A 57,671-nucleotide genomic window follows, 5' to 3' on the forward strand; every position below is an offset into this window, starting at 1 on the left:
ACTCATTGAAAGTGTCCGGTTCAAGCATTTTCACTTGGGCTAAGAACGAGTCCTTTAATAGGATTATTTTTAAATCTCTTAATAATTTTAATGGTACAGGGTGCATTCTTTTGAAGGAATTTACATGGTCAATCACCTTAAGTTCCTCATTACCAACGACAAAAATATGGCGTAGAGGGGCATCTATCATGGTGAATTTTGCTTGTTTTAATTCCTTTAAGATATAGAGAAGTTTCTTTACTATATAATCAGGGATATACGTACAATTTCTAAGGTATTCTTTTAAGGTTGGGGCATTAAAATATTCCATGACTATATAGTTTGATCCTGTATCATATACCACAGGCATAAAGGGTAAATGTTGTCCTGCTTTAAGGGCTTCTTCCTCCATTTTCGCTTGTACCGGATCTGAATAGATTTTCACACATTTATCTTCAGAGAGTTTAAACACTGCACCTTGAGCACCCATTCCTATCAGCGAATAGGTAGTGGGATTGTGAATTTCTAAAGATTTTTCACCTTTGGTTACCGTAATAGTTTTAAAATCCTCCATGATTATCCTCCTGACTGCCTATCTTTAGCCTGCTGTTGAAGCTGCTGAATATAATTAAGGGCTTTTTTGACTTTTTCGGCTTTTTGAGCCTTTTTTTCTTTTTTACGAGATGCTACTGTTTCATCATCATCTTTAGACTGCTGCTGAATTTTATTAAGGGCTTTTTTGCCTTTTTTATTAGATGCTACTAGTTTATCTTTTTCTTTTTCTTTTTCTTTTTCTTTAGTCTGCTGTTGAAGCTGCTGAATATAATTAAGGGCTTTTTTGTCTTTTTCGGCCTTTTGAGCCTTTTTTTCTTTTTTACGAGATGCTACTGTTTCATCATCTTTAGCCTGCTTTTGATTTTTAGCATTTTTGTCTTTTTTATTAGATGCTACTAGTTCATCTTTATCTTTATCTTTAGTCTGCTGTTGAAGTCGCTGAATATAACTAAGGGCTTTTTTATCTTTTTTGTCTTTTTTATTAGATGCTACTAGTTTATCTTTATCTTTATCTTTATCTTTATCTTTATCTTTATCTTTAGTCTGCTGTTGAAGCTGTTGAATATAACTAAGGGCTTTTTTTACTTTTTCGGCTTTTTTATCTTTTTTACTAGGCTCTATTGATTGCTCATCATACTTAACTTGCTTTTGAGCCTGTTTAGTATTCTTAAGGGTTTTTTTATCTTTTTTATCTTTTTTATTCTTTTTATCCTTTTTGTCAGGTGTTACTGAATTTTGTTCACCTTTTTTATAAGGAGCTACAAGTTCATCATAAAATTCAGCTTGTTGTTGAAGCTGTTGGACAAGGTTAAAGTTTTGCTCGATTTTTTGACGAGCCGCTACTGTATATGTTTCCCACAGCTCTCTGTTAGTTAGCATAAATTCAAGAGCCTCTGCAAGTTCATCTACATTGTTTTCTTGTACTAAAACTCCCTCTTTGTTATTTGTTATTAATTCAGGGATGCCGGCATGATTGGTCGAGATCACTGGTACCCCAATCGCCATAGCTTCTTTTAATGTATTAGGTATACCTTCTACATCTCCATCGGCAGCCACTAAGCTAGCTGCGCAAAATATATCTGCATTGGTCATTTGTTCTCGTACTTGATCTTTAGGGAGATGATTTAATAATCGAAAAGAATCTCCTAAATTAAGTTGATTTGCCAAAGACTTGATCTGTTCTTCAAGCTCCCCTCTGCCGATAATCGTCAAGGTGGCATTTGGAAATTTACCTCTGATTTTTTGAAAAGCTTGCATTAAGATGTGGTGCCCTTTTTTTTCCACCAACCTTCCGATGGATAAAATGTTTTGAGAGCCCTCTTTATGTGGAGTTCGGTAATTGTATTGGTTAAGGTCAACCCCGCCATATAACACTCTGATCTTTTCTGGAGGACAGCCCCAAGCAATTAATCTATCAGCTAAATATTGACAAACTGGAAAAAAACGCTCACCTTTCTCAAAAAGCATTTTCATGTTCTCAAGATAGCCAATAGGCTGATTAGCCAGGGTTGCATCCCTGCCTCGGATACTTGTTACCAACGGAAGGTTTGTTTCCTCTTTAAAAGGAAGTAATAACATCCCTAATTGACCATGGTGAGCGTGTAAGAGGGAAATATTATTTCTTTCCACATATTCTTTTGGAGAGAAAATTTCATTGAGATAATGAACCTTCTCATTCAGAAGGGAAAGGTCTATCATATACTTAGGTTGTCGTACCATATGAATATAATCATAATCAGGAACTTCTCGAATCTGTGAGATATATTGGGTCGGGTCAACTCTTAAATTCAAATGCATAGCAGTGTGCAAGTAAATGTTCTCCTTTCAAGCATAGTAAGCAAATTTTCTGGTCCTTTTCAAGTATATTATGTACGACTATATAGGTACGCATGGACTAAATGGAATCGAATTTCCTTGGAATCGTTTAAAAGTGAGATAGCAGTTGTTGAAGATTCATTAGCTATAGCTGGCGCTCATAACATTCGGTAACGCTAATGGCAGTGAGTATGTGTAGCATAATACAAAGAGGATTGAAGTAAGTGATTTGACATAATGTTAATTAAAAGACAAATGATGAAAATAATTCAACATGCTAATAGTTGATATTAATCTATGGCTTTAATGGCCGGAGAAGAATGATTAATAGACTATCAGGACCAGAAACATAACAAAACGAGTATGCCTGACAAAAGAAAAAAAATTTAATAAAAATATATGATAGACTCGTGGACTCTCTATGTATTTCCATTGTTTAGGTAATACTAATGAGAGTAAACTAAATAGAGGGTCTTTTTATTGGAGTTATTGTATTCCTCTATGTTTCTCAAATACCAAGCAAATCGACACAAAGAAATGACGGTCACTTAGCGATTATAATTCGCTTTATATCTTCAAAGATAATTACTTCTATTTTAAGAAATACAAAAAAGCACCTAAGAACTATCAAAGGTGCTGCTTCGCCGGTTTGCCCGCCTATAGAATAGTTTATACTACGGCTTTAAAAAATCATTTTAGAATTAATGAAGATGTTAGAAAATGTTGATCATTTAAGTCATTCCAATTATTATTGATGGTCTTCCTATTGGATAATATTCAATTTTCTTACAAGCTCTGATTCGTTCTTCCCCAAAACAATTTCTTCCATCAAAAACAATCGGTTGTTTCATTATATTCATCAATGCCTCAAGATTTAAATGTCTAAACTCATTCCATTCTGTGACAATAAATACTGCGTCCGCATCCAATGCCGCTTCGTGGGCTGAGCTTGCATACCTAATTGTATCCCTTAATATTTTCTTGGCATTATCTATTGCAACGGGATCATAAGCTACCACTTCTGCTCCCAGTTTGGCTAATGAACGCGCAATTTTGATTGATGGCGCTTCCCTCATATCGTCAGTCTCAGGCTTGAAAGCAAGACCAAGCATCGCAACCTTTTTTCCTTTTAATTCTCCAAAACGTTTTATAGCTTTCGTTACAAGGAGTTCTTGCTGGAAATCGTTAATCGCTACTGTTTCTTTCAACAGGGAGAACTGTATTCCATGCAAATTGGCCGTATGAAGCAAAGCTTTAACATCCTTAGGAAAACAAGATCCTCCATAACCAATACCGGGTTGTAAAAAGGATTCTCCAATCCTTTTATCTTTTCCCATTCCCTTTGCTACATCTTCAACATCTGCTCCTACTACCCCGCATAAATTGGCAACCTCATTGATAAAGCTAATCTTAGTCGCCAAAAAGGCATTAGAAGCATACTTAATCATTTCCGCACTTTTAATACTTGTTAATACAAATGGTGCATTCAACGGACGATACATTTCTTGTACTTTCATTGCCGCCTCTTCATTTTCAAAACCGATAATGATTCGATCTGGTTGCATCGTATCCATAATGGCAGACCCTTGTCTTAAGAATTCAGGGTTTGAAACCATTTCAAGGGTGACCCTTTCGTTACATTGATCTTCCATAATTTTTTTAATAAATTCATTCGTACCAACAGGCACTGTACTCTTTAAGACGACCACAGCACTCTGTACTAAATGGGCAGCAATATCCTTCGCCGCTTGCTCAAGATACGATAAATCTGCTCCCCCGTCATCCCTTTGCGGTGTTCCTACAGCAATAATAATAATCTCAGCACCAATTAATGCCTCTCGATGAGAAGTTGTAAATAGCAGTCTACCCGCTGCAGCATTTTGAACAAGCAAAGTCTCCAGACCCGGTTCATATATTGGAGAAATCCCTTGACGTAGACTTTTAATTTTCTGTTCATCTGTATCGATACAAATGACACTATGCCCTATTTCTGACAAACAAACACCAGTGGACAGCCCGACATAACCTGTACCTAAAACAGCTATTTTCATATTATTCAAGCTCTCTCTTTATAATCTGAAGGTTTTCTTTCTTATTTACATGACTTAAATAGGAAAGTACCTCATCTCTTATATCATCCCTTTGCAAGGCAAAGTCTATTGTTGCCTTAATAAATCCAACTTTATCACCAATATCATATCGGTTTCCCTCAAAGTTATATGCTAATACGGCCTGCTGCTTATTTAGCTCATTTATGGCATCTGTTAGCTGTAATTCATTACCATGTCCAATTGGAAGCTTTGCTAGTGTTTCAAAAATCTCAGGTCTTAAAACATAACGCCCCATAATCGCATATCTGGAAGGAGCCTCTTCCCTTTTGGGTTTTTCCACCAAAGAATCGATATGGAAAAGGTTAGGCTCAATCATTGTCCCTTTTGGCTTAATAATTCCATATTTACTGACATCCTTTTCCGGTACATTCTGAACAGCTACAACGGAGCTGTTACAATACTCGAAAACACTGATGATTTGTTTCAGACAAGGTGTTTCAGACATAACGATGTCATCTCCTAATAAAACAGCAAAAGGTTCATTTCCAATGAAGCTTTTCGCGCAGAGAATTGCATGTCCTAGCCCCTTCGGTTCCTTTTGGCGGACATAATAGATATTTGCCAAACTAGATATTTTCTGAACTTCCTCTAAAACATCTAGCTGATTTTTTCTTAAAAGTGCATCTTCCAACTCATAGGATTTATCAAAATGATCCTCTATTGATCTTTTTCCTCTACCGATTATGATAATAATTTCCTCTATACCCGAAGCTACTGCTTCTTCTACAATATATTGAATCGTTGGTTTATCAACAATCGGCAGCATTTCCTTAGCCTGGGCTTTTGTTGCAGGCAAAAATCGAGTCCCGAGGCCTGCGGCCGGAATAATGGCCTTTCGGATTTTCATAAGCTGCCTCCCTTTTGTCATTCATTAATCCTTTATATGCAAAAGGACAACTTCCGGCCTAGTTATTAGCCCTAGTAAGCTCATTTTTATTTAACGGGGTCTACCAGCTAAACATGAAATAATCCCAAAATAGCCGTGGCCGAGCCTTGCAATCTGTTGGTTACTTACGTGCCAAATTAAAAAATCCATTACACTTTTTATGCAATTGAGTTATCCATGGATTTAGTGTAATGGTCTATACGTATTTGGATAAACTTCTGTGTGAGCTTTTTGGCGGTTCAGCAGCCTAGTAAGGTCTTCCTTTTTTCCTTCTTTGAAAAACTCCAACTGTCAGGAATGTTGTTGATAATGAATACAAGATTGTTTGTCCAATTAGAAGAACCAACCCTAATCAGAAGACGTTGAAAGCCACTCAAGAACACACACCGTTCTGCCGACCTTATTAAACCGAGAGTTTAAACAAGCAATTCCAGGAAAAGTATTACTTACTGATATTACATATTTATATTATGACAATGGACAGAAGGCTTATTTATTTATCCACGATTAAAGATAGTTCAACGAATGAAATACTTTAAATACTTGCCTATAATGTGTCTAGTCGAATGACATTAGATTTAGCTACAGATACATTAGTAAATTTAATGAAGAATAAACGAGTAAAGTTTGCGGAAGGGGCCTATAATCACTCTGGTCAAGGAGTACACTATACTAGTCCCACATTTCAGAAACACGTAAAAAAACTAGGAATTATGCAATAAATGTAAAAAAGAGGAACTGTTGGATAACACTCTAATAGATTCCTTTTTTGGTCATTTCTAAGATGAAGCCTATATTAAACCTTGTAATACTATAAATGTACATAAAATGAAAATAAGAAGTTATATGACGTATTATAACTAGTTTAGATACCAATGGAATTAAAAAAAGATGCCCCCTGTAGAATACACAGAAATCATCTTCTTAATGTGGCCTAACCTTTTTTTAATGTCCTTTACAAAGGGTACATTTTAAATATCTGCTTGACCTTTTTATAGTACGAAGCACCCATTATTAAAAAAATTGAGGATTCTTAAAAATAGCAATCAGACTAATCCATATCTTTTATCATTTTAATCACAGGTTTAATTTTTTAAATTGAGAGTACCATGTTTTTAATTGGGCTAAATGCTACTACCAAACCAGCCAACAGGTTTGATACAGAATGTCATATTAATTATTTTTCCGTCTATCCGAGTCGCGTGATAACAAGGTGTGCTGAAACAGGCCTTGCTCCTCCAGCCAAAGGAGTGATGGTAAGCGCCGGGGTATTGCCAGCAGGATTTCGTACAGTGAGTATTGAGTTGATCACTGTCGTTTGCACAAGAGCCATTCCTACTATCTGAGTAGTACCGGTTGCTCGCCCGACCACCGTATAGGCTAGGTCAGCACCATTGAGAGTTAGAATCAGTTGGCCCGCTTCGGTCACACTCACCTGAAACAGGACCTGATAAAAGCCAATTTCTAATAAGTTAAATGTACTAGGACCAGTACGGGAAATAGCAGCCCCACTAGTAGGTCCATCTTGCGGAAAGCTTACGTCTGTACCGGCAGCAACTGTTGCTGCATTATCAGGAGGCATCAACGCAAAAAAATCTGCAAAGGCTAATACTCCACCTTGTGGACCTTGAACGCCTTGTGGTCCTTGAGTACCTTGTGGGCCTTGAACGCCTTGTGGACCTTGAGCACCTTGTGGACCTTGAGCACCTTGCGGGCCTTGAACGCCTTGTGGACCTTGAACGCCTTGTGGTCCTTGAGCACCTTGAGCACCTTGTGGGCCTTGAACGCCCTGCGGGCCTTGAGCACCTTGTGGACCTTGAACGCCTTGTGGTCCTTGAGCACCTTGTGGCCCTTGATCGCCCTGCGGGCCTCGAGCACCTTGCGGGCCTTGAACACCTTGTGGGCCTTGAACGCCTTGCGGGCCTTGATCCCCTTGCGGGCCTTGAACACCTTGCGGGCCTTGATCCCCTTGTGGGCCTTGAACGCCCTGCGGGCCTTGAGTGCCTTGCGGGCCTTGATCCCCTTGTGGGCCTTGAACGCCCTGCGGGCCTTGAGCACCTTGCGGGCCTTGATCCCCTTGTGGGCCTTGAACGCCCTGCGGGCCTTGAGTGCCTTGCGGACCTTGAACACCTTGCGGGCCTTGATCCCCTTGCGGGCCTTGAACCCCTTGTGGGCCTTGAACGCCCTGCGAGCCTTGATCCCCTTGTGGGCCTTGAACGCCCTGCGGTCCTTGAGCACCTTGTGGGCCTTGAGCACCTTGTGGCCCTTGAACGCCCTGCGGTCCTTGAGCACCTTGAGGGCCTTGAACGCCTTGGTCCCCTTGAGCACCACTAGCACCTTGTGGTCCTTGGTCCCCTTGAGTACCTTGTGGTCCTTGAACGCCTTGCGGGCCTTGAGCACCTTGAGGGCCTTGAACGCCTTGCGAGCCTTGATCCCCTTGTGGGCCTTGAACGCCTTGCGGGCCTTGAGCACCTTGCGGGCCTTGAGCACCTTGAGGGCCTTGAACGCCTTGCGAGCCTTGATCCCCTTGTGGGCCTTGAACGCCCTGCGGTCCTTGAGCACCTTGTGGGCCTTGAACGCCCTGCGGTCCTTGAGCACCTTGCGGGCCTTGATCCCCTTGTGGGCCTTGAACACCCTGCGGGCCTTGAGCACCTTGTGGCCCTTGAGCACCTTGCGGTCCTTGAACGCCCTGAGGGCCTTGAACGCCTTGTGGTCCTTGAGGTCCTTGTGTACCTTGCGCACCAATAGCACCTTGTGGGCCTTGGTCCCCTTGAGCACCACTAGCACCTTGTGGGCCTTGAGTACCCTGCGCACCAATAGCACCTTGCGGGCCTTGGCCCCCTTGAACACCAGTAGCACCTTGTGGGCCTTGGTCTCCTTGAGCACCAGTAGCACCTTGCGGGCCTTGGTCCCCTTGAACACCAGTACCACCTTGTGGGCCTTGGTCTCCTTGAGCACCAGTAGCACCTTGTGGGCCTTGGTCCCCTTGAACACCAGTACCACCTTGTGGGCCTTGAGTACCCTGCGCACCACTAGCACCTTGCGGGCCTTGGTCCCCTTGAACACCAGTAGCACCTTGTGGGCCTTGGTCTCCTTGAGCACCACTAGCACCTTGTGGGCCTTGGTCCCCTTGAACACCAGTACCACCTTGTGGTCCTTGAGGTCCTTGTGTACCTTGCGCACCAATAGCACCTTGTGGGCCTTGGTCCCCTTGAGCACCACTAGCACCTTGTGGGCCTTGAGTACCCTGCGCACCACTAGCACCTTGCGGGCCTTGGTCCCCTTGAACACCAGTAGCACCTTGTGGGCCTTGGTCTCCTTGAGCACCACTAGCACCTTGTGGGCCTTGGTCCCCTTGAGCACCACTAGCACCTTGTGGGCCTTGAGCACCTTGTGGCCCTTGAACGCCCTGCGGTCCTTGAGCACCTTGCGGGCCTTGAGCACCTTGTGGTCCTTGAACGCCTTGAGGGCCTTGAGCACCTTGTGGCCCTTGAGCACCTTGCGGTCCTTGAACGCCTTGCGGGCCTTGATCCCCTTGTGGTCCTTGAACGCCCTGTGGGCCTTGAGCACCTTGAGGGCCTTGAACGCCCTGTGGTCCTTGAGCACCTTGAGGGCCTTGAACGCCTTGTGAGCCTTGAACGCCTTGTGGTCCTTGAGCACCTTGAGGGCCTTGAACGCCTTGTGGTCCTTGGTCCCCTTGAGCACCACTAGCACCTTGTGGTCCTTGGTCTCCTTGAGCACCAGTAGCACCTTGTGGTCCTTGGTCCCCTTGAACACCAGTAGCACCTTGTGGGCCTTGGTCTCCTTGAGCACCAGTAGCACCTTGTGGGCCTTGGTCCCCTTGAACACCAGTAGCACCTTGTGGGCCTTGGTCTCCTTGAGCACCAGTAGCACCTTGTGGGCCTTGGTCCCCTTGAACACCAGTAGCACCTTGTGGGCCTTGGTCTCCTTGAGCACCAGTAGCACCTTGTGGTCCTTGGTCCCCTTGAACACCTTGTGGCCCCTGAGAGCCTTGAACTCCTTGAGGGCCTTGAACTCCTTGTGGCCCCTGAGAGCCTTGAACTCCTTGAGGGCCTTGAACTCCTTGTGGCCCCTGAGAACCTTGAACTCCTTGAGGGCCTTGAACTCCTTGAGATCCCTGAGGTCCTTGAGCCCCTTTAGAGCCTTGAGTACCCTGATTACCATTAGCAGGTACGCTTACATTCACTTCAACGTTTTGCTCTACCTTTTGTTCTTTTTTAGATTCGCATTTGCATTGACTATGTCCACAATCCAAACATTTACTATGTCCGCAATCTTTACATTTTTTATCTTTTTTATCCTTACCCAATTTTATCCTCCTTTCTATCAGACATTACTGTATCCTATGAATATAAAATTAAATTTGGAAGTGGTGAACACCTGATATATATGTAGGGAATTTGAACGAACTCGCTTAGGCCCATAAGTTTGTTCCACTATGTGATATTTCACTGCCTTTTGGATGTCTCTTCCATGTTTTTCCTTTAAAGTTATCGATTGTAAAATTTTAGCATCCCATAGTCTTTTTTATGCAAAAGGACAACTTCTGGACTAGTAAGTAGTGCATTTAATCTCACTTTTATTTAACATGGTTTAGTCGGCTATATATGAAAGAATCCCGAGCTTCGCAACCTGTTAGTTAGTGCCAAATTAAGATCCATTACACTATTAAGTATGGGGCTAGATGGAGTTTCCAAGGTTTGGTGTATGGGCGATGCCGGTTCAATATCGTAGTAACGATTATCTTTTTTTCCTCTATGGTTACACCCCCGTCGTCTTTAACCAACGAGAAAAGGGGATTATTAAGGAAATCGAAAATTCTAAACTACAAAAAGGATGGATTGAGGATGAAATTTGTGCATGAAAAGACATAGGGGAGTGTTCTAGAGATTTAATAAAAGAAAAAGAATCAAGAATCACTTGTGATGATTTAATTATGATGTACCACTCCAAGATGCTTCTTGAATATTAGGAATTTTATATAAAGTAAACAAAGAATTCAAATAGCCCATATATGGTATCGCCTAGCTCTTGTAAAAGAGTCAGAAAATAACCAAGGATCTAGGCAAAAAATTTATTCAACATGTGATTCATACCTTCAGTTATGGGGTATGTTATTGAGATGAGAAACGGAGCGAATAACTTGAGTGTGAAAAAAATTGATTATTTTTTAAAATTATATTAAAAATTGTGACGAATAATTAATGAGGGGGTTTTTTCATAAACACCTTTCCCTTCCCCTTTGTATCAAAATATATGATTGACTGTTTTATGGTTTTGAAGGGGAGGTTTTTACTGATAAATTCTTAATCTAATAATTGAGAAGACAAAAAAACGGGAAGGGTTAATAACCCTCCCCGTTTTTAATTTACTTGTCATCAGGCGTGATAATAAAAGTAAGATTCAAGTTGAAATAGTCATAGTTTGGGCATTTTTTGTTAACTAGCTCCTATAGCAGCAACTCTTATCATCCTTGCAGAGGTTAAGGCAACACTACTACTTTCTCAGAACATGAAGAGCAAAACTTGGCATATTGGATACACGTTTCTATTGAATCATTCTCCTCCATTGGCCACCAGCGGATGGCTCCCATGGGCGCCCTTGACGCAAAGCTTTCGATTCCAGCAGGAATACGACCAACAATAACAACCTCGATTTCATTAAAATTGGTATCTATGCCCTTTTGAAGAGTTTTAAATAATTGGGTGTGCTCATTTGTAGGACAGGAGTGAGGAATAGGAAATAGTATGGAAACTCTAGATAATTCTTCATTAATGATATGAGCAGTTTTTCGTGCTGGATTATCTGTAGTTGTCTCCCATATACGACTATATGGCACACTCTCGGGTAAATTCAGTTCTTCCAATCTTGTGTAGATTCTCTGGGAATAATAACTGTTTAGTTCTTTTACGAGGATTTGAATCTGCTTATTTCTCTGAAAAGTAGAGTTATCTCCATTTTCATTTCGATATTGGATATAGAGTAAATCGGGAATAGATACATACTTCGTACTAAGAAACGTCCGAACTAGCATATCGTAATCGTCTGCAACCAATAGTTCTTCGCGGTGGCCTCCAATTAGATGGTAAAAATCCCTCGCCCACGCACGAGGATGATTAGGTAAACCAACCAAATGGCGGATTGTATTCCCATTGATGGTAGTGTGTCTTTGCACATTTTGCCATCGATTCATTTCATGTACCCAGACTCGATAATGAATACTAAATCCAAAACCACAATCCCAACCATACCAATGAGCATGGTGGCTCCCTACGTGCACCTCTGCACAATCCCCATAAGCAAAGCCACATTCAGGGTGTTGTTGAAATGCATCGACGATTTTCTTCAGGCAATTTGGAGTTAGGTCATCATCATGATCTACTTCCACTAAAATTTCCCCTGTACATAGACCTGCTGCATACCGTTTGATTGCCCCTATGTAGCCATTGCGGGAATCTTGGCGATACCTCCTCACACGGGGATCGTCTAGAGGCAGTAAATCTTGGTTGTATGTCTCATCCTCATCACCGGAGTCGTCTACAATAACCCATTCCCAATTAGAGTAAGTCTGATTCAATAGAGAGCGATAAGGTCGCTGAATTTTGTCTTTGGACTTGTAGCTAGCTGTGAACACGGACACTAAAGGAGTATCTGAAGAAAAACGAGTCGAAGGTAGCGCTTTATTTTCAGGGAGAGGATCGGTCCGTTTGAGCCAGCAGAAAAATAAATTGAATGGTTGAATTTCTGTTGAAGAATTGTAATGTAACCAACGTTTTCTCTCGTGAACAGGTAACGCATTCAGTGTTCTAAATTCTTCCCACTCCGTTCCCAATGAAACATATACACGAGGATTTTTAGGATTTATATCCAATAATGCATCATCAGGTCCATACAACTTCACTGTGATTCCACTTTCAGCCAGTCTCATTAACATATCTTCCAATCCATCCCATGAATTTTTCTTTGAAATAAATAGGTGAGTTGTCAATAGTGGAGTATGATCCGATGACATATCCATCCCCCTTTCAGAATATCCAACACAAACTATAGATTCGTATTGATTCATGAGTAGTTTCTATAACCATTACTCATTCTCTTCATCATATGAATTTTTTTACATCGATTATATATATAGGAAATATTAGAAAATATTACTCCATGCAACTCAAAGACAAACCCAGACGTTCATTTTGAACGAATCAGTAACATTACAATATCAACGGAGGCTGATGTTCAAAAAGAATGCATATGCCCCTCTCCATCTTAGAGCCACCAAGCAAAAAACGACGTCTATGGTCACAATCACTGCATGGTCATGAGCTATTTTTGAAACGGTGGCAGAGAGAGCATTCATTTTCAGGGAAGATCAATTTAATTTTTCATCAGTTGAAGTCTATTACCAAAGCGATAGCAATATATTTTAGATGAAGCAAGGAGTCGTTGATCACGTATTTGTCCGAAATAAAATTATCTCGAATTTACAGTACTTTCGGCACCCTCAATAACCTGTGAACAACGAGTATTGGATAACCTATGAGCCGGCTTATTATTAGTTATTTCCCAAAGTAAGCGTTCAAGGGGGAAATAACTATGTCTCGATGCCGAATTTCACATTTTTTACAACCCTACTCCTGGCTACGATATGGTGTGGAATAGAGTCATTTTTTGTAGGTACTCGTTCGGATAACTGGTGTATGGATGAGAAGAGCCTTTAGTGAGTAGCTAATACTGGGCGATCAAGTGGACACGTTTATTCCATATGCTACCTTTGGTACATATATGACCCTCGACTTCTATCGACAGATCCACGAATCTGGTGTACCAGTGGTTGTAGGATACTTCAAATTTATACTTGGTACCTCAAACAATTATATCAAAAAGATTTCTAGGTAATGACTGGACAGTTCAAAAAGCTGAAAGGAAAATTGCCTTATCTACGGGATGCCTATTTGGTCCAGAAGGTCCACAAAACGATGACATCATTCATTCGCTTACGAGTTAAAACATCCAATCACGGACTTATTTTTCTCCTCCTTATTATCAGCATCCATTTTTATAGGTATCCTTATACGCCTTGGCTAGTTCCGGAGAATATATCCAGTCGAATCTTAAGTTTATCTATATGGAAATAAATCACAAACAAAGATGTTCGTTTGAAGGATGGTTCCTTCAGAAAGACGATGGTGATTTGGTGTTGTGGTAGTAATGGTCGTAAAGTTCTTTAACTTTGTGAGCAAATCTAAATCGGAATTCAAGGGACAGAATTTCTGGATGAACGACTTGAATTAAAAGGGCTTAATCGTAGATGATGCTCCTATTTTAGGTGATTTACTAATATCTCTTCGCTAATAAAAAACAGGTAAAAATTGTATATTCTAGCACAAAGGATCCATTCCTAAAGTAACGTCTAGTTGAAAAAACAAAGAAGTTTAGTTTTCAGTTTGCAGGTACGTTAGTTAGTACATCCTTCTATGTTCATTGTTAAACGAAATCATTTAGGAGAGCCGCGATAATCGAATTGTAGATTTTGTGACAGTTGCCCCAGTGTCCATATCGGAGGGAATGTTACTATATAGGAAGGAGGAGTATCCCGTGGTACTTCCATTAGTAAGTATAGTCATACCTGCGTATAACCGACCACATACTCTAAAAATAGCCATCGATAGTGTATTAGAACAAACCTACCCGAATATAGAAATCATCATCTGTGATGATAGTTCAGATGATCGAGTACAAGATATGCTTGTTCCTTATTTACATTCATTTCCTCAGATCAAGTATCATAAAAACGAACGGAATTTATTTCTTGAAAATTGGCACAAATGCTTTGATCTAGCATCAGGGGAATATATCAATTACTTGATGGATGATGACGTTTTTCAAAAAGAAAAAATCGCAAAAATGATCTATTTTTTTAATGAATTCGAAAATATTTCACTTGTTACTTCTTATCGACAAACCATCGATGAATCAGGTCAGTTTCTCCCTCCTATCGGTGCAACGGCTAGGCTATATGAAGAAACAAGAATTTTAGATGGAAAGATGTTGGGGAACGTTGCATTAACCCGTTGTCTCAATGTCATCGGTGAACCGACAACAGTGTTATTTAGAAAAAAAGATCTTACCGAACTTTATGGAGTATACAAAGGGAAACAGTATTCTCTTATCAATGATCTAGCTGCCTGGTTGTCATTATTATCAAAAGGAAAAGCTGTGTATATTCCGGAAGCTCTTAGTTATTTTCGAAGACATCCGAATCAAAATAACAACATACTAGGTCTAAAAACATTTAGTCAATGGTTAGATATTATAGTTGCCTCACGAGAAGATGGATTTCTTGATACGAACGATTTATTCAAAACTGCTCTTCACTCTTATCGTGAGCGCGTAAAGGATTATCATGAATTTGTAGAAGATATCAAGCAGATTGAAATGATATTAACAACCTTGGACTAAAAATCTAGCTATGTGCGCCAGTTGTTCATAAAATTACAAAGACTTAATTTCTTTTTAAAAAAGGGATTAAGGATATTAGTTATTAAGTGAATCTTAATTGTTCACCTTGGATTGTCTTTTGGAATTTTTTAAAAATTATTCCTATTATAACAATGTATGGATAACATTTTTAATAGATGCCGGTTATCTTTACCTTGATTCTGAACTTGAGAGAGCCTTTTAATTATCTCGTAAAATAAAACGAATTCTAATAAAGAAGAAATTAGCTTGCTTTCGAGCAAATTTGTTAATCTTATGTATACACAAAAGGACAAGACATCGAACGTTTGGTAATCGTCAGAGATAAAGATGTTTGTTCGACAATATGTAAAAAAGCGAATAAATGCTTGTTTCTATCACTAATTACGGGCTAATTAGTTCATCATAAGGGGAGTAAATCACTGTAAATTGCTTAATCTCTATCTTTCTCACCTTTTGGTACAGTATATAATGCATCGGTTTACCTTCATTGGATATTCCGTTTTTTCTGTGTTCGTCTTCAATTACTAAGTCGAAATTTTATTACCGATTTTCATGTCAGTATTTAGAAACATGAAAAGACCACAAAGCTTCCTATTAAAAATGCTTTGCAGTCTTCTTTCTCTTGTATTGAAATTGAATGATGCCAAAGGCGTAACAATATAAGTATTACGCCTTTGATTTCGTTCATGTTTAAAAGCTGGATATATATTGAAAATCCCACACTTGTTACAGGGTTCTCTGGTATAAATTACAACAAAGTTTCAACTACTAATGTGGCGACCGGAAGTAGCTCTTGTACCAATGCCTACAACCTGTATTTCCACTGTACCTGCAGCAGGTATTAGGGCTGTTACAGTACCAACTATTGGAGCACCAGCAAGTGAAGTAAAGACTGGACCCACAGGCACTCCGTTTACAAATACCTGTGCCCCACCTGTGCTCGATGGGTCTGTCGGTAACAATAAAGGACCAGCAAGGTTCCCGGTAACACCAATACCAAATAAAGGAACCTGCACTGAACATGCAACATCACTACCAACTGGAACAGAATTTTTCATAAATATCTTCCCATTCCCCTTTTTATCAAACTATACGATGAACTGTATTAATGATTTTTGGAGAGGGAGATTCTTACTGATAAATTCTTAATTTTAAACTGAATAGACAAAAAAAACGGGAAGATTATTATCCTTCCCGTTTTCAAATAAATTGTTATGGGGCAATTTCTAATCGGTTTTTGTTAAACTGCAACTGATGTCTTGAATTAGAAAATACTAACAAAATGTTAATTAATCGTTATACCCGCGCTTGCAAAACCTTCAACCGCAGTGAGAACCGAAACTGCAGTATCTATAGAGAAAACCAGTAATAATTTTTCCCCTGCAGTAACCCCTAGTGCAGTTGCAGCAGTACCACTAGCTGTATTTCCAATGGAAATTACAGGTCCTAAAGCTGGTGTTAATAGTACAAAGGCGCCTGATGGAGAAAAAGTATTGCTAGCTGCAGGTGCCGTATATATTTCTGCTCTAATAGTAACTGGTGTACCTATAGTTACTGCCACTGTCGTACTAAAGAATGCAGATATTGATGATACAGTTCCGGCACGAGGTGCTACAAATGCGAAGTCAAGCACGCCCCCAATACCAGGACTTAGTGTAATTGTTCCTCCACCAATAGTAACACCTTCAAAAGAACTTCCGAACCCAATAAGACCTCCAGTATCAAGTAATCCACCTAGAACACTAGTCAATGTTACTGGGGTACCGGAAGCGAAAGGAATAATTGCACCACTCCCAGTGGCGCCTTGTGGACCTTGAACGCCTTGAGTACCAGTGGCTCCTTGTGGGCCTTGAACGCCTTGAGCACCAGTAGCACCTTGTGGGCCTTGGTCTCCTTGAGTACCAGTGGCTCCTTGTGGGCCTTGAACGCCTTGAGCACCCGTAGCGCCTTGTGGGCCTTGGTCTCCTTGAGTACCAGTGGCTCCTTGTGGGCCTTGAACGCCTTGAGCACCCGTAGCACCTTGTGGGCCTTGAACGCCTTGAGCACCAGTAGCACCTTGTGGGCCTTGGTCTCCTTGAGTACCAGTGGCTCCTTGTGGGCCTTGAACGCCTTGAGCACCCGTAGCGCCTTGTGGGCCTTGGTCTCCTTGAGTACCAGTGGCTCCTTGTGGGCCTTGAACGCCTTGAGCACCAGTAGCACCTTGTGGGCCTTGGTCTCCTTGAGCACCCGTAGATCCTTGTGGGCCTTGGTCTCCTTGAGCACCCGTAGATCCTTGTGGGCCTTGGTCTCCTTGAGCACCCGTAGCACCTTGTGGGCCTTGGTCTCCTTGAGCACCAGTAGCACCTTGTGGGCCTTGATCGCCTTGAGCACCCGTAGATCCTTGTGGACCTTGGTCCCCTTGAGCGCCCGTAGATCCTTGTGGGCCTTGATCGCCTTGAGCACCCGTAGATCCTTGTGGGCCTTGATCGCCTTGAGTACCCGTAGATCCTTGTGGGCCTTGATCGCCTTGAGCACCCGTAGATCCTTGTGGGCCTTGATCGCCTTGAGCACCCGTAGATCCTTGTGGGCCTTGGTCCCCTTGAGCACCCGTAGACCCTTGTGGGCCTTGGGCTCCTTGAGCACCCGTAGATCCTTGTGGGCCTTGATCGCCTTGAGCGCCCGTAGATCCTTGTGGGCCTTGGTCTCCTTGAGCACCCGTAGATCCTTGTGGGCCTTGATCGCCTTGAGCGCCCGTAGATCCTTGTGGGCCTTGATTGCCTTGAGCGCCCGTAGATCCTTGTGGGCCTTGGTCCCCTTGAGCACCCGTAGATCCTTGTGGGCCTTGATTGCCTTGAACACCCGTAGATCCTTGTGGGCCTTGATTGCCTTGAACACCCGTAGATCCTTGTGGGCCTTGATCGCCTTGAGCACCCGTAGATCCTTGTGGGCCTTGGTCTCCTTGAGCACCCGTAGATCCTTGTGGGCCTTGGTCTCCTTGAGCACCAGTAGAACCTTGTGGGCCTTGGTCTCCTTGAGCACCAGTAGAACCTTGTGGGCCTTGATCCCCTTGAGCACCCGTAGATCCTTGTGGGCCTTGATCCCCTTGAGCACCTGAAGATCCTTGTGGGCCTTGATCGCCTTGAGCACCCGTAGATCCTTGTGGGCCTTGATCCCCTCCAGAAGGTCCTTGAGTACCTTGTGGGCCTTGGGCTCCTTGGACACCCGTAGATCCTTGTGGGCCTTGGACTCCTTGGGCACCCGTAGACCCTTGTGGGCCTTGGGCTCCTTGGGTACCCGTAGACCCTTGTGGGCCTTGGGCTCCTTGGGTACCCGTAGACCCTTGTGGGCCTTGGGCTCCTTGGGTACCCGTAGACCCTTGTGGGCCTTGAACTCCTTGGGTACCCGTAGACCCTTGTGGGCCTTGAACTCCTTGTGATCCTGGATTACCTTGAGGTCCATGATTACAATGAGAAGGTACGTTTACGTTCACTTTAACGTTTTGCTCTACCTTTTGTTCTTGTTTAGATTCGCATTTGCATGGACTATGTCCACAATCCGAACATTTATTATTGTCACATTTACATTTACTATGTCCGCAATCTTTACATTTTTTATGATCGCACTTGCATTTGCTATGGCCGCAATCTTTACATTTTTTTTGATTGCATTTGCATTTGCTATGGCCGCAATCTTTACATTTTTTATCTCTTTTATCCATACCCAATTTTGTATCCTCCTTTTCACAAAACATACATTATTCTATGAATATGGAGTTTATTGGCTTGGATAAAATTCGCCCAATTGTTAAAAATACAGAACCATTTTAAAATCCCTGAGCATATCCTTAAAATTCACTAGACTAAGTCACACTTTATCCAGCCTTTGTTACCCAGCCAATAAAGACAACATGATCTTCTACTAAAATAGAACAGTGGAGATAGTGAAGTATGACACGAGGCCTAGAAACATAGAAAGACCGCAATGTTTTCTTGAAGAAGAACATTGCTGCCTTTTGTCTTGTTGTTTCTAAGGGGAAAATCAATAGTGTTTTCTTAGGAATCTATAACGTGATACAATCTCATCCAATAGCTCTTAAATTGATTTACATTTCATCTGACTCTCAGGTATCATTTGATGGCTAAAAGATGACGTCATACTCCATCATCATATCATCCCCATTATAAATTATGCTGGAGCCATTTGATAAGCTAAATCCCTCCATTATCTATCAAAATGAGAATACTTGGTTATAGCGCAGATACCATTTCCAATGTAATGTCAGATTCATATTTCCCTTGAATAACTGTTGATTTAAAGCTGAATTTTGCAACAAATCCCTTTTTTTCATGTTCTGAAACAATTGGGACACAAGAGATTTAATAAATGAAAAGAATTTAGGTTTTGGTAAATGGTAATTAAGTTCTAGATATCGCTACTGGCGATCAAATTTCATTTTTAAATAACGATAAAATTGGTTACAATCAATGACTACGTTGCTCTATAGGGAATAAAAAATATTGAAGGCTAGTCCGGTGAGTAATTATGTGAGTTGTCCACCAACAAAATGATGTGGATTATACCGACATTAAAGAAATACCTTTCGAATAAGTCGAAAACCAATGTTGGAGATCGAAGAAAGTATTACGTCTTGTTGGATTTTGTTTTCTTGTAAAGAGAAAAGTTACAGATAAAATTTGTAGATTTGATGAACGTTTTGAATATGAGTCTCTTTTCAAGATGATGATCCACTTTAGACCCCCCATTTTTCGACAGTATCATCTATATCAAGAAAACGTTTCTCCTAACTTATATGCTCCTATTCTGTATAATTTATTTAATTATTGATTGTTGCCGAAAATGTGCGATAATTTTGATTTCACAATAACTTTAGAATCAAAATTATTTTTGATTTTAGTTGCACCTTTTATCCCAATCTCCATAGCTTGCTGGAAGTTTTCCTTGATCCAGATCAAAGTGTCTGTTATTGAGTTCACATCTGCTTCCACCTCAAGATAGTCTACGCCGCTTTCAAGTATAAATTGGTCATTACGAGGATTGGTGGAAACTAAAACACATCCAGTTGCCATCGCATCAACTGCTGCTGTTGTTGGAAACCCATCCAGAGCAAACTGATCTTGAGTACCACAGTAAATGAATACATGGGATTGCTCATAAAGAATCTTTATTCTTTCAGGATTTAGTAGACCAAAAAAAGTATAATTTTTATTCGTTAGTAAATGGAGGTCATTCTGCCAATCACCTATAATATTTAGATGAAAATGTTCATCAAGTTGATTAAATACTTGTGCCAATAATGGAAAACCTTTACGTTCAGCACGATGAGCAGAAAAAGTTAATTGTATTCGTTTAGATTTAGACTTTGGAACATAAGAGTAGAAATCCGTATTGATTACTACCGGAAAATAAATGCTAGTTGGGATAACATTTAATACTTCATCAATGTTCGTAAATACCGTTTTACAATTTTGGTCAGCCATACGAAGAAATTGATCAGAAGTGGAAGGATCCAGGCCACCACCAGGATACAATGTTGTGTGGATGTTAATATCATTCTCTTTTATAAATGGACTTATATTAAATCTTGGATTTGATCCAGGCATATAGGTACCATCAGAGAGATAACAGGCACCTTGCAAACTTAAAACAAGATTTAAAAAAACACAATATATATCAGTAATCCCTTCTTTTTTTGCAATTATTTCAAAAGACTCAAACTTATAAACTGGTGTAGGAAATTCATCCATATTTAAGTCCGTTGCAAAAAAAAGAGTATCCGGTCTCTGTTTGAAAATTTCGATATTTTCCCAATAGCGAAAACCACTTTGTTTCCATGGAAAAGTGGTATCGATTACCGCAAGGCGACGTGTCATGTCAGACAAAGCACCATTTTTCATATCCAATTCAATTTAACTCCTTCCATTTCTTACTCCGGGACTGCAAAAAGAATCGTTTCTTGGGCATATATCGTATAGTGACCTAAATAGAACTTGTATTCTAAATCTAATTCTGCAATGAAGTTTACAACATTGGCAAAATCATTAACTTGATGATAGATTGCAATGGCAAGTTTAGGACGAAAAGTTTGGATAGTCTGAGTAGCCCCTTTCAGCGCATTCATTTCAGCGCTCTCTATATCCATCTTAATGAAATCAATTTTAGGAATATTTCTTTCTTTGACCAAATCATCAATAGAAATCGTTAATGTTTCTTCATTGAAATCGTCCGTCTTGGTGAATGAAACAGAACTCGCAGCTCCCTGATCCATGTAATAAAGTTTTTCATTTGATACATTCCAAAGAGGTCGCTCAACAATAGTAATGCGCTGTTTAAGATTTTCATTCAGGCCTAGATTTTTAGTCATAATCTCTAAATTACTTGGTATGAATTCTATTGTATAAACATGCCCATTTTCACCAACTTCATGAGCGAAGTAAAGTGCGGTGTCCCCAAAACACCCACCTGCATCGATAACAATATCAGCTTTCCTTGCTTTAATTGCAGGTGCAATCTTATCGTACTCATATTGCCGATCCATAAAAGTAGCGCTCAGTCCAATAGAAATGCAGAATAGCTGGAGGTCATATCCTACTGTTCTCAAGTCAAAAAGGGAAAGGTTCCATCCGTGATATTTGGTCTTAATAGTCTCATTCGCGTGAATAAGATTTTGGAGGGATTGCCTTTGAGACCAATAATCATTAGTATTTAGAGGTAGCTTTACTTTCTTATTGCCCAGTAATCTAAATGCCAAAACTGTCATCAACAAATTCCGCGAGGCTTGATCTTCAAGATGGTAAAACAGTTCAATAATTCCTTGTATGTGTTTAAGAATTTCCTTTTTCTCGTTTTCTGTGTTAACAACTACCCGATCAATAGAAACTGGTACAGCCATAAGCTCAAAAAGTTCCATATCGATATTATTGTAATAGTCATTCATTGAATGCTCGAGTAGCTCTTTGATAAGTAAATCTAAGAAATCAGGAACAGGTTGAACCTTGTTTTGATTAGTTTGAATATCATGTTCGGATTTAAATAACAGTGTTCTCGACTTTTCTTTTACATATATATCATTGGAAATATCAAGAATCTTTGAAAAGCAGATTTTGGATAACTGTTGTCGACCACTGGTATAGTATATCTCACCAAGTTGCAACAAGGAGTCCACATCATGTATATCGTTAATCAGGCTTTCTTTTAATGTTCTTTCGATTGAGGCTAATTCATCTTGCATTGGCAGTTACCACCTTTTTCCAGACGAGAGCGATTTGTTCATTTACCGGGCTCTCCTGGCATAAAATTTTTAAGAGATGAAAAAAAATACATCCTTGTTCTTATTTGGTCTCTCCGATACCCTTTATTTCTCTCGCTTTTAACGGAAATCATCCCAATCTAATAAATATCTTTCGTGATAAGTACTTGCCGATTTCCCCCATGCGTTGCCAATTTGAACTGGATACAAGTCACAAATACAATATTTGTATCCTTCTAGTTTCTGGCACATTTTTCAGAGTAATAGCAAATTACCTTTTTTGTTGCAAAGCTAAATTTGTTTACCTTTTCTTTTTCTAGTTGTAAAACTACACTGATCCATTAAATTGCTTTAAAAGCTGGACTTCTTCCATATTCAATGATTCTTAGGCAGCCGAATTTTTTATTAACTATCGGATCACTCAATAAACCTAAAAGTCATCTCCGCTAGGAATATAACACTTCAGTCTGATTTTCTCTTAATCCGCAATGTAATCTTATGCTAAAAATCATCTTTCAATTCCTCAGAGATAATGTAAACCTAGCCTTGGTAAATGTACTTTTGTCCCGATTAAAACCACCCTATTTTTTTCATAACGTGACATTCTAGGTGACTTTAGCTGATATTTCTTATATAGCCAAACGGATGTTATTGTTTATCATTTTTCACTAAAGAACTATTAAAACTATAGGATTCCTATTGATCGCCAATTTATAGCCATAAAATTTATTCAAAAGGAATATGAATGGAAGTGACACCAGAGAACCATTTGAAATTCAAAAATCTCCATCAATCTCAATTCGTATCAAATGGAATATATGAATGGCTAGACTTACTATTGGTTCTAGGGAGATTTTTTTTAGAAAGCCCAGATCTAAATCTGTTTGGCACCCTCACCGTCATAAAATAATACAAATCCGTCTTTCCAAACAATCCTACCTTACAGGAAAAAAACAGGATATTCCAAACCTGAATTTAAATTTATTTATAGATTAATTGAAACGGAGATGAAAAATATCCGTAAAATTCCGTTTTTACGACCCAACTTGGTAACACAAGACACATTTGCCAATTATTTATCACAGATTGAAAAATCCAGATGGTACAGTAATTATGGGCCATTAAATACTCTTTTTGAGAATAGAGTTCTAACTGAATACTATGAAGGAAACGGAGCCGTGCTCACGGTCAACAATGCTACCAGTGGACTAATGTTAGCAATTAATCAGAGTAAACGACCTAAAGGGCGGTTTGCAATAATGCCTAGCTTTACTTTTTCAGCCACCCCTTTAGCAGCTATGTGGAGTGGTTTAGAACCTTATTTTGTAGATGTGAACAAAGACGATTGGTGTATGAATGAGGAACTTGTAAAAGATGCATTAACAAAATTAGGAGATAAAGTGGCGGTAGTTGTTCCCTACGCAACCTTTGGAACAGACTTAGACCTATCCTTTTATAAGCAAATTCATGAGTCGGGGATACCGGTGGTTTTTGACGCTGCCCCTAGTTTTGGAACCTCAGGGCGTAGTGGATCATTTGGTCAAAATTTCCCTGGCCCTATAGTGTTCAGCTTTCATGCTACTAAATCATTTGGTATTGGCGAAGGCGGCTTAGTATATAGTGCTGAAAAAGACTTGATAAGTCAAATTCGACAAGCAGGAAATTTTGGGTTCTCAACTGATAGGGAAACTATATCACAAGGTCTTAATAGTAAAATTTCAGAGTATAGCGCAGCCATTGCTCTTGCAACTCTGGATGCCTTTCCTGAAAAAAGTAAAAAGAGACAACAAATTTATCAATGGTACCGAGAGCAATTCCAACAAATCCCTGTCCTAAAAAAAGAATGGCAATTCCAAAAAACAGAAGGGGAAATTGCCCATCAATTTATGCCTGTTCTCTGTCCTAAGGATCAAAGTAATTTAGATTATGTGAAGTTGCTGGCTGACAATCAAATAGAAGCACGAACCTATTTTTCCCCTACTTGTCATCAACAAAATTTTTTCACATCATCCAATCGAACATTAATGCCTGTTACCGATAATATTTCAAAACGCATATTGAGTTTACCTCTATGGGAAGAAATGAAACAAAGTGATGTTGTGCAAATAACACAAGTACTTGCCCGAGGATTGGAACCATGAAAAAAATCGTCATCTGGGGATGCGGAGGACATGCACGTGAGGTTAATCATCTGTGTGAAAATTTAAGTTATGAGGTTATAGGATTTCTTGATGAAAGATCGGAAATGAAGGGGATAATAATAGATGATGTACCGGTTTTGGGCGATCTTCATGATATTTATTCTCTTCGGAACAAAATTAAAATTGTTTGTGCTGGTGTAGGAGATCCATCTCTAAAAAAGCGGTTTGTCACCAAAACCAAAAATGCAGGTTTTGAGATTGCTAACACAATAGTGCACCCTTCTGTTTTCATATCAAAGAGGATCACACTTGGAGTTGGATCGATTATTTGTGAAGGAACCACTATAACCACAAATGTTCAGGTGGGGAATTTCGTTATCATTAATCGGAGTTCAAACATTAGCCATGATAATATCATCTCCGACTATGTCACGATAGGTCCTGGAGTTAATATTGGAGGTAATGTTTCAATTGGTGAAGGAGCATACATTGGCATTGGTTCCTCTATCCGTGAAAAAATCAATATTGGTGCTTGGTCGGTTATAGGAGGCGGAGCATTTGTAAAGAATGATGTTCCTACGAAAACCCTTTATGCGGGGGTACCTGCACAGTTAAAAAAAGATTTAGATTAGAATGTAGGTTAATAAAACTTAACATATAGTTATAAACTAAATGGGTTCCAGTGAAAAAAATTAAGCCCAAGACAATCTCAAAATAGTTTTATGGAATGGACAATGAAAACTCATTCAATTGATAACATATCAGCCTGATATTATTCTAATAAACAGGGTTAAAGGATACTTACACTTACTGATATCAATAGAAACTCGATTGATTTTTATCTAAGTAAACCAAAAGACAAAAGGCTACAAGGCACGTTTTCAACGTAGCTTTGTAGCCTTTTCATGTATTACACCTCGATATCGTAAGAAATCTATATACATTTTTCAAAACCGTACTTCATTTACACAGAATCCAATCACATTCTTGGAGCATATGATGAAAAGGATTAATTTTTCAATGAAATTCAGAAACTGATAATATTTAAATGAATATTCATTTTGTCTTTTAAATCATACTATTCGAGGAGGTGAATAATAATGAAAGGAATCATATTAGCTGGTGGATATGGCACTAGATTATACCCGTTAACGAAAGTTGTCTCAAAACAGTTATTACCTGTTTATGATAAACCCTTGATTTATTATCCATTGTCCGTACTAATGCTTGCTGGAATTAAAGATATCTTAATCATTTCTACCCCTCTTGATACACCTCGTTTTAAAAATTTATTAGGGGATGGATCACAATTAGGAATCAAAATAAGTTATATATCACAGGAAAAACCGGATGGTATCGCACAGGCTTTTATTGTAGGAGAGGATTTTATAGGAAAGGACTCTGTATCTTTAATATTAGGAGACAATATTTTTTATGGACATAATTTCACTAAAACACTAGAAGAAGTCGTTACTCGAAATAATGGTGCGACTATATTCGGCTATCATGTTAAAGATCCTGAACGATTTGGTGTTGTAGAATTTGATGAAAATCGGAAAGTGATATCTTTGGAAGAAAAACCTGTAACTCCTAAATCTCATTATGCAATTACAGGCCTTTATTTTTATGATAATAACGTTATTGATATTGCAAAGAGTATTAAGAAATCTTCTCGTGGAGAATATGAAATTACTTCGGTGAATGAATGTTACCTCAAGAAAAACCAGTTGAATGTTGAGTTATTGGGTAGAGGATTTAGCTGGTTAGATACCGGTACTCATGAATCACTACTTGACGCTTCTTTATTTATCCAAACCATTCAAAGTCGGCAAAACGTTCAAATTGCTTGTATAGAAGAAATAGCCTTTCGAAAAGGATTTATTTCATCACAACAACTTCTGGACTTAGCTAAACCATTAGAGAAAAATGAATATGGGAAATACCTTGTAAGATTAATAGAAAATTAACAGCTATTTAATGAAAGGAGGCAATTATGAATCTTCTAGTTACAGGTGGGGCTGGTTTCATCGGTCTCAACTTTGTTCATTACTTGCTAAAGAATACTTTATACAATATAACCGTTATAGATTCTCTTACGTATGCAAGTCATCCTGAAGAAATACGTACCCTAACATCTGATTCTAGGTTACGCTTTATTAAAGGAAGCATTGTAGATGAGAAAGATATCGAAGCTGTGATGGATCAAAAATATGAAGCTATTGTTCATTTTGCCGCGGAGTCCCATGTTGATAACAGTATTAAAAATGCAGATAAGTTCATACAAACGAATATTGTCGGTACTTATCATTTATTACAACGATTACTCAAAGGCAATGCTAAAAAAATGATTCATATTTCAACAGACGAAGTATATGGTACTTTAAGCTCGACTCAACAACCATTCACAGAAGAATCCCCTCTTTCACCTAACAATCCCTATTCGGCTACGAAAGCAAGCTCAGATTTATTAGTACGATCATACTATGAAACATTTAAATTACCTTTGATTACGACAAGATGCAGTAATAATTTCGGTCCTTTCCAAAACATAGAAAAATTCATTCCAACCATTGTAAATAGGGCGCTTCACAACCTTAAAATCCCCGTTTATGGGGATGGTCTACAGATAAGAGATTGGCTGTTTGTAGAAGATCATTGTAAAGCAATTTCTCTTATTCTTGAAAATGGAAATTGGGGTGAAGTTTATAATATTGGTGGCGGAAATGAAAGGAAAAATATCGATGTCGTAAAACAAATTTTAGGAATAATGGGGAAGCCTGACCACTTGATTGAATTTGTTGAAGACAGAAAAGGTCATGACCGAAGATATGCCATTGATTCTTCTAAGTTACAAAACGAGTTAAGCTGGAAACAAACCTCTTACTTTGATCAATCGTTAGAAAAAACAGTTCGTTGGCACATGAACAAATTTAAAGGTACTTCCATATGAAGATTGTCATTACAGGTGCAGGCGGCCAATTAGGAAAAGAACTCATTCAGTTATTTAAAGAGGAAGGTTATGTGGTATTTCCATATACTAAACAACAATTAGATATTACTAATCGTACGAAAATAAAAGAAATGATTGAGAAAATCCAGCCGGATTATCTTATTAATACCGCAGCCTTTACACAAGTTGACCTTTGCGAAACGGATATAGATCAAGCTTATTTAATTAATGGAATTGGACCTTATTATCTAGCCTGTGAAGCAAAGGAAAATAAAGTGAAGTTTTTTCATATTAGTACTGACTATGTATTTGATGGTGAAAAAATTGAACCTTATATAGAAGAGGATTATCCTGACCCCCAAACAATTTATGGAAAAAGCAAACTACTAGGCGAAGAATTAGCACTAACTGCTAATGATAGTACCACAATCATTAGATCGTCATGGTTATACGGACATGAGGGGAAAAATTTCGTCAATACCATAAAAAAGTTGGCGGGTAATTCACAAGAAATCCGTGTTGTTCATGACCAATACGGTTGTCCTACTTACACTAAAGATCTTGGAATAGCAATTAATAAACTACTAACAAGACCGCATGGCATTTATCATGTCACAAACTCTGGAAGTTGCAGCTGGTTTGAATTTGCAACCGAAATTGTAACCTTCTTAAACTCACAAACAGTGGTCATCCCAGTTTCTACGGAAGAATACGGTCTTAAAACACCCAGACCCATGTATTCTGTTTTAAGTCAAAAAAAGTTGAATTCCAATGGGATCTTTTTGCGAAATTGGAAAGAAGGATTACATGAATACTTAAAAAAGGAAGATGATGAAAAAAATGGCCATTGAAGGCGTTATATCAAAAAAATTAATTAAGCATTGTGATGATAGAGGATTTTTTGCAGAAGTGGTAAGAGATGATGACCATCTTTTATCTCATTTTGGTCAACTTTCATGGACAACATCTTATCCAGGCGTCATCAAAGCATTTCACTACCATGAAGAGCAAGATGACCTTTGGTTTATATCATCAGGTAATGCTCAAGTAGTTTTACATGACTTGAGAGAACACTCTGCTACCAAGGGTGAAACAAATGTTTATTATATGGGCGAAAATAATCCTAGTATTTTACTCATACCCAAAGGTGTGGCTCACGGTTACCGCGTGCTTGGCGAAAAGCCAGCAACTGTTCTGTATTGTACGACAAAGTCGTATAACGCTTCCCAACCAGATGAAAAAAGAATTCCTTGGGATGATAAAGAAATTAATTTTGATTGGGAAACAAAACATAGATAAGAACCCTATGTGGGCTCATACATTAACTAGGAAAAAAGTTTTGATCATCTTTTCTTTTACATCACACTCGAAACACTTAAATGTATTATATACAAAAGCAAGTTTACAATTTAAGTCTCTTTTTATCTTCTAATACTCTAAATATTAATTCCCCTAACCTTCTATTTGTTTCTACTAGGAAACAAATCCTTATCTTATCGAGAGCTTTTCTTTTTCTTTGAATAAAATTCCCTTTCAAACTACTTTTCTTAGAACAATGTAAAAAGAACTAGCCTTAAGGCTAGTCTTTTTGCTAATAAAACGGTTTTAACGAAAATAATTCTTTTGATTCCTTCCTAAAAAACATTTCAGCGTACATAACGCTCAATCCCCTGTTTGTTTCGTGCAAATTAAAAGACTGTTACACAATTAGCATTGGAGTTGAGTTATCCCTGGTTTTGGTGTAATGGTCGATATACATTTTGGATGAATTTCTGCACGAGCTTTGGAAGAATGTTTTTGCGGCGGCTCAGCAGCGTAGTAACCATTCCCTTTTTTTCCTCCATTGATACACCCCAGTCGTCAGGTATAAGAGCAACAATTTCTTCGATTAATAGAATAGGCATCGTCTGAATTAGTTCCAGTTGCTCGGTAAATTGTTTCTCGTCTTCGATAAATAGTGCCATTATTTGGTGAGTTGCACTTTTCAGAATCCCAACTGGAAGCCTTCCTAAATCAGGTAGAAGCCAATTGTAAGATCCGAACACTTCTGCATGGTCAATGGCCCACAATTGGTAGGAATTCAGATTTTCTTCATGTAGGAGAATGTTTTTACGGGTTCGATCGCCATTACACAACCAGTAATCAAATAAAATAATACTGGCTAGCGACTGGTGGTTGTTAATATTGGAAACATGGAAAGCTTGGTGACCATCAATACAATTGGGTACGTACGATGAGGCAAATTGAAAGTTGGTATGACTCATCTGCGCCAGTTCCGGAACTTGGGAAGAAAATTCTTGTGGAATTTCCACCAATCGGGCATATGGAATAGGGAGTCCGAGGTAACGGGCTAAACAGTAGGCGACCCATTCATTTGGTAAAGTTTTTTCAAAGCCTGGTTGAAAATACTTCACCACATAATCTTTTCCATCACTAAATGTAATGAGATGTGCGTTCGATTTTCCTTCCAGTTTCTTTTGATAAACAGTGGGCATTATCATGTGTCATTCCCCTCCTCATTCGCTCCATTTTCCATATCACAAATATTTTGTAACAAATGAATATACTGATCAGCCACCACATTAATTGCAAATTTATTTTGAATGTGAACTATGGCTGCTTCCGACATATCATGATAGGAAGAATCTGGTTGATCTAAGATACCGTATAGTTGCTTAACCGCGTCTTCGACATTTTGTCCACGAAAGAGCAGTCCAGTTTTCGCTTTTACAACCAATTCTGTGACTGGCATCATATTTGAAGCAACAACAGGTACACCGCAAGCCATCGATTCTATAAAGGTATTGCCAAATGATTCTGATTTTGTGGTAGCGAGAGTGCATCCTCCTGATTGACGAATTTTCGCATAGACATGCGGCATTTGTTGGTAGGGAATGATTGGAAACCATTTGATGATATCTGTGAGCTGTTCCTCTTGCCATTTAGCTTCAAATTCTTCACGTTGAACGCTTTGTGCTCCTCCAATAACCCAAATTTCAATATCATCGCGCTCACTTTTAATCCTTTTTGCGACCTCAAGCAACATTGGCCAGTTTTTACGTTTGTCCAACCTGCCAATCCACCCGATAATCTTTTTGTTTTTTGGTAGTATCGGGGTACTCTCGAAATCAATTTCTTCAATAGATAAAGTGCGGAAAAAAGAAGGATCCACACCATTGTAAATCACATTGATGGGGATGAAATCAGTCAGTATGGACACTAACCGTTTTTGATACTGTGAAGGAACAACGATGGATACCGGTTCAATTCCTTTAAAGGATTTTAAGTGAGGTTTTAACTTCATAAGTTCTGGTGTACGAGCTTCCACAATTATGGGGCCCTTATACTTTGCTTTACGAATCCATTTATAGGCAGCACCTGTGTCTACAACAATGATTGCGTCATAGGCGTTTTTCTTAATTATTTTAATAATCTCCTGTTCGTTTTTGGTTAAATAAACAGGAGCTATATCCTGCATAATGTGTAGCCCACCGTGATCTGTCGTGTACAGGAATTCTGTATGAATTCCATGTTTTTTAAAATAGATCGCGCGGTTTCTCCATCCGGCATTTACCCCTCCAACTGTGAGCAAACGCCAGATAACAAGTACTTTCATATCGGTCTCTCCCCGTTTACATTTGGGCTCCGCCTCAAATACTTAGCTTTAGAAATAGAACTTTTCTTTATTTATTGTAAGCATCATCGGGGTTGTCACGCTTATTTATGACGAGGCTATTTTGTTTTATCTCGTTTTTGTCCTTTTTTGTCGTTTGATTTATCTTTGTTCTTATCCTTATTTGTTGTCTGATTTTGCTCGTTTTTTGTCATGTTTTGTTGTTTGTCTTTATCTCGGTTCTTGTCCTTTTTTGTTGTCTGATTTTGCTCGTTTTTTGTCATGTTTTGTTGTTTGTCTTTATCTTTGTCTTTGTCTTTGCCTCGATTTTTATCTTTCTCACTATGTCTTCCCTTTTCAAGAAAGTCCCAATACTTATTTAACAATTCCGTTTTTTTGCTTTTTGTACTTATCTCGTTTTTTGTCCCTTTTTTTTGTTTGTCCTTTTCACTATGCCCTCCCTTTTCAAGTACACTTTCCCATGCCTGTTCATGGTAGTCCCAATACTCATCGATTTTTCCCATTACCGTATCGGGATCAACCCCCCGTGCGAGCATCGTTTTAACCCATTCTTCTTTAAATACTTTGTGTACTAAGCCTTCTAGTTGAACAACATAATTATTCTCATCTTTTGTTGTCAACAACCTTTTATTTAGAGTTTTGACAGCATTGGTATTTTTCGGTTCTGACATGAGTACTTGGTACACTTCACGGGATATCTCTTCCATTCGGATATAGTGCATCCATTCTCCATACAACTCGGGGGCTAGTTCTTGCACATGGGATAAAAACAATTCCTTATTTTCTTCACCTAGGGAAGTCAATAATTTACGGGGATAGGGATAGACTCGATCACGCCAAACAGTCCTTGCAACATCAATTACTTTAAGACTGCCATCCTGTAGCAGGTAAATTTGCCTCTTATGATGGTCAATTCGCTCAAAACCTATTTCTTTAAACGTGATTAGCATCTCAATCAATTTAGTGGAAAGTTCTATAGTTAGGGGCTGCGATTGCAAGTATTCACGTACATCTACCCCTTTAATGATTTCCATCGCTATATAAAGCGGTCCATTCGCATAGACTTTTGGAAATAGGGTTGTGTGTTGCCCAAGGGAAAGAGCATAGTATTCTCGTTCACAGTCTTCAGTATTACCAAACACTTTCACACAAATGTCGTCAGAAAGTTGAAAAACCGCTCCCTGACGTCCTTTACCAATCATAACCAATGGCGAGTTATTGACTACCTCCACGTCTGCATTATCCACATTTTGAACTTTTATATTTTGTATGCATTGATTTAAGTATTGCGTGTCCACAAATTCTCTCCTTCCATGAAAAAAGATACCATAATTCTTTCTTATCTTTTTTCCTTACTAGATTTCAAATTTATAACCTCCCCATATATAATTCAAAAATGTAAGACATTGTACGGGCTAGCATCTATTAAAAATTAATTAATTTATTTCTGCAATGGGAAAACATTGACCATCAAAATACACCCAGGCTTAATATATGAATTGTGAATGAAGAGAAACTATGAATGGTTTTAATTGCGAAAATAGAGAACCCACCTATATCATCAACCTTGCAGCCTTGCTCTTTTACTTAATCAAGTGACGTTTTGAAAATAACCTTTTCAGGCAACCACATTATTAACCTTCCAAAGTAAACTAAAAGTCATAAATAAATTCAGCTTCCGTCTTCCTATAACATCTTAAAACCAAAGTCGCACCAACCACAGATTACACGGTAAAAGACAGAATCGTGAGTCGCAAAGATGCAGATACGCACTTTGTGGGGTTCTACCGGCCGTTTATCTACTATAAAAATATTTCAAATAACTATTGACCTTGACGCAACGTAAAGGTTTATAGTTATTTTGTCAGGAGGTAACGACAATGGAGTATACAGTGCAAAAACTAGGGTTGATAGCCGGTATTAGTACTCGGACTTTGAGATATTATGATGAGATTGGGATTCTTAAACCAGCAAGAATTAACTCGTCAGGATATCGCATATATGGTCAAGATGAAGTTGATAAGCTACAGCAGATACTTTTTTACCGAGAGCTAGGTGTTAGCTTAGAAAGCATTAAAGATATAGTTACCGCACCCTCTTTTGATAGAGAGAAAGCACTGAGAGAACATCGCCAGAAGCTTCTTGAAAAAAGAGATCAATTGGATTTACTGATTTCAAATGTTGATAAAACCATTTCGTTAACAGAAGGGAGAATTACAATGTCTAATAAAGAAAAGTTTGAAGGGTTTAAGCAGAAGTTAGTTGATGACAATGAAATGAGGTATGGCAAGGAAGCTCGTGAGAAATACGGGAATGACGCGGTTAACAAGGCTAATCAAAAAGTAAAAGGTATGTCGCAAAAACAATATGAAAATGTTACAAAACTTGAGACAGAGGTGCTTGAAACACTTCATGCTGCATTTAAAACTGGTGATCCTGCTGGAGAATTAGCTCAAAAAGGAGCTGATTTACATCGTCAGTGGTTAAGCTTTTATTGGGATAGCTATACAAAAGAAGCACATGCAGGAGTTGCTCAGTTATATGTAGACGATGAAAGATTCACTTCATACTATGACGCTAAACAGCCTGGAACAGCTAAATTCTTAAGAGATGCGGTCCTCGTTTATACTGGAATGAAAAACTGTTAGGGGGGCCTTGACCCCTAATAGTAACCCCTCAATTTAAAATACTCTTATATAGGGCTCCTGTAGCTTCTTATTATGCTTCACTGATATTTCTTAATTAAATCCAATATTGCTATCTCTATGAGATCACTCTTATTAAACTTCTGTTGGTCTGCGAACTTATCTAGTAAAGACCCAACTTCTCGAATTATGACTATGGTTTTCCTTACTTTGTCACCCTTTTTTTCTAAAGTGATTACCCTCTGATATAAATCGTCTCTATCTCCCTGGTTCTCCTTATGCTGTTCATCAAGAACATATATCCTTATCAGGTCCCTCAATATTGCTACTTCTTCTGGTGTGAAACCCGTGTGAACATTATGTTCACCTTCATTTCTTACGCTTTTCACATCGAGTGAATTAACTTGTGGTTTTCTAGGTGAACCCTGTTTCACAACGGGTAAGCTAGTCTGTACGTTAATAAACTCAAACACTGATTGATAAAGGGGTTGTTCTCCTTCACCTGCATAAAACCAGACTTTAGGATTTTTGTTATGATACTCATACCCTGTATTATGCAATGCTTCCTTTAATTTTTTCTCTCCAATCTTTGCCTTGTTTTTTGCAATCTTGGCTACTGTATTTCCTTTCATGGATAGCTCGTCTAATACCTCTTTTATTTTCATTATTCACACTCCCTTCACACTGTTATGGCTGTTATTTCACATATTCTCCATACTTGTGTGAATTCCCTTCACTCATCTTGAACATATCCTTTAAGTGAACTTTACTTATAGCCTATAAGTAAGGTTCACTTTTTTATTAACTTTTAGAAAGTATACCTTTGGCTAAAGTTGAAGAAATCCTTCAAGGATATTCGTCTGATGGAATCATGGATAAGCTGTTAAAAAAAGTGTTAAAGAGTTAAATATATTTTAAGAAAAACAGACATAGGTATATGTCTGTTTTTCTTATGCATTCGTGGTGACGCGGAGGTCTAACCCATCTACAGAAACTTTTCTTTATGGCTATAGGGCACTCTATGAGGCCTCGTACAGATTCGGAAAAATTCCACCATATCCACAAACACCTCCTAATGCTAGCACCTTCATATGACCCACCCTATGGTCTGTACAACCGCACTGTACGTAGCGGTATACGGCAAGACTACTATCATAGGGGGTGGCAGAGTGCGTCTGTCCACTCCTTATCCTCCCTACGGTCCGGTACCGTAGACAGACACCATACAGAGATTTTTTGCCACTTAAGGCTTTCCCCGCAGTTAAATATATCAACGGTTAACTAGCTACCTGCCCCCCCTAAACACAAAACGGTTAACCGCAAAAAAAAGACTATGGAAAAATCCAATAGTCTTTGACTGAATAAGCCGAGAGATTTAAACAAAAATCAGCCTCTTTTTTTATACGCTTTGTTGTTTAGAAAATTTAAAACAGCTACGATTATACCTGCAAAAATACGAATCCTGTTTTCGAAAAAGCTTTAAGATAAAAAATTGATAAAGCAGTCATAAGTAAAACAATTATTAAAATCTTAAAAACCCAATATTTTTTCATGATTTCACCATTCACTATATGTCGTTTTTGTGTTCCCTTTAAAATTCTTGTCTTTGTAATGTACGATTTTGATCATTCCAGTTTTGTTTGCTACTGGATATTTTTTATATAGTTTTTATAAGAAAGATACCCTTTAGTTAACTCAAATCCACCGTTCATAGTCGAGAAAAATTACTTTTGGAATTATCCTTCTTTGATTTAATCGTGGTAGATCGTTGTATATTGTTTGCTACATTCTTTAGAAACAGCATAAATATAAGTGTCTTCAGCCCTACCGATTGCCTTCACATCTGCTTCATGAAATCCTCCTGCAACCATTTCAGTAAGAATATCTATGTTTTTGGACATAGCATTTATTTTTTTTCATTTTTATATTACTAACAGAATTCGAATCATCCTCTAATGATAAAATTGCAAATCTAACAGCATCAGCATAATTATTAATGCCCGCTTGTTTTTAATTAGATCATCCATGATGTCTATATTTGTTTGCGTAAAACTAATTTCCAATGTACTCACTTATTAAATATCCCTTCCATTCTTCAATTATTTTCTGTTTATGGTTAATGAATATCGGCTAGTTGATGTTCACTTGGTCACCTCATTCTTTCAATACCTCTTTTTTAGGAAAGAGCATAAGGGAACCAGATATCACTTCCATTTTGGAAGGTGCTAAATAGGCTGTGCCTATTGGGTTCAAGGTACTTTTTTAGTGATATCATTTTAGGGTCACTTTTCAATCGAAAGATATAGTCTAGATATAGCGTAGATATACTAGAGATATAGTTAAATATCTCTAAAGATATAGTCTAAAATAGGAATATCTATAGAGATATAGTCAACAATTCCACTCAACTTTTGGATCTTATAGATTTTTATAAAACCGAATCTAGTATCCTTTCTTTCTGTACTTTTACTTTCATATTCATTTACTTTTTCACCGAATAATGTACCGAAATATCCAAATTTCTCTTCTCCTTTCGGTTGCAATGTAGTTGCTGTTTTTACATCATTTGTTGTTTCTACTACTTGTTTTATATTTTGTTGTACTTGTTCCGGTGTAGCAGTAAATGCTTTTTGGGCATCTTGTAAAATTAATTATTTAATAGGCTCTTTTGCTCCGAAAGAAACCTTTTCTAATTCCTGGATCACTTTTGTTTTGACTGTTTCGGGAGCAATACCCCTTTGCTTATGAACATCATCCATGACTGACTCTTTGAACAGTCTGACGCGCTTCATGTGGCAGTCTTGCATTTGTAAGAATTTTCTGTACATTTCGTTGTATTTGTTGCGGTGTAGCCACATTTGCCTTCTCTATTTCTTGAATCACACGTTGTTTACTCGGAACCATTTGAACCTTTTTGAATGTCCTGAATCACCGTTTGATGATTCGGAACTACCTGGCTGTTTCCTGACTGAACATCTCGAACAATGGATTGTTTCCCTTTGTGATTAGACTGTGGAGCAGATTTTATATCTTGTTCTATTTCTTGTCTTTATGGATTATTGTTCACTTTATTGGGCTTAATATTTTGAACAACATCTTCTTGATTTGGATAACTATTCATAGATTTCGGTTGAACATTTTGTAAGACATCTTGTTGTAAGGAGTGAGTAGCATTACTTCCAGATGGAATATTCTCTTGTCTGGAATGATCGCTAGTGCTACCCCCACTTGTTTCATGATTGATCGACTTATTCTCAGGATTTAATCGCACATTACTTGTAGCATCTAAGTTTTTAGGAGGATCTAACGCTTCTTTAAATTTCATTTTTGCTAAGATTTGCTCGTTTTTCTTGTTACCATTTGGATGATTATTTAAGCTGTTAACGATAACTTGTTGAATCGTTTGTCTTTGATTCGTTGGCGTTACTGCTACGTTCTCTGCTACATTCTTCCCTTGTAATTCTTGGCCATTAATTGAGCGAACATTTTGTTGGCCAACGCTTTCATAGTCAAGGCTGCCTTTTTTATATCCGACAAGGCCAATCCATAAATTTGGTCGAGGTTTCGCCGAGCGAACCAGGGGTATTCGCTGATGCTGACTTAAGAATTAAAATTAGGGTAAATGTGTTGCAATAAATGAAGAAGTAGAAAGAAGAACTGTGAAGAGGATTCCAAACCATTTAAACGTCTTTTGCTCTTAAACGCAGGAGGTAGAGTAGAATCTATGTTGGAACATTTGGATTTGCCGGGCATAAATATCCTAATAGGGGTACCGCCACATTGCCATCAACTTAAGAAAAGTAAACCCCCCAAAAACAAAAAAATGAGCTTACTTCTCAAAATAACTAACTGTAGAGAAAGAAAATTTTCATTTAGGGGGTACTTCAAAACCTTAGCTTGCTGGCGATAGGGTCACCATATCAAAAAAAGAAAATTGTACGTTTAGACACATTTTTCAACCGCTTCCTATATGTTAAGGGATTGGTTATTTTTTTTACAGTTTTTTATAATGAAATTCTAAATATCTAATTATAATTGGTGAAAAAGACGATCAATAGTTTGGGTACGGAAATGATTCGAATTTACATTCTTTCTTAATGCATATTATGGATAAATAAGGTAAAATATGGGTTGGTGGTATGTCTCATGTTGCGTTAATCTAGCAATAACTAAGGATACATAATATCCTTTCATACCTTTAAATAATTTTGTTATAGAAGGGGTGTAGATTTAAATGGCTCAAATTGTTGATATTGATAGATACCTTTGTACTGGGGCTTTAATCTATATGAGTGAGGGCCTTTTCCCTAAGCCTTGTCAGGAGGTAAGGAACAGTAAGCAACCACCTATACAATATTAATAGAGGAGAGGAATGCCTTATGAAAATACGTAGGCAAATTACATTTGCAAGTCTGGCCCTTTTAATAGCTGGAAGTTCCCTGTTATATACAACGCCAACCTCAATTGTAAAAGCAGAGCCCACTCAAAATGTATCTAGTTCATTACAAACAAGCAACCAACGAGATCGTAATTCCGTCAAGGAAGCAATGCGGGATACATTGCAATTTGGATACCCGGGGATACTTGCTAAAACTTCTGAGCGTGGAAAAACGTGGGGTTATGCCGCTGGGATAGCGGATCTGAGAACCAAAAAACCAATGAAAACAGATTTTCGCTTTCGCATTGGTAGTGTGACGAAGACGTTCACCGCAACAGTTGTACTTCAATTAGCTGGAGAGAACCGCCTGAATCTAGACGACTCCATTGAAAAATGGTTGCCTGGTGCCATTCAAGGAAATGGATATGATGGTAACCAGATTACCATCCGGCAGATATTGAACCATACAAGTGGTATCGCTGAATACTCAAGGTCAAAAGACGCTGATTTTATGGATACAAAAAAATCGTATACGGCTGAAGAGTTAGTGAAGATGGGGGTTTCTCTGCCTCCAGACTTTGACCCAGGAGAGGGGTGGTCTTATTCAAACACAGGATACGTATTACTGGGTATTCTTATTGAAAAAGTAACTAGAAACAGCTATGCGGAAGAGATTGAAAATCGGATTATTGAACCACTTGAATTGTCGAATACATTCCTACCTGGCAATTCAAGCGTTATTCCAGGCACCAACCATGCACGTGGATATGTCCAACTAGACGGAACAAGTGAGCTAAAAGACGTTACTTATTATAACCCAAGTGCAGGTAGCTCTGCTGGAGATATGATTTCTACTGCTGACGACTTAAACAAATTCTTCTCTTACTTGCTCGGTGGCAAATTACTGAAAGAACAACAACTAAAACAAATGCTTACTACAGTCCCTACAGGAAAAGAAGGAATCGATGGATATGGTCTTGGAATCTATGAAACTAAGCTTCCGAACGGTGTCTCGATATGGGGACACACAGGTGGCATTCTAGGGTTTACTACTCTTGTTGGGGGTACACTTGGAGGCAAGCATACGTTGGCTGTCAATTGGAACAGTTTGGGTAGCGCTGACAGTCCTAATCCTTTTAAAAATATTTTACTTGCTGAATTTAGCAAGTAGGTCAAAAGGAAGAACGGATAAATTTTATCATATTCTCATAGCTAAACAAATAAATGATGAAATCGATCACTTATCTAAGGAGGCAATTTCCTCATGAAAAATAAGCTAACTGGTGTGTTAGCCGCTATATTAGCGCTAACTATGATCCTACCAACAGGGGCGAAAGCATTTTCTGACAGTAAGACTACAGTTGTAACTATCGAAGAAGTAGCTAGCCAAGAACTGAAGAAGATTGCAGCAGAGAAGGCTGCGCTACTCACGAAGTCCCATGGGGCGACTAGCGTGCAGTATGCGCTAATTGATAATGGCAAACTTATTTTGTCAGGGCAGGCTGGCAAGAACGATATGGAAGGGGAACAGCCGTTAACCAAAGATACTCTATACGGGATTGGTTCAGTCAGTAAAATGTATGCAACAGCGGCCGTAATGAAATTAGTCGACGAAGGAAAAGTCGATTTGGATGCTCCTGTCGTCAACTATGTTCCTGATTTTAAGATGAAAGATGAGCGGTACAAACGCATTACGCCGCGTATGTTGTTGAATCACTCCTCTGGCTTGCAAGGTTCCACGTTAAGTAATGCATTTTTATTTAACGATAATGATACCTATGCCCATGATACCTTGTTGCAGCAATTGTCGAACCAGAGCCTGAAAGCGGACCCAGGCTCGTTCTCGGTATACTGCAACGATGGCTTTACACTGGCCGAAATTTTAGTGGAAAGAGTCAGCGGTATGAGCTTTACAGAATTTCTACATCAACGGCTTACAGAACCTTTAAAGATGAATCATACAAAAACGCCGCAGGACAAATGGAGAGACGAGAAGCGGGCTGGACTTTATTTTCCGGCGTACCAAGGGCAGCTTCCAATTGAAGCAGTGAATGTGATTGGTACGGGAGGGATCTCTTCCACGGCAGAAGATATGGTAAGATTCTCACAACTATTTATGGGACAGGGAAAAGGGATCCTCTCTGATAAAGTAGTCAAGGCAATGGAGCAAGAGGAATATAAAAAAGGGATGTGGCCGGGGGATGGAGATAATATTTTTAACTATGGTCTTGGCTGGGATAGTGTGAAACTATACCCATTCAGTGAATATGGGATAAAAGCTTTGGCTAAGGGCGGCGACACGGCACTGCAACATGCTATACTGGTCGTGCTTCCGGAACAGAAAATGGCAGCAGTTGTGTTGTCATCCGGTGGACGGAGTTCTACAAATCAACTGATGGCGACTGAATTGCTGCTCGCCGTGCTCAAAGACAAGGGCACAATTAAGGACATCAAGCCGAACAAATCCTTTGGCGAGCCGGTCAAGGTCAAGATGCCTCAAGATGTGACAAAGAAAGCGGGCTTTTATGGCAATAGCGAAACTCATTTCAAAATTGAAATTACGAAGAATGGAGAACTGTTCTTACCATCTAATCGAGAAGAAAAATATGTATATACTGCGGATGGAAGCTTTATTAATGAGAAGGGTACTTCCAAGCTCAACTTCGTGACCGAGAAGAATGGAAGAACTTATTTGAGGGAGAGCACATATAAATCGCAGCCAAGCTTAGGGCAAAGTGTGATGACTCACTATTTAGCTGAGAAACTAGAAGAAAACGTGCTATCGAAGAAAACCGCTGCTGCATGGGCAAAGCGGGAAGGCGTCAAGTTCTATCTTGTGAACGAGAAATTTAGTTCTATTGAATATCTCGTACAACCGAAACTTCTTACCACACAGATTACTCGCAAGGAAGGCCTGGAAGGCTATTGGGATGGCAGAAAAATTACAGGTCCGGACACCGCGGCGCATCAGCTCCAGATCCCCGTGATGAATGGTCGTGATACAACGGAAACCCATTTCTATACAGAAGGCGGCAATGAATTTATGGAGATGGCCGGGTTGTTATACGTAAGTGGAACTAACGTAAAACCACTTGATGTAGGGCAATCATCTAAAGTTACGCTGCAAGCAAATGGGCATGCGAAATGGTTTACGATCCCGCAATCGGCAGCCGAGAAAACGATGACCGTGACGTTGCCATCGAAGGGTTCGTTCGCGGTGTATGATGAGAAGGGAGTATGCGTCGATTTTACCATTGTGAGCGGCAATAACAAAGTAAAACTGCCGAAGAACGGAACGGTTGTATTTGCTGGAGCGCCGAACTCGGAATTTGCAATCACGTTGAACTAGCTACAATTCAAGATGGACTTCAACAAAACCAGTACGACACAGAAAAGGTGTTTTGCTGGTTTTGTTTGTATTTACGCATTATCTTTACAAAGAGGCTTCCACGAATAATATCACGCTCAAACTCTGCAAGAACAGCTAGCATACCAGTTCTGGGCGATCATCTTTTGCTCCACTCATTTTCTCGGTGTAAATACGTTCGCAGCCGGTATTATGATGTACAAGCCCTATACGATGCAGGAATTATCCGAGGTGTTTCAACTACTAAGTTTAACCCGTATGGCACACTCACACGTCAACAGGCTGCACTTATGTTAGTACGAACACTAGAATATCTAGGTGTAGAAAAAGAGTCAAATACAGGGCCCTACCACATCGCTATCAAGCTAGTAAAAAAAAATGCCGCCTAAAATGAAAAAATACGCTATTCTTTCTGTAGAATCATAGGAAAGGATGGCGTTTTTTATGTCTGTTTCTGTGTCTGACGAATTACAACTATTTGCTCAAGAGATTCAAAGTTTTTTATCTCCAAATACCTTACGGGATCTTGCTAGAGATGTTGGTTTTGTACAACGAACCAGTAAGTACCAAGCAAAAGATTTAGTTGCTTTATGTGTATGGATGAGTCAAAATGTCGCTAAAACCTCTTTAACCCAGTTATGTAGTTGTTTAGAAGCATCAACAGAAGTACTTATCAGTCCTGAGGGACTGAATCAACGATTTAATGCCACAGCCGTGCAATTTCTACAACAAGTGTTAGCTGAACTTCTCAACCAAAAGTTATCTTCAACTAAGCTGCTCTCTTCTCCATACACTTCTATTTTTAAGCGTATTCGTATCCTAGATTCAACTGCATTTCAACTTCCCGATGTATTTTCATCTGTTTATCCAGGTGCAGGAGGATGCAGTCATACAGCCGGGGTGAAGATTCAGCTTGAGTATGATCTATTAAGCGGACAGTTCCTACATATTCATACAGGTCCAGGTAAACAACATGATCGAACCTATGGTTCTCTGTGTGTCCCAACTGTGACAATTTATGTATCCGTGACTTAGGTTATTTTCACTTGAAAGATCTTCAACATATACAAGATAAAAAGGCTTACTATATCTCTCGTATTAAATCAAATACTCGTATTTATCAAAAAAATCCCAATCCTGATTATTTTCAAGATGGAAGAATCAAGAAAGGTCCAGAGTATATACAGATAGATATGGAGGTCTTAATGAACTCACTTCAACCAGGACAAACATGCGAGATATCCGACGCTTATGTAGGAATGACTGATAAAGTACCAACTCGTGTGATTGTTCATCGGCTAACAAAAGAACAACAACAAAAACGATTACAAGATCAAGCTGTAAGAGAAAAAAAGAAAGGAATGAAGTATTCTCCTCGTAGTAAACGACTCAGTGGTATCAATGTATATATGACAAACACCCCTACAGATATTGTCCCGATGGGACAAGTACATGATTGGTACTCTTTACGTTGGCAAATCGAAATTTTATTTAAAACATGGAAATCATTCTTTCAAATTCATCAGTGTAAAAAGATAAAACCAGAAAGATGGGAGTGCCATTTGTATGGACAATTGATTGCCATTCTACTCTGTTCTTCTATCATGTTTCAAATGCGCCAATTGCTCCTCATGAAGAAAAAACGAGAGCTTAGTGAGTATAAAGCCATATATATGATTAAAGACTATTTTCTTCTTCTATTCCAAACTATACAAAAAAACACCCAAGAGCTATCAAAGGTGTTACTTCGCCTGTTCAATCTCCTACAGCAAAACGGGCGGAAATCTCATCGATATGAGAAAAAAACGGTCTTTGATATATTAGGTGTCGTTTACAATTGTACCATGTCTGATAATAAAGCCGCTTAATTCAAAAAAGTGAAACCCGTTAGGGTTTATTTCGTATGCAAATCTTTCAATCACCTACACTTGCCCTTTAGAAAAAAGAAACAATCTCGCCTAAAATTGACTTTGCATTAGCTTAGCTTGATAGCGATGGGGTACCGCCAGCAAAACGCGGATTTACAACGCTAAGCAAATTACAGCATAGAAAAAAATCGATTCCTTTTATGTTTAGGAACCGATTTTTTAATTTGGCTTATTAAGCTAACGCCCCCGTTGGTTTTAGTGAAAAAATTTACAATTTTCCCTCTCTGTAGCTGTACCTCTGCTAATTTTATATTTTCCGTCATATTCTTCATACCCGCTTTTTATACGCCCTCATTGCAAAGATATAAGCCACTATCATAATCCCAAAGCACCAGGCAAGAGCAATCCATATATCATTACCCACTGGCTGATTTGACAACAACGCACGAATGGATTCCACTATCGAGGTTACCGGTTGATTTTCGGCAAAGGCGCGAACTACCGAAGGCATCGACTCGGTTGGTACAAACGCTGAGCTTATAAACGGCAGGAAAATCAGCGGGTACGAGTAGGCTGTCGCCCCTTCCATAGACCCCGCTGTCAATCCGGGAATGACCGCCAGCCATGTCAGCGCCAGCGTAAACAGCCCGAGTATCCCAGCTACCGCGAGCCAATCCAGGATATCAGCGCTGGAACGGAAGCCCATCAAGAGCGTGACGAGGATAACCACCACGACAGTAAGCGCATTGGAAACAAGCGAGGTCAACACGTGAGCCCACAATACCGACGAGCGCTTGATGGGCATGGTAATGAAACGCGCCATCAGCCCGCTCTTTACATCCGTAAACAGCCGCACGGAAGTGTAAGCGACGCCGGATGCGATAGCCATCAGCAAGATTCCCGGCAATAAATAATTGACGTAGTTGTCCGTGCCTGTCTCTATGGCGCCGCCAAATACGTAGACAAACAGCAGCAGCATCATAATCGGCGTAATCGCCACCGTGATAATCGTATCCGGGCTGCGCATGATGTTGCGCATTAAACGCCCTAGTAATACCCCTGTTTTGCTTTTCATTTACATCTCCTCCTTTTTGCCGATGATCGCGAGGAAAATTTCCTCCAATGTCGGCTGCTTCTCGATGTACTCCACTTTCACTGGCGGGAACATCTCCTTGAGTTCGGTAAGGGTACCGGTCGTGATGATTTTTCCGCCGTGCAGGATGGCGATACGGTCCGCCAGTTGTTCGGCTTCCTCCAGGTACTGGGTCGTCAGCAAGATGGTCGTGCCGCCGCCGGCAAGCTCCTTGACGGTATCCCAGACTTCAATCCGCGCTTCGGGGTCAAGCCCTGTCGTCGGTTCGTCGAGAAAAATGACTGCTGGCGTCCCGATCAGGCTCATGGCGATGTCAAGCCGGCGCTTCATCCCGCCGGAATATTTGTCCGCCCGGCGGTTGGCCGCATCGGTCAGGCTGAATCTTGCAAGCAGATTGTCGGCGACTTGAGCGGGATTGGAAACTCCCCGCAACTTGGCGATCATCATCAGGTTTTCCCGCCCTGTGAGCATGCCGTCTAAAGCTGCGAACTGCCCTGTCAGGCTGATGCTCTGGCGAACATGATCCGGTTGACGCTGGACGTCAAAGCCGCAAATACCTACTTCGCCGCCATCGGCCTTCATCAGAGTCGAGAGGATGTTGACCGTCGTCGTCTTGCCCGCTCCATTTGAGCCCAGCAGTGCGAAAATTTCGCCACGCCGCACCTCAAAATCCACCCCCTTTAAGACTTCATTGTCTTTAAAGGATTTTTTTAACCCTTTTACAGAAATCGCTGCATTGCTCATACTTTTTTCCTCCTTATAAAAAGCGCCTTGCGGAGCTAGATTGCCTATACTCTTCTATATAGTCTGACTGATAATCTGTATAACTTATTACCGGGTTGAAAATATAACTGAATAGCGAAGGTGGCAATTCACATTTGTAACCAGCTATTCAGTCGGTATTATCTATTGAATTTATTTTTTCCCAATCGCTTCATGATACTCTGATTCAAATCTTCACGATACTTGGCGACATAGGTTTTAGCGTTTGCCACTAGTTCGTCGGCAAAGGACGCCACGTCGTCCCCAGTGATTTCCAGCACTTGTCTGCCTTCCGCCGCACCGGCTTCGAATAACTCGATTAATTCATACTGAATGTGCAGCATATCCATCCCGCTGCCCGCTGAGAAATTCCACATGTAGTTTTGAATTTTCTTAAATACAAACTGGTAGTCCTCTGGCAGGGCTTCAACCCGTGCCATCATCATCTTGTATTCTTTTTTATCACCAATCATTTTTTTGAACATTTCCATCATGTTATTTTTCCTCCTTATAAAAAGCGCCTTGCGGAGCTAGATTGCCTATACTCTTCTATATAGTCTGACTGATAATCTGTATAACTTATTACCGATTGAAAATATAACTGAATAGCGAAGGTGGCAATTCACATTTGTAACCAGCTATTCAGTCGGTATTATCTATTGAATTTATTTTTTCCCAATCGCTTCATGATACTCTGATTCAAATCTTCACGATACTTGGCGGCATAGGTTTTAGCGTTTGCCACTAGTTCGTCGGCAAAGGACGCCACGTCGTCCCCAGTGATTTCCAGCACTTGTCTGCCTTCCGCCGCACCGGCTTCGAACAACTCGATTAATTCATACTGAATGTGCAGCATATCCATCCCGCTACCCGCTGAGAAATTCCACATGTAGTTTTGAATTTTCTTAAATACAAACTGGTAGTCCTCTGGCAGGGCTTCAACCCGTGCCATCATCATCTTGTATTCTTTTTTATCACCAATCATTTTTTTGAACATTTCCATCATGTTATTTTTCCTCCTTTTTTATAAAGCTGAACAAAACACTCCAAAAATATCGTACGGAATATCTTATGAAGCTAGATTGACTTCAAGACGTTGATTTTTGATGATAGAAAATCCCATTTTTCCCAAAATAATTCAAGTTCCTGGCGGCCAGCCTCATTAAGTGAGTAAAACTTGCGGGGCGGCCCCATATCTGACGGTTTCTTTTTCATGGTTACCAGTTTTTTCTTTTCTAATCGCACGAGGATGGTGTAGACCGTCCCTTCCACGACTTCAGTAAACCCAAGCTCGTTCAGGCGTCGGGTAATCTCGTAGCCATAGGTTTCATGGCGGCTGATGATTTCCAGCACACAGCCTTCCAGAGAACCCTTCAGCATTTCAGTTAAATTTTCCATGTTCAGAGCCTCCTCTATTTTGTCTGACTTATATTCAGTATAACTTAGTACTAAGGGAAATTTTTACTGAATAGCTTTTGGGAAATCATGCTATTCAGTATTGCTTATTACATGTACACTGTAACACCGAGTAGCGGAGGTGTCAACTATTTTTCTTAAAAATATTTTTGCAACCTCACTATTCAGTGGTGTCGGTATCCAGTGTGACCTACTACAGGTATATCATAACACGTAGTAGGTCACACTGGATTTTCTAAATATTTTTAAAACCAGCTATCCCCATTGGATACAGCCGATTTTCTTTATGGAGCTTTTACTTCCTCCTATGCTTCTTTCAAAATGATTACACCGCGGATCATTCCCATCCAGCAGCTGTACATGTAGGTTCCCGGTTTCTCCTGTTTGAATCTTTTGGAGCACCCCACCTTCAAGAACTCCCTTAAGCATTTCCGTTAGATGTTTCATATATCCTCCTTACAAACTACTTATCATTACTTAGTACTACTATATAGTATTACGAAGTAGAAGGAATGTGTCAAGTAATTTTATTCATATCATTTATTTGGGCAGCTTTACACTTGCTAAGTCTAAGCATTTAAGGCAGTTTTTATGAATAATAAAAAACCGATTTCTCAATACGGGAGAAATCGGTTTTCTCAAATCAGGTGCTTTAAACATCTTGATTAATGCAATTAGTGTATGGAATACAATTTATCTAGGCAAACCTACCGAATTACTTCAAAGTAAAGGAATGTTACGGGAGGATTTATTAAAGCATATATCTCCATTAGGATGGGAACATATCAACTTCCTTGGAGAGTATCGCTTCGATCCAAAAGGAGTTACCAACTTAGAATCATTGCTGTCTTTAAATCAAGAATAGTTCTAAAGCCGATTACATCCTTAACGTGGTGAAAATCGGCTATTTTTGTATCCAGATCCCGTTAACGTTGTAAATTCGCGTTTTGCTGACGGTCCCCAGTAAAACCTTCTATATTTTAAGTAGGTGGTTTACCGTTTGTTACTATCATTCCATTTATGTGTTAAATAATTTAGAGAAAATAAAATCCGGGAAAATAAAAAAGACTTGAAAATCAAGTCTTTTTTATTTTGAGAGATATTCTTCTACTTTAAGATTATTTTCCCCTGCACATCTGCCCTATGTAAACCCACTTGATAAAATTAGATGCCCCAGGTCAGCAACTATAAGAATTTAATTCACCCATTAAACACTAGGCTTTGCCTAGTTCCACAACATAGTTGGGGGCAGTTTTTCCTTATGCTCTTTCTAACTACATACCTCAGTTTTTATCGATTTAGCCAGGATAAACTAAAGGTGTAATTTGCCGAGGGATTGGTCCGTTTTATTACAACTTTGCTTTAGCAGATCAACCAACATCATTTGGTTCGCAAAACGTAGTTTTTAAACAATGTATATAATTGCGCCCTGTTTATTTACCAGGGATAAACTATCGCTGATTTTGGAACGTTGGATATATCGATCTATTAATAGATTTCCATAATGCCAATATAACGAAGTGTGACAGAAGGATGGGAATGCTACAGGATCTGTTGCAGCATCCCCATCCTTCGTGGGCCTTGTAAAACCAATAGCCAAACGTTTTTCGTAAAGTATGGTTGCCGGCATGTTCCACGCCAGTGAACTCTGCGGCCTTAATTAACTGCCCATAGGCCTGAGAAGAGGGAATGGGGTATTCTCCCTTCCTGGACGGACGGGAATAAATAAGGACTCTGGAAGTTTTTAGCATAATCATAGACTTCCTAGAACAATGGCGCTAGTCACCTACATAATAGTTATTCGTCCAATTTAATCAACTTAACCAATTTAATCCAATCAAATTTAATTTTAGTTCCATATTATGTAATTAATGGAAAGGGGGGTGAGGAATTGAGTAAGGATAAAAAATGTTCAAAATGTGGACATGGTAAATGCAAATGCGATCAAAAAAAATGTAAGGATTGTGGACATAGTCAATGTAAATGCGGCCATAAAAAATGTAAGGATTGCGGACATAGTCAATGTAAATGCGACCATAAAAAATGTAAGGATTGCGGACATAGTCAATGTAAATGCGACCATAAAAAATGTAAGGATTGCGGACATAGTCAATGTAAATGCGACCATAAAAAATGTAAGGATTGCGGACATAGTCAATGTAAATGCTCATCTAAACAAGAACAAAAGGTAGAGCAAAACGTTAAAGTGAATGTAAACGTACCTGCTAATGGTAATCAAGGACCTCAAGGGACTCAAGGATCTCAAGGTGCTCAAGGACCTCAAGGTGCTCAAGGACCTCAAGGTGCTCAAGGAACTCAAGGTGCTCAAGGACCTCAAGGAACTCAAGGAACTCAAGGTGCTCAAGGTGCCCAAGGAACTCAAGGAACTCAAGGTGCTCAAGGTACTCAAGGTACTCAAGGTACTCAAGGTACTCAAGGTACTCAAGGTACTCAAGGACCTCAAGGTACTCAAGGTACTCAAGGTACTCAAGGAACCCAAGGAACTCAAGGTACTCAAGGTACTCAAGGACCTCAAGGTACTCAAGGTACTCAAGGTACTCAAGGTACTCAAGGTACTCAAGGTACTCAAGGTACTCAAGGACCCTCAGGAGGACCACAAGGTGTTCAAGGACCACAAGGCGAACAAGGTCCACAAGGTGCTACTGGTGCTCAAGGCGTTCAAGGGCCTCAAGGATTCCAAGGACCACAAGGTGCTACTGGTGCTCAAGGCGTTCAAGGGCCGCAAGGATTCCAAGGACCACAAGGTGCTACTGGTGCTCAAGGCGTTCAAGGGCCGCAAGGATTCCAAGGACCACAAGGTGCTACTGGTGCTCAAGGCGTTCAAGGGCCGCAAGGATTCCAAGGACCACAAGGTGCTACTGGTGCTCAAGGCGAACAAGGGCCGCAAGGATTCCAGGGGCCACAAGGTGCTACTGGTGCTCAAGGCGAACAAGGGCCGCAAGGATTCCAGGGGCCACAAGGTGCTACTGGTGCTCAAGGCGAACAAGGACCTCAAGGATTCCAGGGGCCACAAGGTGCCACTGGTGCTCAAGGCGAACAAGGGCCGCAAGGATTCCAGGGGCCACAAGGTGCTACTGGTACTCAAGGCGAACAAGGACCTCAAGGATTCCAGGGGCCACAAGGTGCTACTGGTGCTCAAGGTGAACAAGGACCTCAAGGTGCTACTGGTGCTCAAGGCAATCAGGGACCTCAAGGCGTTCAAGGACCTCAAGGATCTGGAGGGTTAATTCCATTTTCAACGGGTATTATCCTCAGTGGGGCTACAGTAGTATCAGCTGCTCCAATTTTAATGGGCTTCGGTAATCACACGGTTGAAGTTATTGATGGTTCTGGACAATCAACTATGCCACCAGAAGCAGGTGGTTTTGCTTTCCCAATTCCCTTTGCGGGAACCGTTCAAAATTTACAAATAAGCGCAGATTTATTGGTTGCTTCAGTGGTTTCTATAAATACTCTAGGTCTTCAATATGATTTTACAGTTTTCGTCGCACCTTCAGTTCCTAATAATGGGATTGATCATCTTTCTTCACCTTACGTGACAACTCCGCTGACTAGCTCGCTTAGATTTGGATTTCCTAATAATATTATTACTGCCGGTACTTTCCGTACAGCAACCAATATAAATCTCGGATCATTAACAGTCGCAGCGGGTGATCGTATTGGTATTCGTGTAAGGACTCTTGCATCGACTGATCCCTCAGCAGCTGATATTACACAGCTCTCGTTTAGCGCCAGTCTATCTTATACTCCTTCATAAAAAGACTCGAGCATTGTATTTGGCTATTTGTTTCATGGGTAGATGAACGATTTCAGGAAATGAACCATCATTTACTGAAAATTTTTCCAATTAAAGAATTAACCTGTCATTTATATGACAGGTTTTTATTTTATGATCAAAAAGACTATGAGTCTATAGATGTAGCAAAAAAGGGAACTGAGGTTACTTGGAAGAAAAAGATCTCATTTTACAAGATCACCAAAGAATATGAAAGTGATGATGATACTGAGATTGCGGATCTATATTCGAGGTGTTGGACGATGAAAAAACGAAATGTAAACATACTGGCCGATTTACAACGCTTTCGATGCAGGAGGGGGCTCTATATTTTTCAAAGCCTATAATTATCGCTCTACAAGAATGCTAACCTGCCTCGGCACAATAAAAAAATGAGCCGTTGTAACAGCTCAGCTTGTACCACTCTTGCTCAGTTTTTAAGCGATAGCGTTTTCTTTTCTCTATCTATTCTTTCCTATTTGTTATTCGTTTGATCTTATATTGTTCAAAATCCCAATTTGCCAAAAATTCTTTTGCAGAGTTATAGCCTGATTTATAGAGAAAGTCAATTTCATCTTCATTCAGTTCAAAATCAGTCGCATTGATGTGGCCAGTTGGAATTTGAATCGTGCGTTCAATCGTTTCTTCGTTCATATATCTTAAATCATGGGCTTGAAGCATCGTTTTAAATATATTTTTGAAAAGATGGATCGGCGTTGGTATAACCGCATCTATGTTAACTTCATCTTTAACAAAATGGAATCCGAACGTTGGAAAACGAGGTTGCTCTGTTGTATCAAATATCCATATTGGGAAGTTACTAAGTAAGCCACCATCTAAAATGTAGGATTTGTTACGGTCTTTTGATTTCCAAATAACCGGACGGAAGAAAAATGGCAAGGATGCACTCATCATAACGGCTGTCGAAACTTTTAAATCAGCAGGAGTCATACTATAGCGATCCAAATCATCTGGCAAAATTAGCATTTGGCCATTCGAAACATCAGAAGCAATAATCTTCAACTTTCCATCTGGAAGATCCGCAAATGTCTTAATACCTTTTTTCGAAAGAAGTGAATCCATCCACGTTTCCAAATAATCGTTTTTGTAAATTCCAAGATGAACCATAAGCTCTAAAAAGGTACCGAAAATAGGTATCCGATTTAAAATCGTTTTCCCTCGAAGCTTTGAAAAATCAATTTCACTTAATCGGTCTCTAATTTCATAGCTTTTATAACCGCTCGCTAAAAGAGCAGCTATTACAGCTCCCGCAGATGTTCCAGCCAGTCTTTCCCATTCTACGTTTTCCTCTTCCATAGCTTGAATAGCTCCAACAAAAGCAATTCCCCTGGCTCCACCACCTTCAAAAACAGCATCAGCCCTCATATTTTCCACCTCTCGATAAGAGTTATTAATTAATAACCTGCTATATTAATAAAATAACAATTATGACTATACGTTTTTGAAAACACTACCACAGCTAAACAAAAAGCAGTTACTATAATCAACAGAATACCACTGAAGTGTTTTCCTTAGAGGCAAACTTTAAACCTACTTTTTAAAAAAAAACGAACGCCTCTATAATGATTATTTAACAGATGTCAATGATATAAAAAGTGCCAGTGTCCCTATCTTTTTATATGCATTAATATAGTAAAAGGTTCTCTAGTCAACTGCATGAATTTTGTTTGAGATATAACATCTTCATCCAAATCATCAGGTATCTTATAGCTGAATACAGCCCCCTTTCGGTAGTAATAGATTTTGGAATCTTGCATAACCAGCCTTTCTTTTTAGCTCTATTAAACTTAGTTATTGATTGTAATCAAAAAAAAGAGACCAAAAATCGACGGTCTTTGTTTGTAAAGCTTGTTAAAAAAACTATTATTACATTTAAAATTTAGGGCATAAAAACTGTTCTTCTTTTATTCCAGTATCATAGTTTCGAAGAATAAACTGTTTCTAGCAAATATATTGTTTTAATATCAACATACATATTAAAACTTATATTCCACATTATTAAACCTCTTGTAAAATATATGAAAAACACTACAATGACTAGAAAAAAATCAACATTCTGCGTAACAGTGCTAGAAAATAAAATACTTTGAAATTGTTAGGACAAACAAACCCAAAGAGGCAAACGGATTTCCGCTCGCCCCTTTGGTTGTTTTATTCTGGTAAACGATGCTATCTATTAATGTTCGTCATTTTCATTTTGTTGCTCTTGATCGTGTTCATGGTACTATTCACCTTGATTGTGCGGTCCGGCTCCCGGCCAAAACCATCAATCTCTAAGCGATCCTTGAAAGCTTGGATTACAGGGTACGCATTGGTATCGGATGTATCCAGCATTCCTTGGAAATTCACATATTTGATTCCGTTTTTCTCGCCATAATTGCCTGCATGATTATGCCCGTTGAAATAAGCCACTACATTGCCCGCAGACTCCAGTTCCCGCATGATTTCAGCGTCATTCTATGCATTGTGCTCGTTGGCAGGATATACCGGATGATGCCCAATCACCACAACTTTTTCATTCTTTTTAGCCGATTTTTTAAGAACATTATGTAGCCATGTCATTTGTTCGGAGCCTACTCCGCCATTCCAGGTCTGAGCATTTTTCGCTCCGGACGCATGTAGTTGATTATACATCTTTTCGGCTTGTTGATATTTCGCAGAACCCGGTTCATTTGCATACAGACTCAGGTCATTGGTGTCTAACACGACAAAACGCCAGCCTTGTTCAAAAAAGTCATAATATTGATTCTTCATTCCTAAAATGTCAACCACTTGGTCTGTTGGTACTGCGAAATCATGGTTGCCAAGCACATTATATTGGGGACCTTCAATTTTGTTGAAATAAGGAAGAATGGTATTAAAACTGTCCACATTCCTGTCGATCATATCGCCCATTTGTACGGTGAACTTAAGATCATGCTGATTGAGTTCATCTGTTACTTCCTGCAGTTTGCTTATCGAATTCCGGTAATAGCGTACACCCGCTGCATCACAATCACAATATTGGATATCGGTAATAAGCCCAAATTCAAAGGAAGGCTTTTTGTCTTTATGTTTGTTCCTTTCTGCAAATACAGATGTTGATGTAAATAGAGATAATCCTAATGTGAAGATTCACTTTCCATTTTTCAACTAACTTTTTTCATCATAATCTATTAAAGTTAAAAACTTGATAGATTTACCCAATCTTTAGGAATTGTTAAAATCTCAATAGTGGATATACAAAGCCTACAACCGGGAAAGCTGCGAATGTACACCGATCATTCGCAATAAAACAAAGCCAGATATGTAGGATCGACAAGATATTGTTTCATCATGTTATTTGCTTCTTCTACATCAAAAAATTGCTAACCGTCTCCCACGACAACCACTCTGCCAATTCCACCATTGTAATAGTGCATAACATAGTTCACATAATTCGTATCCTATCCACCCTTCCCTAGCAGCCACATATTTAAGTGGCTACCTCGTTAGAATATATCCCACACTCTAGTTGTAGCTTTGAAAAACAAGGTTAATAACATTTTGCTTCATCACTTCCGCAAAATGTTTCACATCAATTTGAATGGAATATTCAAGGTCTCTAATAGTTCCAGACAGACGCCCGATTGATTCCGATGATTGCATGACGTCTAACTGCCGTCCATTCCTGTTGAAGGTATTCCGTCCTTTATAGGATTCGGTTTGGCATCATTTTAAACCGCAAATAATAAAGACAATCAGTAGCCCACCATGTACGTATATGAATCTATATTATTAATAAAAACTTTAACTCATTGTAAATCTAATAAACGTACATGTGTTTGACAACAATAGTAAAAGAGACGAATTAAGCATGCATTCTTATATAACCAAAGAAGAGGATACTATAGATATGTAATGGCAGACTGGCTTATTAATTTTAGGTGTCTTTTCCCAGGAGGCGAAGCCCCTGACCTATATAGAATATCCACCTCATAAGTAAGGAATTCTGATTGTAAGGAAGGAAAGATCAGCATTTGTGGAAATGCATTAGGTTTAGGCAATAGTTCGGAAAATGTCAATTGCGCATATTTAATCCGTTCCTGTCGCTTCTGCAACAAACTCCTGAACATCATCGATCGGCTCGCTAATTGGGTGTAGGCGCCCCTCCCCTGACCGACTGAATGCTTGATTATCTTAGTGGAGCGCTTCAAAACTTCTTTTAGCGTTGATACCGCCATCCCGAAGGTTTTGGCAAGCATGGGTAAAGACCCCTCTAAAAACGGCGTTACAGGGCTCGTATGAACCGTCAAATAGGCAAGGATGTCCTCTTCCCTTTCATCATAATGGGAACGGACACGCTCTTCGCGTGGTTTTTTGAATTTATACCAGCCTTCTTTACCTTGGAATTGAACGCGACCGTCTGTCCATAGTTCCAACAATCCATCTACATAGGCGCGTTTTACGCCCTTATATTTACCGGAATATGCGCTCCTCAACGTGCGCTCGAACTCACTTTTCTTCAAAGGATGGTCCAATTGGCTATTAAACTGGTCCAGTTCATCATAGGCTTCTTCCAAAGGGCGGCCACTCGAATAATTGGCAAGGGCAAGCGTCATCAGGGCATTATTACGGCTGGCGCTTTGATATCCTTTTTGGATGCCTGTCGAAAGGATTAGTGCACGATACCAATCTGAAGACGTTTGGTCAAATGCTGAATCGTTCTTATCGTAAACCACCCGAAGGAAGCTCCTTTTTTCCTGTTCTTCGAATTGCTTGGACCAGGCAAGAAGTTCTCTAGTGTTTGCTGGCTCGTCAAAGAAATCCAGGACATTATCTTCCCTTGGGATTCGATAAAAGCCAAAAGGCACACAGTTCTTGTCCACCGGTACATACTTGGAAACGGCTTTACGAATATTGTCGGACAATCGTTCTGCAACTCTCAGAGACTTGTAATCTTGATTTTTATGTATATAAAATGGCGTTTCTAAAACGTAAAAGACCTGGAAACCTCTCGGTGTTTCCAGTAATAGGTTTGGACGAGGCAACCCCAGCTCCTCACAGCCCAAATAAAGCGCGTACAAATCTACTTCCTTCGTATCGATATCAAAGCCCATGACATTGATCTGCTTCAGATTTTCACGGGTATGACCTTTGATCAGTCGTCTCTTGAAGTCATAGTATGCACCACCGCGATAGGTGTTGGGTGTCCAGTGAGTCAATTTTTGATGTTTCTCCTGAAGCGTTTCATATGAGGTGACAACATAGCCTTTTCCTTCTGTGAGGTCGGCTTTCGATGGAGAGACAAAGACAGCGCCCTTCTTGTGTAGATTACTACCTTCCCTTGCCTCATAGGCTGCCAGTCTATCAGAGAGGGCCGTAGAGCCCTTTTTCTTATATAAAAAAAGACTGTTATGTGTCATGAACTGCATGATTTCAACGATTGAAACAACATGGCCTGTTTTATTCCCAATTTCCCTTATCCCCATCTATGTCACCTTCTTCCTTTTGAAGTTATGTAGTTTAATTAGTGGTGCAAAAAACGATCCATGTCGCTGGCTATTTACGACCGTGACCCCAATTCAATCGCTGAAATGATCACAGTTGTCGTACATTTTTTTGCTCCTATCAGTATAGCGAAATCGAATTTTGTAAAATGGTGCTCTCTAAGGGAAATGCACCAAAAAAAAAAGCCCCTTGAAGCTTAGAGCCCCAAGGGGTAAAAAAAAATCACTTTTTTTTTTCTATGCAAGGTCCGCTCAAGTATTGCACCGAAATGAGTCGAAATGTTCCATTTTTGATTAAAGTACGGAATAGAGAAAAACATTGAAAACCTTGTAATGGCAGAGGTTTGAGTTATTTCTCTTCTGATAAATGCTACACAGGTTCCGCTCATCTATATAAGAAGGTGGTGCATATCAGATAGACAGGTTCCGCTCAAATTGCAATTTCACAGGAGGGTTCCTATGAATAATGTCTGTACAAAAATGATTGAATGCTAGATATACCAATGGATTGATCTAGTATACAGGTTCCGCTCAACGTTCCATTCATGTGTTACAAATGGTGCATTTAAGATTGGTTTATATAGGCAGGTTCCGCTCAGAATCAAAAAAACGGTGCGTTTGGTGCACATCGTTCCATACACCTTTCATTCAATTTGTTACGCAGATGATTTTACGGATATATAACACGAGATGAATTGGTGCATTCACTCTACATATATTTATTGAACATACCAGTATGATTGCTCTATTTTGAACTGTATTGGTGCTTTTTCTAAAAAAACTGCGGTCTCTGTGTACTAATTGGTGCATTTTGATTACGATAAACCATAAATCCTTGCTATAATAGCAAAAGAGTGGTGCATTATTGCATGAATCTAATAGAATGCACCACGTTTACTAGTTTTATAGAATGCCTTGCATGTACTAGAAAGGATGTTATCGATGAAGTATGAAAACATACCTGATTCTCTGATTTTAAACTATGAACTTTTAAAAATATCAATATACGAAGAAAATAAGGCCTTATTTGATGACCGGCGTTATATTCTGGAGAAATGGAAACAGGAAGCCTACCATATGACTGAGGAAGAAGTGAGGAAACAGGCTCCTGGCTATACAATGGGATTGAGTTTTCGCGCCCTCTACTCCTTGTTCACCCAGACGTTATACTTTGAACAACCTATCAGCAAAAACATGATAAAAAAAGCAGTGAACGCCTATAAAGACACCATAAAGGTCATTTTAGCCGGGCACTTTATCAATGAATTTCCTACGGATGAAATTAAGCGTAGCGTAAACGAAGAAAAAATTGATGAAGCCCTCCACCGGGATTACATTTATTCCAGCATGGATATGGATTTTCATTTAATGAGAGACATCGTAACGAAGAAAAAGGACTTCAAAGAAGGGGAGACTGGTCTTTTGGCAACCGAGATAATCGACAACAGAGGAAAGTTCAGAGGATTGGCTGAACTCCGTCCCCATGAATTACAAACAACCGAGATCACCTCCGATCAACAGGAAATGTGGCTAGAGCTGATTGAATCCACCATCAATTCCTTAGATGAAATGACAGCCGACCTCTTTGATTTAATTACATACTTATGGATGGTGACACCCAAGAGTCCGGACGGATATATCGAATTTCATAGTAATGATGCCCTCCGCCTTCGAAATTTAAAGAAACGGTCTGCACATGGTAGAGAAATTGATTTTCGTGAAGAGGATCGCTTCAATATCATGAAACGGGTGGCTGCCCTTTCAAGCATATGGGTATCTCTTGGCGATGAACAGGTAAAAGTAGTCCAGACACAAGATATCCAGGACAATGAACTGTATGAATTCAAGGACTTTCAAAGGATGTTCGAGATTGGAAAGATGCGAGTTGCCTATGATAAAAAGACGGGCGAGCCAAAAGGGATTTATGCGGTGCAAGTGAAACCCTCTCCTATCTTGACCCCCTACCTGGATGGACCAAACCAATCACTTGGAGTATTGGATCTGAAAGTATTCCAATACAGCCATTTTACTCAAAGGGAACA

44 protein-coding genes and 8 pseudogenes (2 of these 52 cut by a window edge) are annotated in these 57,671 nt (G+C 39.5%); 19 read left to right on the forward strand and 33 right to left on the reverse strand.

Annotated features, from left to right (window positions below; translation table 11 throughout):
- The 4 genes from JFU50_RS30015 to galU form a co-directional block, all read right to left on the reverse strand.
- Window positions 1-553 carry the beginning of a hypothetical protein gene (locus JFU50_RS30015; RefSeq protein WP_201225704.1) on the reverse strand. The gene continues 629 nt to the left of window position 1, outside the view, so only the first 553 of its 1,182 coding nucleotides appear in the window; the start codon lies at window positions 551-553; its stop codon lies off the left edge, out of view.
- 2 nt (window positions 554-555) lie between these two features.
- A complete protein-coding gene (locus JFU50_RS31285) occupies window positions 556-2,343 on the reverse strand; it encodes a glycosyltransferase (RefSeq protein WP_242489194.1) in 1,788 nt (595 codons plus the stop codon).
- Between the two features lie 737 nt (window positions 2,344-3,080).
- A complete protein-coding gene (locus tag JFU50_RS30025) occupies window positions 3,081-4,400 on the reverse strand; it encodes a UDP-glucose dehydrogenase family protein (protein WP_201225706.1) in 1,320 nt (439 codons plus the stop codon).
- Window position 4,401: 1 nt separating this feature from the next.
- The gene (galU, locus tag JFU50_RS30030; RefSeq protein WP_056521356.1) at window positions 4,402-5,307 is read right to left on the reverse strand and encodes a UTP--glucose-1-phosphate uridylyltransferase GalU; all 906 of its coding nucleotides are present in this window, start codon (window positions 5,305-5,307) and stop codon (window positions 4,402-4,404) included.
- Between the two features lie 350 nt (window positions 5,308-5,657).
- On the opposite strand from galU, the pseudogene JFU50_RS31290 reads away from it, so the two are divergent.
- A pseudogene (locus tag JFU50_RS31290) lies at window positions 5,658-6,231 on the forward strand (DDE-type integrase/transposase/recombinase); the annotation flags it as partial.
- A 304-nt stretch (window positions 6,232-6,535) separates the two neighbouring features.
- Here JFU50_RS31290 and JFU50_RS32145 read toward each other — a convergent pair.
- The gene (locus tag JFU50_RS32145) at window positions 6,536-6,928 is read right to left on the reverse strand and encodes a hypothetical protein (RefSeq protein ID WP_397443459.1); all 393 of its coding nucleotides are present in this window, start codon (window positions 6,926-6,928) and stop codon (window positions 6,536-6,538) included.
- A gap of 474 nt (window positions 6,929-7,402) precedes the next feature.
- Window positions 7,403-9,142, reverse strand: a pseudogene (locus tag JFU50_RS32150) (collagen-like triple helix repeat-containing protein); the annotation flags it as partial.
- Window positions 9,143-10,051: 909 nt separating this feature from the next.
- Between JFU50_RS32150 and JFU50_RS30040 the strand changes: the two are divergent.
- A complete protein-coding gene (locus JFU50_RS30040; protein WP_201225708.1) occupies window positions 10,052-10,231 on the forward strand; it encodes a hypothetical protein in 180 nt (59 codons plus the stop codon).
- Window positions 10,232-10,849: 618 nt separating this feature from the next.
- Here the strand turns inward: JFU50_RS30040 and JFU50_RS30045 are convergent.
- Window positions 10,850-12,379: a glycosyltransferase gene (locus JFU50_RS30045; protein ID WP_201225710.1), complete on the reverse strand. Its 1,530-nt coding sequence runs from the start codon at window positions 12,377-12,379 to the stop codon at window positions 10,850-10,852.
- 1,580 nt (window positions 12,380-13,959) lie between these two features.
- Between JFU50_RS30045 and JFU50_RS30050 the strand changes: the two genes are divergently transcribed.
- On the forward strand, window positions 13,960-14,823 hold the full coding sequence (locus JFU50_RS30050; RefSeq protein ID WP_201225713.1) for a glycosyltransferase family 2 protein: 864 nt from the start codon (window positions 13,960-13,962) through the stop codon (window positions 14,821-14,823).
- A 782-nt stretch (window positions 14,824-15,605) separates the two neighbouring features.
- Here JFU50_RS30050 and JFU50_RS30055 read toward each other — a convergent pair.
- From JFU50_RS30055 to JFU50_RS30075, 6 genes and pseudogenes are all read right to left on the reverse strand, one after another.
- Window positions 15,606-15,902: a hypothetical protein gene (locus tag JFU50_RS30055; protein ID WP_201225715.1), complete on the reverse strand. Its 297-nt coding sequence runs from the start codon at window positions 15,900-15,902 to the stop codon at window positions 15,606-15,608.
- Between the two features lie 227 nt (window positions 15,903-16,129).
- A complete protein-coding gene (locus JFU50_RS30060; RefSeq protein ID WP_446728202.1) occupies window positions 16,130-18,313 on the reverse strand; it encodes an exosporium glycoprotein BclB-related protein in 2,184 nt (727 codons plus the stop codon).
- Window positions 18,314-18,327: 14 nt separating this feature from the next.
- Entirely contained in the window at window positions 18,328-18,567 is a 240-nt protein-coding gene (locus JFU50_RS31295; RefSeq protein ID WP_242486198.1) for a hypothetical protein, read from the reverse strand.
- A 202-nt stretch (window positions 18,568-18,769) separates the two neighbouring features.
- A pseudogene (locus tag JFU50_RS32155) lies at window positions 18,770-18,917 on the reverse strand (IS6 family transposase); the annotation flags it as partial.
- 744 nt (window positions 18,918-19,661) lie between these two features.
- On the reverse strand, window positions 19,662-20,738 hold the full coding sequence (locus JFU50_RS30065) for a glycosyltransferase (RefSeq protein WP_242489200.1): 1,077 nt from the start codon (window positions 20,736-20,738) through the stop codon (window positions 19,662-19,664).
- A 29-nt stretch (window positions 20,739-20,767) separates the two neighbouring features.
- Window positions 20,768-22,072 (reverse strand): FkbM family methyltransferase, encoded by a 1,305-nt coding sequence (locus tag JFU50_RS30075; RefSeq protein WP_201225719.1) that lies wholly within the window; start codon window positions 22,070-22,072, stop codon window positions 20,768-20,770.
- Window positions 22,073-23,106: 1,034 nt separating this feature from the next.
- On the opposite strand from JFU50_RS30075, the gene JFU50_RS30080 reads away from it, so the two are divergent.
- The 6 genes from JFU50_RS30080 (at window position 23,107) to JFU50_RS30105 (ending at window position 28,480) form a co-directional block, all read left to right on the forward strand.
- Window positions 23,107-24,231 (forward strand): aminotransferase class I/II-fold pyridoxal phosphate-dependent enzyme, encoded by a 1,125-nt coding sequence (locus JFU50_RS30080; RefSeq protein WP_201225816.1) that lies wholly within the window; start codon window positions 23,107-23,109, stop codon window positions 24,229-24,231.
- Entirely contained in the window at window positions 24,228-24,863 is a 636-nt protein-coding gene (locus tag JFU50_RS30085; RefSeq protein WP_201225720.1) for an acetyltransferase, read from the forward strand. The genes JFU50_RS30080 and JFU50_RS30085 overlap by 4 nt, the downstream gene beginning before the upstream one ends.
- 468 nt (window positions 24,864-25,331) lie before the next feature.
- A complete protein-coding gene (gene rfbA / locus JFU50_RS30090) occupies window positions 25,332-26,198 on the forward strand; it encodes a glucose-1-phosphate thymidylyltransferase RfbA (RefSeq protein ID WP_201184353.1) in 867 nt (288 codons plus the stop codon).
- 26 nt (window positions 26,199-26,224) lie between these two features.
- Window positions 26,225-27,181 (forward strand): dTDP-glucose 4,6-dehydratase, encoded by a 957-nt coding sequence (rfbB, locus tag JFU50_RS30095; protein ID WP_201225722.1) that lies wholly within the window; start codon window positions 26,225-26,227, stop codon window positions 27,179-27,181.
- Complete coding sequence (rfbD, locus tag JFU50_RS30100) at window positions 27,178-28,032, forward strand: dTDP-4-dehydrorhamnose reductase (RefSeq protein ID WP_201225724.1); 855 nt, start codon at window positions 27,178-27,180, stop codon at window positions 28,030-28,032. The genes rfbB and rfbD overlap by 4 nt, the downstream gene beginning before the upstream one ends.
- The gene (locus tag JFU50_RS30105; RefSeq protein WP_242486201.1) at window positions 28,013-28,480 is read left to right on the forward strand and encodes a dTDP-4-dehydrorhamnose 3,5-epimerase family protein; all 468 of its coding nucleotides are present in this window, start codon (window positions 28,013-28,015) and stop codon (window positions 28,478-28,480) included. The genes rfbD and JFU50_RS30105 overlap by 20 nt, the downstream gene beginning before the upstream one ends.
- 425 nt (window positions 28,481-28,905) lie before the next feature.
- Here JFU50_RS30105 and JFU50_RS30110 read toward each other — a convergent pair whose 3' ends face one another.
- From JFU50_RS30110 to JFU50_RS30120, 3 genes are all read right to left on the reverse strand, one after another.
- Window positions 28,906-29,682, reverse strand: coding sequence for a HipA family kinase (locus tag JFU50_RS30110; protein ID WP_201225726.1), 777 nt, complete (start codon window positions 29,680-29,682; stop codon window positions 28,906-28,908).
- Complete coding sequence (locus JFU50_RS30115) at window positions 29,679-30,797, reverse strand: glycosyltransferase family 4 protein (RefSeq protein ID WP_201225728.1); 1,119 nt, start codon at window positions 30,795-30,797, stop codon at window positions 29,679-29,681. The genes JFU50_RS30110 and JFU50_RS30115 overlap by 4 nt, the downstream gene beginning before the upstream one ends.
- Before the next feature lie 116 nt (window positions 30,798-30,913).
- Window positions 30,914-32,113 (reverse strand): hypothetical protein, encoded by a 1,200-nt coding sequence (locus tag JFU50_RS30120; protein ID WP_242489195.1) that lies wholly within the window; start codon window positions 32,111-32,113, stop codon window positions 30,914-30,916.
- A 582-nt stretch (window positions 32,114-32,695) separates the two neighbouring features.
- On the opposite strand from JFU50_RS30120, the gene JFU50_RS30125 reads away from it, so the two are divergent.
- Window positions 32,696-33,463, forward strand: a complete 768-nt coding sequence (locus JFU50_RS30125) for a MerR family transcriptional regulator (protein ID WP_201225730.1) — start codon at window positions 32,696-32,698, stop codon at window positions 33,461-33,463.
- Between the two features lie 77 nt (window positions 33,464-33,540).
- On the opposite strand, the gene JFU50_RS30130 is transcribed toward JFU50_RS30125, so the two are convergent.
- From JFU50_RS30130 to JFU50_RS30150, 5 genes are all read right to left on the reverse strand, one after another.
- Window positions 33,541-34,125 (reverse strand): hypothetical protein, encoded by a 585-nt coding sequence (locus JFU50_RS30130; protein WP_201225733.1) that lies wholly within the window; start codon window positions 34,123-34,125, stop codon window positions 33,541-33,543.
- A gap of 1,086 nt (window positions 34,126-35,211) precedes the next feature.
- Window positions 35,212-35,361, reverse strand: a complete 150-nt coding sequence (locus tag JFU50_RS30135; protein WP_201225735.1) for a hypothetical protein — start codon at window positions 35,359-35,361, stop codon at window positions 35,212-35,214.
- A gap of 438 nt (window positions 35,362-35,799) precedes the next feature.
- Window positions 35,800-36,003: a hypothetical protein gene (locus JFU50_RS30140; RefSeq protein ID WP_201225737.1), complete on the reverse strand. Its 204-nt coding sequence runs from the start codon at window positions 36,001-36,003 to the stop codon at window positions 35,800-35,802.
- A 208-nt stretch (window positions 36,004-36,211) separates the two neighbouring features.
- On the reverse strand, window positions 36,212-36,364 hold the full coding sequence (locus tag JFU50_RS30145) for a hypothetical protein (RefSeq protein WP_201225739.1): 153 nt from the start codon (window positions 36,362-36,364) through the stop codon (window positions 36,212-36,214).
- Window positions 36,365-36,509: 145 nt separating this feature from the next.
- Entirely contained in the window at window positions 36,510-36,785 is a 276-nt protein-coding gene (locus tag JFU50_RS30150; RefSeq protein WP_201225741.1) for a hypothetical protein, read from the reverse strand.
- 1,054 nt (window positions 36,786-37,839) lie between these two features.
- On the opposite strand from JFU50_RS30150, the gene JFU50_RS30155 reads away from it, so the two are divergent.
- The 4 genes and pseudogenes from JFU50_RS30155 to JFU50_RS30170 all read left to right on the forward strand — a co-directional run bounded on the left by JFU50_RS30155 (window position 37,840) and on the right by JFU50_RS30170 (window position 43,073).
- On the forward strand, window positions 37,840-39,009 hold the full coding sequence (locus JFU50_RS30155; RefSeq protein ID WP_201225742.1) for a serine hydrolase domain-containing protein: 1,170 nt from the start codon (window positions 37,840-37,842) through the stop codon (window positions 39,007-39,009).
- Between the two features lie 93 nt (window positions 39,010-39,102).
- Window positions 39,103-41,187 carry a serine hydrolase domain-containing protein gene (locus JFU50_RS30160; RefSeq protein ID WP_201225744.1) on the forward strand — a complete coding sequence of 695 codons (2,085 nt, stop codon included), beginning with the start codon at window positions 39,103-39,105 and terminating at the stop codon, window positions 41,185-41,187.
- Window positions 41,188-41,234: 47 nt separating this feature from the next.
- Window positions 41,235-41,594 (forward strand): S-layer homology domain-containing protein, encoded by a 360-nt coding sequence (locus JFU50_RS32160; protein ID WP_397443456.1) that lies wholly within the window; start codon window positions 41,235-41,237, stop codon window positions 41,592-41,594.
- 55 nt (window positions 41,595-41,649) lie between these two features.
- Window positions 41,650-43,073: pseudogene (locus tag JFU50_RS30170) on the forward strand (IS4 family transposase).
- 328 nt (window positions 43,074-43,401) lie between these two features.
- Here JFU50_RS30170 and JFU50_RS30175 read toward each other — a convergent pair.
- The 6 genes from JFU50_RS30175 to JFU50_RS30200 form a co-directional block, all read right to left on the reverse strand.
- Window positions 43,402-44,148 (reverse strand): ABC transporter permease, encoded by a 747-nt coding sequence (locus JFU50_RS30175; RefSeq protein WP_201225748.1) that lies wholly within the window; start codon window positions 44,146-44,148, stop codon window positions 43,402-43,404.
- Entirely contained in the window at window positions 44,149-44,910 is a 762-nt protein-coding gene (locus tag JFU50_RS30180; protein ID WP_201225750.1) for an ABC transporter ATP-binding protein, read from the reverse strand.
- A gap of 158 nt (window positions 44,911-45,068) precedes the next feature.
- Complete coding sequence (locus JFU50_RS30185) at window positions 45,069-45,422, reverse strand: DUF1048 domain-containing protein (RefSeq protein ID WP_057219647.1); 354 nt, start codon at window positions 45,420-45,422, stop codon at window positions 45,069-45,071.
- A 158-nt stretch (window positions 45,423-45,580) separates the two neighbouring features.
- Entirely contained in the window at window positions 45,581-45,934 is a 354-nt protein-coding gene (locus tag JFU50_RS30190; RefSeq protein ID WP_201225752.1) for a DUF1048 domain-containing protein, read from the reverse strand.
- A 71-nt stretch (window positions 45,935-46,005) separates the two neighbouring features.
- Window positions 46,006-46,326, reverse strand: coding sequence for a PadR family transcriptional regulator (locus tag JFU50_RS30195; RefSeq protein WP_098174449.1), 321 nt, complete (start codon window positions 46,324-46,326; stop codon window positions 46,006-46,008).
- Between the two features lie 273 nt (window positions 46,327-46,599).
- Complete coding sequence (locus tag JFU50_RS30200) at window positions 46,600-46,791, reverse strand: hypothetical protein (protein WP_201225754.1); 192 nt, start codon at window positions 46,789-46,791, stop codon at window positions 46,600-46,602.
- Between the two features lie 193 nt (window positions 46,792-46,984).
- Here JFU50_RS30200 and JFU50_RS30205 point away from each other — a divergent pair.
- A pseudogene (locus tag JFU50_RS30205) lies at window positions 46,985-47,209 on the forward strand (Tn3 family transposase); the annotation flags it as partial.
- A gap of 680 nt (window positions 47,210-47,889) precedes the next feature.
- On the opposite strand, the pseudogene JFU50_RS32165 reads toward JFU50_RS30205, so the two are convergent.
- Window positions 47,890-48,108: pseudogene (locus tag JFU50_RS32165) on the reverse strand (site-specific integrase); the annotation flags it as partial.
- A 161-nt stretch (window positions 48,109-48,269) separates the two neighbouring features.
- Here JFU50_RS32165 and JFU50_RS31300 point away from each other — a divergent pair.
- The 3 genes and pseudogenes from JFU50_RS31300 to JFU50_RS31310 all read left to right on the forward strand — a co-directional run bounded on the left by JFU50_RS31300 (window position 48,270) and on the right by JFU50_RS31310 (window position 50,122).
- Window positions 48,270-48,536: a hypothetical protein gene (locus tag JFU50_RS31300; RefSeq protein WP_242486196.1), complete on the forward strand. Its 267-nt coding sequence runs from the start codon at window positions 48,270-48,272 to the stop codon at window positions 48,534-48,536.
- Between the two features lie 233 nt (window positions 48,537-48,769).
- Window positions 48,770-49,588, forward strand: a pseudogene (locus JFU50_RS31305) (Gly-Xaa-Xaa repeat protein); the annotation flags it as partial.
- Window positions 49,589-49,654: 66 nt separating this feature from the next.
- The gene (locus JFU50_RS31310; protein WP_242485529.1) at window positions 49,655-50,122 is read left to right on the forward strand and encodes a hypothetical protein; all 468 of its coding nucleotides are present in this window, start codon (window positions 49,655-49,657) and stop codon (window positions 50,120-50,122) included.
- Window positions 50,123-50,605: 483 nt separating this feature from the next.
- Here JFU50_RS31310 and JFU50_RS30215 read toward each other — a convergent pair whose 3' ends face one another.
- From JFU50_RS30215 to JFU50_RS30235, 5 genes and pseudogenes are all read right to left on the reverse strand, one after another.
- Window positions 50,606-51,526, reverse strand: coding sequence for a patatin-like phospholipase family protein (locus tag JFU50_RS30215; RefSeq protein WP_201225758.1), 921 nt, complete (start codon window positions 51,524-51,526; stop codon window positions 50,606-50,608).
- Between the two features lie 804 nt (window positions 51,527-52,330).
- Window positions 52,331-52,603 carry a hypothetical protein gene (locus JFU50_RS30220; RefSeq protein ID WP_201225760.1) on the reverse strand — a complete coding sequence of 91 codons (273 nt, stop codon included), beginning with the start codon at window positions 52,601-52,603 and terminating at the stop codon, window positions 52,331-52,333.
- A gap of 15 nt (window positions 52,604-52,618) precedes the next feature.
- A complete protein-coding gene (locus tag JFU50_RS30225; protein WP_201225820.1) occupies window positions 52,619-53,275 on the reverse strand; it encodes a metallophosphoesterase in 657 nt (218 codons plus the stop codon).
- A gap of 375 nt (window positions 53,276-53,650) precedes the next feature.
- Window positions 53,651-53,797 (reverse strand): annotated as a pseudogene (locus JFU50_RS30230) (lysozyme family protein); the annotation flags it as partial.
- A gap of 230 nt (window positions 53,798-54,027) precedes the next feature.
- Window positions 54,028-55,611, reverse strand: a complete 1,584-nt coding sequence (locus JFU50_RS30235; RefSeq protein WP_201225765.1) for a primase C-terminal domain-containing protein — start codon at window positions 55,609-55,611, stop codon at window positions 54,028-54,030.
- Between the two features lie 960 nt (window positions 55,612-56,571).
- Between JFU50_RS30235 and JFU50_RS30240 the strand changes: the two genes are divergently transcribed.
- Window positions 56,572-57,671, forward strand: partial view of a hypothetical protein gene (locus tag JFU50_RS30240; RefSeq protein ID WP_201225767.1) — the 5' portion only. 718 nt of this gene lie beyond the right edge of the window; 1,100 of the gene's 1,818 nt are visible here — the first part of the coding sequence; its start codon is at window positions 56,572-56,574; its stop codon lies off the right edge, out of view.

This window comes from Peribacillus sp. TH14, assembly GCF_016651145.1.
GTDB lineage: Bacteria > Bacillota > Bacilli > Bacillales > DSM-1321 > Peribacillus > Peribacillus butanolivorans.

What these genes read in the sequence shown, in the direction of transcription:
- JFU50_RS30025 (WP_201225706.1), bottom strand. Translation starts at nt 4,400, where the DNA reads ATGAAAATAGCTGTTTTAGGTACAGGTTATGTCGGGCTGTCCACTGGT.
- galU (WP_056521356.1), bottom strand. Translation starts at nt 5,307, where the DNA reads ATGAAAATCCGAAAGGCCATTATTCCGGCCGCAGGCCTCGGGACTCGA.
- JFU50_RS32145 (WP_397443459.1), bottom strand. Translation starts at nt 6,928, where the DNA reads ATGCCTCCTGATAATGCAGCAACAGTTGCTGCCGGTACAGACGTAAGC.
- JFU50_RS30040 (WP_201225708.1), top strand. Translation starts at nt 10,052, where the DNA reads ATGGAGTTTCCAAGGTTTGGTGTATGGGCGATGCCGGTTCAATATCGT.
- JFU50_RS30045 (WP_201225710.1), bottom strand. Translation starts at nt 12,379, where the DNA reads ATGTCATCGGATCATACTCCACTATTGACAACTCACCTATTTATTTCA.
- JFU50_RS30055 (WP_201225715.1), bottom strand. Translation starts at nt 15,902, where the DNA reads ATGAAAAATTCTGTTCCAGTTGGTAGTGATGTTGCATGTTCAGTGCAG.
- JFU50_RS30065 (WP_242489200.1), bottom strand. Translation starts at nt 20,738, where the DNA reads ATGAAAAATGGTGCTTTGTCTGACATGACACGTCGCCTTGCGGTAATC.
- JFU50_RS30075 (WP_201225719.1), bottom strand. Translation starts at nt 22,072, where the DNA reads ATGCAAGATGAATTAGCCTCAATCGAAAGAACATTAAAAGAAAGCCTG.
- JFU50_RS30085 (WP_201225720.1), top strand. Translation starts at nt 24,228, where the DNA reads ATGAAAAAAATCGTCATCTGGGGATGCGGAGGACATGCACGTGAGGTT.
- rfbA (WP_201184353.1), top strand. Translation starts at nt 25,332, where the DNA reads ATGAAAGGAATCATATTAGCTGGTGGATATGGCACTAGATTATACCCG.
- rfbB (WP_201225722.1), top strand. Translation starts at nt 26,225, where the DNA reads ATGAATCTTCTAGTTACAGGTGGGGCTGGTTTCATCGGTCTCAACTTT.
- rfbD (WP_201225724.1), top strand. Translation starts at nt 27,178, where the DNA reads ATGAAGATTGTCATTACAGGTGCAGGCGGCCAATTAGGAAAAGAACTC.
- JFU50_RS30105 (WP_242486201.1), top strand. Translation starts at nt 28,013, where the DNA reads ATGAAAAAAATGGCCATTGAAGGCGTTATATCAAAAAAATTAATTAAG.
- JFU50_RS30110 (WP_201225726.1), bottom strand. Translation starts at nt 29,682, where the DNA reads ATGATAATGCCCACTGTTTATCAAAAGAAACTGGAAGGAAAATCGAAC.
- JFU50_RS30115 (WP_201225728.1), bottom strand. Translation starts at nt 30,797, where the DNA reads ATGAAAGTACTTGTTATCTGGCGTTTGCTCACAGTTGGAGGGGTAAAT.
- JFU50_RS30125 (WP_201225730.1), top strand. Translation starts at nt 32,696, where the DNA reads ATGGAGTATACAGTGCAAAAACTAGGGTTGATAGCCGGTATTAGTACT.
- JFU50_RS30130 (WP_201225733.1), bottom strand. Translation starts at nt 34,125, where the DNA reads ATGAAAATAAAAGAGGTATTAGACGAGCTATCCATGAAAGGAAATACA.
- JFU50_RS30135 (WP_201225735.1), bottom strand. Translation starts at nt 35,361, where the DNA reads ATGTCCAAAAACATAGATATTCTTACTGAAATGGTTGCAGGAGGATTT.
- JFU50_RS30145 (WP_201225739.1), bottom strand. Translation starts at nt 36,364, where the DNA reads ATGGTTCCGAGTAAACAACGTGTGATTCAAGAAATAGAGAAGGCAAAT.
- JFU50_RS30150 (WP_201225741.1), bottom strand. Translation starts at nt 36,785, where the DNA reads ATGAAATTTAAAGAAGCGTTAGATCCTCCTAAAAACTTAGATGCTACA.
- JFU50_RS30155 (WP_201225742.1), top strand. Translation starts at nt 37,840, where the DNA reads ATGAAAATACGTAGGCAAATTACATTTGCAAGTCTGGCCCTTTTAATA.
- JFU50_RS30160 (WP_201225744.1), top strand. Translation starts at nt 39,103, where the DNA reads ATGAAAAATAAGCTAACTGGTGTGTTAGCCGCTATATTAGCGCTAACT.
- JFU50_RS30175 (WP_201225748.1), bottom strand. Translation starts at nt 44,148, where the DNA reads ATGAAAAGCAAAACAGGGGTATTACTAGGGCGTTTAATGCGCAACATC.
- JFU50_RS30180 (WP_201225750.1), bottom strand. Translation starts at nt 44,910, where the DNA reads ATGAGCAATGCAGCGATTTCTGTAAAAGGGTTAAAAAAATCCTTTAAA.
- JFU50_RS30185 (WP_057219647.1), bottom strand. Translation starts at nt 45,422, where the DNA reads ATGATGGAAATGTTCAAAAAAATGATTGGTGATAAAAAAGAATACAAG.
- JFU50_RS30190 (WP_201225752.1), bottom strand. Translation starts at nt 45,934, where the DNA reads ATGATGGAAATGTTCAAAAAAATGATTGGTGATAAAAAAGAATACAAG.
- JFU50_RS30195 (WP_098174449.1), bottom strand. Translation starts at nt 46,326, where the DNA reads ATGGAAAATTTAACTGAAATGCTGAAGGGTTCTCTGGAAGGCTGTGTG.
- JFU50_RS30200 (WP_201225754.1), bottom strand. Translation starts at nt 46,791, where the DNA reads ATGAAACATCTAACGGAAATGCTTAAGGGAGTTCTTGAAGGTGGGGTG.
- JFU50_RS31300 (WP_242486196.1), top strand. Translation starts at nt 48,270, where the DNA reads ATGGTAAATGCAAATGCGATCAAAAAAAATGTAAGGATTGTGGACATA.
- JFU50_RS31310 (WP_242485529.1), top strand. Translation starts at nt 49,655, where the DNA reads ATGGGCTTCGGTAATCACACGGTTGAAGTTATTGATGGTTCTGGACAA.
- JFU50_RS30215 (WP_201225758.1), bottom strand. Translation starts at nt 51,526, where the DNA reads ATGAGGGCTGATGCTGTTTTTGAAGGTGGTGGAGCCAGGGGAATTGCT.
- JFU50_RS30220 (WP_201225760.1), bottom strand. Translation starts at nt 52,603, where the DNA reads ATGCGGGAACTGGAGTCTGCGGGCAATGTAGTGGCTTATTTCAACGGG.
- JFU50_RS30235 (WP_201225765.1), bottom strand. Translation starts at nt 55,611, where the DNA reads ATGGGGATAAGGGAAATTGGGAATAAAACAGGCCATGTTGTTTCAATC.